Annotated in this window: 64 protein-coding genes and 4 tRNA genes (1 of these 68 cut by a window edge); 40 read left to right on the forward strand and 28 right to left on the reverse strand. The window is 37.1% G+C overall.

The genetic code is table 11. The features are described from left to right. The first annotated feature begins 132 nt into the window (after positions 1-132). The 5 genes from BLS89_RS04410 (at position 133) to BLS89_RS11020 (ending at position 1,907) form a co-directional block, all read left to right on the forward strand. Positions 133-435 carry a hypothetical protein gene (locus BLS89_RS04410; RefSeq protein WP_092736289.1) on the forward strand — a complete coding sequence of 101 codons (303 nt, stop codon included), beginning with the start codon at positions 133-135 and terminating at the stop codon, positions 433-435. Between the two features lie 125 nt (positions 436-560). After that, entirely contained in the window at positions 561-983 is a 423-nt protein-coding gene (locus BLS89_RS04415; protein ID WP_394330511.1) for a phospholipase D-like domain-containing protein, read from the forward strand. Positions 984-1,037: 54 nt separating this feature from the next. Continuing rightward, positions 1,038-1,283 (forward strand): hypothetical protein, encoded by a 246-nt coding sequence (locus BLS89_RS11010; RefSeq protein WP_245688857.1) that lies wholly within the window; start codon positions 1,038-1,040, stop codon positions 1,281-1,283. A gap of 78 nt (positions 1,284-1,361) precedes the next feature. Continuing rightward, complete coding sequence (locus BLS89_RS11015) at positions 1,362-1,664, forward strand: WYL domain-containing protein (RefSeq protein ID WP_245688859.1); 303 nt, start codon at positions 1,362-1,364, stop codon at positions 1,662-1,664. Next, positions 1,665-1,907 (forward strand): WYL domain-containing protein, encoded by a 243-nt coding sequence (locus BLS89_RS11020; protein WP_245688861.1) that lies wholly within the window; start codon positions 1,665-1,667, stop codon positions 1,905-1,907. A 125-nt stretch (positions 1,908-2,032) separates the two neighbouring features. Here the strand turns inward: BLS89_RS11020 and lpdA are convergent, their stop codons facing one another. From lpdA to BLS89_RS04440, 4 genes are all read right to left on the reverse strand, one after another. Then, a complete protein-coding gene (gene lpdA, locus BLS89_RS04425) occupies positions 2,033-3,421 on the reverse strand; it encodes a dihydrolipoyl dehydrogenase (RefSeq protein ID WP_092736291.1) in 1,389 nt (462 codons plus the stop codon). Between the two features lie 45 nt (positions 3,422-3,466). Beyond that, positions 3,467-4,909 carry a D-alanyl-D-alanine carboxypeptidase/D-alanyl-D-alanine endopeptidase gene (gene dacB / locus BLS89_RS04430; protein WP_092736292.1) on the reverse strand — a complete coding sequence of 481 codons (1,443 nt, stop codon included), beginning with the start codon at positions 4,907-4,909 and terminating at the stop codon, positions 3,467-3,469. A gap of 126 nt (positions 4,910-5,035) precedes the next feature. Beyond that, entirely contained in the window at positions 5,036-7,486 is a 2,451-nt protein-coding gene (priA, locus tag BLS89_RS04435) for a replication restart helicase PriA (RefSeq protein WP_092736293.1), read from the reverse strand. Between the two features lie 32 nt (positions 7,487-7,518). Continuing rightward, complete coding sequence (locus BLS89_RS04440) at positions 7,519-8,691, reverse strand: proline dehydrogenase family protein (protein WP_092736294.1); 1,173 nt, start codon at positions 8,689-8,691, stop codon at positions 7,519-7,521. A gap of 288 nt (positions 8,692-8,979) precedes the next feature. On the opposite strand from BLS89_RS04440, the gene BLS89_RS04445 reads away from it, so the two are divergent. The 8 genes from BLS89_RS04445 (at position 8,980) to BLS89_RS04480 (ending at position 17,297) form a co-directional block, all read left to right on the forward strand. Beyond that, the gene (locus tag BLS89_RS04445) at positions 8,980-9,426 is read left to right on the forward strand and encodes an RrF2 family transcriptional regulator (RefSeq protein WP_092736295.1); all 447 of its coding nucleotides are present in this window, start codon (positions 8,980-8,982) and stop codon (positions 9,424-9,426) included. Positions 9,427-9,513: 87 nt separating this feature from the next. Further along, positions 9,514-10,239 (forward strand): iron-sulfur cluster repair di-iron protein, encoded by a 726-nt coding sequence (gene ric / locus BLS89_RS04450; protein WP_092736296.1) that lies wholly within the window; start codon positions 9,514-9,516, stop codon positions 10,237-10,239. A gap of 13 nt (positions 10,240-10,252) precedes the next feature. Then, positions 10,253-12,496, forward strand: a complete 2,244-nt coding sequence (locus BLS89_RS04455) for a nitric-oxide reductase large subunit (protein ID WP_092736297.1) — start codon at positions 10,253-10,255, stop codon at positions 12,494-12,496. Positions 12,497-12,647: 151 nt separating this feature from the next. Continuing rightward, complete coding sequence (aroB, locus tag BLS89_RS04460) at positions 12,648-13,691, forward strand: 3-dehydroquinate synthase (RefSeq protein WP_092736298.1); 1,044 nt, start codon at positions 12,648-12,650, stop codon at positions 13,689-13,691. Between the two features lie 10 nt (positions 13,692-13,701). After that, a complete protein-coding gene (gene ruvX / locus BLS89_RS04465) occupies positions 13,702-14,115 on the forward strand; it encodes a Holliday junction resolvase RuvX (RefSeq protein ID WP_092736299.1) in 414 nt (137 codons plus the stop codon). A 289-nt stretch (positions 14,116-14,404) separates the two neighbouring features. Then, positions 14,405-15,334, forward strand: a complete 930-nt coding sequence (gene menA, locus BLS89_RS04470) for a 1,4-dihydroxy-2-naphthoate octaprenyltransferase (RefSeq protein ID WP_092736300.1) — start codon at positions 14,405-14,407, stop codon at positions 15,332-15,334. A 36-nt stretch (positions 15,335-15,370) separates the two neighbouring features. Then, a complete protein-coding gene (locus BLS89_RS04475) occupies positions 15,371-16,054 on the forward strand; it encodes a metal-dependent hydrolase (RefSeq protein WP_092736301.1) in 684 nt (227 codons plus the stop codon). Between the two features lie 1,172 nt (positions 16,055-17,226). Beyond that, positions 17,227-17,297: transfer RNA gene (locus tag BLS89_RS04480), tRNA-Cys, on the forward strand. A 106-nt stretch (positions 17,298-17,403) separates the two neighbouring features. On the opposite strand, the gene BLS89_RS04485 is transcribed toward BLS89_RS04480, so the two are convergent. From BLS89_RS04485 to recG, 11 genes are all read right to left on the reverse strand, one after another. Further along, a complete protein-coding gene (locus tag BLS89_RS04485; protein ID WP_092736302.1) occupies positions 17,404-18,351 on the reverse strand; it encodes a transketolase family protein in 948 nt (315 codons plus the stop codon). 19 nt (positions 18,352-18,370) lie between these two features. Continuing rightward, complete coding sequence (locus BLS89_RS04490; RefSeq protein WP_092736303.1) at positions 18,371-19,186, reverse strand: DNA-methyltransferase; 816 nt, start codon at positions 19,184-19,186, stop codon at positions 18,371-18,373. After that, positions 19,183-19,710 (reverse strand): PD-(D/E)XK nuclease superfamily protein, encoded by a 528-nt coding sequence (locus BLS89_RS04495; protein ID WP_092736304.1) that lies wholly within the window; start codon positions 19,708-19,710, stop codon positions 19,183-19,185. Before BLS89_RS04495 ends, BLS89_RS04490 begins: the two co-directional genes overlap by 4 nt. 5 nt (positions 19,711-19,715) lie before the next feature. Continuing rightward, complete coding sequence (locus BLS89_RS04500) at positions 19,716-20,615, reverse strand: DNA adenine methylase (RefSeq protein WP_092736305.1); 900 nt, start codon at positions 20,613-20,615, stop codon at positions 19,716-19,718. A gap of 182 nt (positions 20,616-20,797) precedes the next feature. Next, on the reverse strand, positions 20,798-21,634 hold the full coding sequence (locus BLS89_RS04505) for an NgoPII family restriction endonuclease (RefSeq protein WP_092736306.1): 837 nt from the start codon (positions 21,632-21,634) through the stop codon (positions 20,798-20,800). Next, positions 21,631-22,653 carry a DNA cytosine methyltransferase gene (locus tag BLS89_RS04510; protein WP_092736307.1) on the reverse strand — a complete coding sequence of 341 codons (1,023 nt, stop codon included), beginning with the start codon at positions 22,651-22,653 and terminating at the stop codon, positions 21,631-21,633. The genes BLS89_RS04505 and BLS89_RS04510 overlap by 4 nt, the downstream gene beginning before the upstream one ends. A 35-nt stretch (positions 22,654-22,688) precedes the next feature. Continuing rightward, positions 22,689-23,096, reverse strand: a complete 408-nt coding sequence (gene uraH / locus BLS89_RS04515; RefSeq protein ID WP_092736308.1) for a hydroxyisourate hydrolase — start codon at positions 23,094-23,096, stop codon at positions 22,689-22,691. A gap of 15 nt (positions 23,097-23,111) precedes the next feature. After that, a complete protein-coding gene (locus BLS89_RS04520; RefSeq protein WP_092736309.1) occupies positions 23,112-23,432 on the reverse strand; it encodes a hypothetical protein in 321 nt (106 codons plus the stop codon). A gap of 236 nt (positions 23,433-23,668) precedes the next feature. Next, positions 23,669-24,148, reverse strand: coding sequence for a lipocalin family protein (locus BLS89_RS04525; protein WP_143017724.1), 480 nt, complete (start codon positions 24,146-24,148; stop codon positions 23,669-23,671). Between the two features lie 12 nt (positions 24,149-24,160). Then, positions 24,161-25,009 (reverse strand): transketolase, encoded by an 849-nt coding sequence (locus tag BLS89_RS04530; RefSeq protein WP_092736311.1) that lies wholly within the window; start codon positions 25,007-25,009, stop codon positions 24,161-24,163. A 109-nt stretch (positions 25,010-25,118) separates the two neighbouring features. Further along, positions 25,119-27,215, reverse strand: a complete 2,097-nt coding sequence (recG, locus tag BLS89_RS04535; protein WP_092736312.1) for an ATP-dependent DNA helicase RecG — start codon at positions 27,213-27,215, stop codon at positions 25,119-25,121. Between the two features lie 358 nt (positions 27,216-27,573). Between recG and BLS89_RS11025 the strand changes: the two genes are divergently transcribed. The 14 genes from BLS89_RS11025 to BLS89_RS04600 all read left to right on the forward strand — a co-directional run bounded on the left by BLS89_RS11025 (position 27,574) and on the right by BLS89_RS04600 (position 38,032). Beyond that, complete coding sequence (locus BLS89_RS11025; protein ID WP_245688863.1) at positions 27,574-27,939, forward strand: hypothetical protein; 366 nt, start codon at positions 27,574-27,576, stop codon at positions 27,937-27,939. 11 nt (positions 27,940-27,950) lie between these two features. Then, positions 27,951-28,526 (forward strand): hypothetical protein, encoded by a 576-nt coding sequence (locus BLS89_RS11030; RefSeq protein ID WP_245688865.1) that lies wholly within the window; start codon positions 27,951-27,953, stop codon positions 28,524-28,526. Beyond that, positions 28,465-29,127, forward strand: coding sequence for a TonB-dependent receptor domain-containing protein (locus BLS89_RS11035; RefSeq protein WP_245688867.1), 663 nt, complete (start codon positions 28,465-28,467; stop codon positions 29,125-29,127). The genes BLS89_RS11030 and BLS89_RS11035 overlap by 62 nt, the downstream gene beginning before the upstream one ends. A 670-nt stretch (positions 29,128-29,797) precedes the next feature. Continuing rightward, a complete protein-coding gene (locus BLS89_RS04550) occupies positions 29,798-30,121 on the forward strand; it encodes a translation initiation factor (RefSeq protein WP_092736314.1) in 324 nt (107 codons plus the stop codon). A gap of 41 nt (positions 30,122-30,162) precedes the next feature. Continuing rightward, positions 30,163-31,017: a nucleoside phosphorylase gene (locus BLS89_RS04555; RefSeq protein ID WP_092736315.1), complete on the forward strand. Its 855-nt coding sequence runs from the start codon at positions 30,163-30,165 to the stop codon at positions 31,015-31,017. 22 nt (positions 31,018-31,039) lie between these two features. Beyond that, positions 31,040-31,579: a C40 family peptidase gene (locus BLS89_RS04560; protein ID WP_092736316.1), complete on the forward strand. Its 540-nt coding sequence runs from the start codon at positions 31,040-31,042 to the stop codon at positions 31,577-31,579. A 40-nt stretch (positions 31,580-31,619) separates the two neighbouring features. Next, complete coding sequence (locus BLS89_RS04565; protein WP_092736317.1) at positions 31,620-32,432, forward strand: 2,3,4,5-tetrahydropyridine-2,6-dicarboxylate N-succinyltransferase; 813 nt, start codon at positions 31,620-31,622, stop codon at positions 32,430-32,432. Continuing rightward, complete coding sequence (locus BLS89_RS04570) at positions 32,432-33,100, forward strand: glycosyltransferase family 32 protein (protein WP_092736318.1); 669 nt, start codon at positions 32,432-32,434, stop codon at positions 33,098-33,100. The genes BLS89_RS04565 and BLS89_RS04570 overlap by 1 nt, the downstream gene beginning before the upstream one ends. Further along, entirely contained in the window at positions 33,097-34,194 is a 1,098-nt protein-coding gene (locus BLS89_RS04575) for a glycosyltransferase family 4 protein (RefSeq protein WP_092736319.1), read from the forward strand. Before BLS89_RS04570 ends, BLS89_RS04575 begins: the two co-directional genes overlap by 4 nt. A gap of 96 nt (positions 34,195-34,290) precedes the next feature. Further along, positions 34,291-34,968, forward strand: coding sequence for a tRNA (guanosine(46)-N7)-methyltransferase TrmB (gene trmB, locus BLS89_RS04580; protein WP_092736320.1), 678 nt, complete (start codon positions 34,291-34,293; stop codon positions 34,966-34,968). A gap of 18 nt (positions 34,969-34,986) precedes the next feature. Next, positions 34,987-35,661: a DUF6759 domain-containing protein gene (locus BLS89_RS04585; RefSeq protein ID WP_143017725.1), complete on the forward strand. Its 675-nt coding sequence runs from the start codon at positions 34,987-34,989 to the stop codon at positions 35,659-35,661. Between the two features lie 209 nt (positions 35,662-35,870). Beyond that, positions 35,871-36,641, forward strand: coding sequence for a UbiA prenyltransferase family protein (locus tag BLS89_RS04590; protein ID WP_092736322.1), 771 nt, complete (start codon positions 35,871-35,873; stop codon positions 36,639-36,641). 3 nt (positions 36,642-36,644) lie between these two features. Next, positions 36,645-37,724: a DNA replication/repair protein RecF gene (gene recF / locus BLS89_RS04595; RefSeq protein WP_092736323.1), complete on the forward strand. Its 1,080-nt coding sequence runs from the start codon at positions 36,645-36,647 to the stop codon at positions 37,722-37,724. 5 nt (positions 37,725-37,729) lie between these two features. Next, positions 37,730-38,032 carry a hypothetical protein gene (locus BLS89_RS04600; protein WP_092736324.1) on the forward strand — a complete coding sequence of 101 codons (303 nt, stop codon included), beginning with the start codon at positions 37,730-37,732 and terminating at the stop codon, positions 38,030-38,032. On the opposite strand, the gene mtgA is transcribed toward BLS89_RS04600, so the two are convergent. Beyond that, on the reverse strand, positions 38,029-38,676 hold the full coding sequence (mtgA, locus tag BLS89_RS04605; protein ID WP_092736325.1) for a monofunctional biosynthetic peptidoglycan transglycosylase: 648 nt from the start codon (positions 38,674-38,676) through the stop codon (positions 38,029-38,031). The genes BLS89_RS04600 and mtgA overlap by 4 nt on opposite strands. A 133-nt stretch (positions 38,677-38,809) precedes the next feature. Beyond that, on the reverse strand, positions 38,810-39,526 hold the full coding sequence (locus tag BLS89_RS04610) for a hypothetical protein (protein WP_092736326.1): 717 nt from the start codon (positions 39,524-39,526) through the stop codon (positions 38,810-38,812). A gap of 71 nt (positions 39,527-39,597) precedes the next feature. On the opposite strand from BLS89_RS04610, the gene BLS89_RS04615 reads away from it, so the two are divergent. After that, positions 39,598-40,032 (forward strand): RNA-binding S4 domain-containing protein, encoded by a 435-nt coding sequence (locus BLS89_RS04615; protein WP_092736327.1) that lies wholly within the window; start codon positions 39,598-39,600, stop codon positions 40,030-40,032. Here the strand turns inward: BLS89_RS04615 and BLS89_RS04620 are convergent. Then, positions 40,001-40,525, reverse strand: a complete 525-nt coding sequence (locus BLS89_RS04620) for a shikimate kinase (protein ID WP_092736328.1) — start codon at positions 40,523-40,525, stop codon at positions 40,001-40,003. The two genes, BLS89_RS04615 and BLS89_RS04620, sit on opposite strands and share 32 nt — an antisense overlap. A 105-nt stretch (positions 40,526-40,630) precedes the next feature. On the opposite strand from BLS89_RS04620, the gene BLS89_RS04625 reads away from it, so the two are divergent. The 4 genes from BLS89_RS04625 (at position 40,631) to BLS89_RS04640 (ending at position 41,883) form a co-directional block, all read left to right on the forward strand. Beyond that, positions 40,631-40,703 (forward strand) — tRNA-Lys (locus BLS89_RS04625). 30 nt (positions 40,704-40,733) lie between these two features. Next, positions 40,734-40,816: transfer RNA gene (locus BLS89_RS04630), tRNA-Leu, on the forward strand. A gap of 13 nt (positions 40,817-40,829) precedes the next feature. Then, positions 40,830-40,902: transfer RNA gene (locus BLS89_RS04635), tRNA-Lys, on the forward strand. Between the two features lie 168 nt (positions 40,903-41,070). Beyond that, the gene (locus tag BLS89_RS04640; protein ID WP_092736329.1) at positions 41,071-41,883 is read left to right on the forward strand and encodes an enoyl-ACP reductase FabI; all 813 of its coding nucleotides are present in this window, start codon (positions 41,071-41,073) and stop codon (positions 41,881-41,883) included. A gap of 131 nt (positions 41,884-42,014) precedes the next feature. Here the strand turns inward: BLS89_RS04640 and BLS89_RS04645 are convergent, their stop codons facing one another. Further along, positions 42,015-42,269, reverse strand: coding sequence for a type B 50S ribosomal protein L31 (locus tag BLS89_RS04645; protein ID WP_026315563.1), 255 nt, complete (start codon positions 42,267-42,269; stop codon positions 42,015-42,017). A gap of 379 nt (positions 42,270-42,648) precedes the next feature. Here BLS89_RS04645 and BLS89_RS11285 point away from each other — a divergent pair, with 379 nt between their 5' ends. The 8 genes from BLS89_RS11285 (at position 42,649) to BLS89_RS04680 (ending at position 47,330) form a co-directional block, all read left to right on the forward strand. Beyond that, a complete protein-coding gene (locus tag BLS89_RS11285) occupies positions 42,649-43,332 on the forward strand; it encodes an RHS repeat-associated core domain-containing protein (RefSeq protein ID WP_221403649.1) in 684 nt (227 codons plus the stop codon). Between the two features lie 63 nt (positions 43,333-43,395). Further along, positions 43,396-43,926, forward strand: a complete 531-nt coding sequence (locus tag BLS89_RS04655; RefSeq protein WP_221403650.1) for an SMI1/KNR4 family protein — start codon at positions 43,396-43,398, stop codon at positions 43,924-43,926. Between the two features lie 55 nt (positions 43,927-43,981). Next, the gene (locus BLS89_RS04660) at positions 43,982-44,350 is read left to right on the forward strand and encodes a hypothetical protein (RefSeq protein ID WP_092736331.1); all 369 of its coding nucleotides are present in this window, start codon (positions 43,982-43,984) and stop codon (positions 44,348-44,350) included. After that, entirely contained in the window at positions 44,347-44,661 is a 315-nt protein-coding gene (locus tag BLS89_RS04665) for an ankyrin repeat domain-containing protein (RefSeq protein ID WP_092736332.1), read from the forward strand. The genes BLS89_RS04660 and BLS89_RS04665 overlap by 4 nt, the downstream gene beginning before the upstream one ends. Before the next feature lie 48 nt (positions 44,662-44,709). Further along, the gene (locus BLS89_RS11200; protein ID WP_262501470.1) at positions 44,710-44,844 is read left to right on the forward strand and encodes a hypothetical protein; all 135 of its coding nucleotides are present in this window, start codon (positions 44,710-44,712) and stop codon (positions 44,842-44,844) included. A gap of 28 nt (positions 44,845-44,872) precedes the next feature. Next, positions 44,873-45,223, forward strand: coding sequence for a hypothetical protein (locus tag BLS89_RS04670; RefSeq protein ID WP_092736333.1), 351 nt, complete (start codon positions 44,873-44,875; stop codon positions 45,221-45,223). 165 nt (positions 45,224-45,388) lie between these two features. Next, the gene (locus tag BLS89_RS04675) at positions 45,389-45,937 is read left to right on the forward strand and encodes a hypothetical protein (protein WP_092736334.1); all 549 of its coding nucleotides are present in this window, start codon (positions 45,389-45,391) and stop codon (positions 45,935-45,937) included. A gap of 274 nt (positions 45,938-46,211) precedes the next feature. Continuing rightward, positions 46,212-47,330 carry a DNA polymerase III subunit gene (locus BLS89_RS04680; RefSeq protein ID WP_092736335.1) on the forward strand — a complete coding sequence of 373 codons (1,119 nt, stop codon included), beginning with the start codon at positions 46,212-46,214 and terminating at the stop codon, positions 47,328-47,330. A 281-nt stretch (positions 47,331-47,611) separates the two neighbouring features. Here BLS89_RS04680 and rlmN read toward each other — a convergent pair whose 3' ends face one another. From rlmN to BLS89_RS04725, 9 genes are all read right to left on the reverse strand, one after another. Beyond that, positions 47,612-48,640: a dual-specificity RNA methyltransferase RlmN gene (gene rlmN, locus BLS89_RS04685; RefSeq protein WP_092736336.1), complete on the reverse strand. Its 1,029-nt coding sequence runs from the start codon at positions 48,638-48,640 to the stop codon at positions 47,612-47,614. 66 nt (positions 48,641-48,706) lie between these two features. Continuing rightward, the gene (queA, locus tag BLS89_RS04690; RefSeq protein WP_092736337.1) at positions 48,707-49,756 is read right to left on the reverse strand and encodes a tRNA preQ1(34) S-adenosylmethionine ribosyltransferase-isomerase QueA; all 1,050 of its coding nucleotides are present in this window, start codon (positions 49,754-49,756) and stop codon (positions 48,707-48,709) included. Between the two features lie 165 nt (positions 49,757-49,921). Continuing rightward, positions 49,922-50,695, reverse strand: a complete 774-nt coding sequence (locus BLS89_RS04695; RefSeq protein WP_092736338.1) for a hypothetical protein — start codon at positions 50,693-50,695, stop codon at positions 49,922-49,924. A 75-nt stretch (positions 50,696-50,770) separates the two neighbouring features. Further along, entirely contained in the window at positions 50,771-52,375 is a 1,605-nt protein-coding gene (locus tag BLS89_RS04700; RefSeq protein ID WP_092736339.1) for a BamA/TamA family outer membrane protein, read from the reverse strand. A 12-nt stretch (positions 52,376-52,387) separates the two neighbouring features. Next, positions 52,388-53,191, reverse strand: a complete 804-nt coding sequence (locus BLS89_RS04705) for an SDR family oxidoreductase (protein WP_176763241.1) — start codon at positions 53,189-53,191, stop codon at positions 52,388-52,390. A 1-nt stretch (position 53,192) separates the two neighbouring features. Next, positions 53,193-54,410 carry a 3-phosphoshikimate 1-carboxyvinyltransferase gene (locus BLS89_RS04710; protein WP_176763242.1) on the reverse strand — a complete coding sequence of 406 codons (1,218 nt, stop codon included), beginning with the start codon at positions 54,408-54,410 and terminating at the stop codon, positions 53,193-53,195. Positions 54,411-54,412: 2 nt separating this feature from the next. Next, positions 54,413-54,745, reverse strand: a complete 333-nt coding sequence (locus BLS89_RS04715; protein WP_092736341.1) for a nucleotide pyrophosphohydrolase — start codon at positions 54,743-54,745, stop codon at positions 54,413-54,415. A gap of 31 nt (positions 54,746-54,776) precedes the next feature. Then, positions 54,777-56,159, reverse strand: a complete 1,383-nt coding sequence (locus tag BLS89_RS04720; RefSeq protein WP_092736342.1) for a hypothetical protein — start codon at positions 56,157-56,159, stop codon at positions 54,777-54,779. A gap of 50 nt (positions 56,160-56,209) precedes the next feature. After that, positions 56,210-57,211: the 3' portion of a 3-oxoacyl-ACP synthase III family protein gene (locus tag BLS89_RS04725; RefSeq protein WP_092736343.1), read on the reverse strand. 21 nt of this gene lie beyond the right edge of the window; only the last 1,002 of its 1,023 coding nucleotides appear in the window; its start codon lies off the right edge, out of view; it ends in the stop codon at positions 56,210-56,212.

Consider the following 57,211-nt stretch of genomic DNA (forward strand, 5'->3'; position numbering starts at 1 on the left):
GCTCTCCAAGTGAAAGCTTTTTCGTCTTCTCGTTTGTAACAAAATTTTCGCACATTTCATTTTGAAAAAATGCACATCTCGTTTTGCGGGTTATAACAGTCCACCAAAGCGTCTTTTTCGGAAATCGAGTATTTGTACCGATGCATCATCAAAAGTACAGATAAAGAGCAAGCGAAAGATTTGTTCTCATTCCCCGAGCTGTCGGACAGGCTGGAGAAAATTTTGACCAACTCAGATGCAAATGACGTTCCGTTTCTTAGAAAAGAATGCGAAACAGCTGCCGAAATCTGGGATATTTACAATGAAGCCACCCACTTCGCGACACACCAGCTGCAAGCCCCCATTACCCAGAGGCAGAAGATTCAGGAATACGCCTACCGCCTTCTGATGAAGAAGAAATACGACCTCGAAGCCCCTTTCAGAATAAGCCTTTAACCTCAAACACCCCAAATAATGCCATCATAAAATTTATCAGCAATGAAACCCATTATAAAAATGTTATAGAGAAATCGCTTACCGTAAAGCAATCACTGTGGATAGGCACCGCCAACATCAAAGATTTGTACATCAAAACGCCGTTGCAAAACACAATGTCTTACTTAGGGGCATTGTCCCATCTCATCAGTAGGCGGGTAGAGCTCAGGCTGTTTTTTGCCAAGAAGCCGGGCAAGAATTTCAGGGAAGACTTTGATAGATATCCGCTGCTCGTCAGAAACTTGGAAACCGCCATTTGCCCGAGAGTGCATTTCAAGATTTTCATTTTTGACCAGCGTGAGGCTTACATAGGCTCGGCAAAACTTACGGGAGCCGGCTTGGGAATGAAATCACCGAACAACAGAAACTTTGAAGCCGGTGTTCTAACGGACATTCCCGAAATGGTACAATGGGCCATTTATCAGTTCGATGAGGTTTGGATGGGAAAGCACTGCGCAAACTGCGGAAGAAAAAAATACTGCGAACAGCCCATTTCTCAACTTTTATGAGGGTACATTCATCATTCATAATAATTTTTTACATTTGGATTAAATATAAAACCTATGGCAAAGATAGAATACTTTTTTAGGGTAAAGTATATTGAGGATTTTCTGCGTCAAAGAAAAGAAAAAGGCGCTTCATTCAAGGAAATCTACGAATATTTGGAAGCTCATTTTGAGCAAATAGACCGAGAACTGAAATTCTGCGAGCATACTTTCCAGCGCGACAAAAATATCATCAGGGAAGTATCAGGGTTAGAGATTTCTTACGACAAAGGAAGAAACATATATTTCATTGACAAAGAATAACTTGAGTAATCTCAAGAGAACTGGGAGAATGTTTTACTGCTCAGTGCCTACCGCGAAACTAAAAAGGATTCTGACATAATGCACTTTGAAAACCGCATCTGCAGGGGGATAGGCGAAAACCTCAACGGATTGGTCCACGCCATCAAAAATAGAAAAATCGTTTCTTTTTTGCACCAAAGCCTTTGGAACAACGAAGACAAACCCAGTAAAAAAGTGGTACAGCCCTATGCCCTGAAAGAGTTTCGCTACCGCTGGTATTTATTGGGAAAAGAAGTCGTGAACGGAACCGTAAAAGAACTAAAAATCTACGGACTCAACCGTATGGCGGATCTGAAAATCTCTGCCAGTAAATTTTCCCGCGAGAAAATAAACATCGGTTAAATGTACAAAAATTCTTTCGGGATTGTCGCCCCCAACGACTATCCTGCAGAGGAAATCATCCTTTCGTTCAGCAAACAGCAAGGCAACTATGTGAAACTCTTGCCGCTGCACCATTCCCAGACCATCATAGAAGAAACCGACTCAGAAGTCGTCATTTCCCTCAAATTCGTTCCCACCTTCGATTTTATACAAGAGATACTGTCCTTGCTGCCGCGTGAAAATATTAGCCCCAAAATTCTTTAAGGAAACCATCAGAGCCGAAGTGGAAGAAATGAGAAAGAACCTTGAATAATCAAAGAATAATATTCAAATCTAAAAAAAAGTGCCAAGAATTATTCTGGCACTTTTTAAGATATTAAAATATTTCACTAAATATGAATAACTTCTCCATAAGCTGCTGCTACGGCTTCCATTACCGCTTCAGAAAGAGTCGGGTGTGGGTGTACGGCTTTTAGAATTTCGTGTCCCGTAGTTTCTAATTTTCTCGCTACTACTGCCTCGGCAATCATTTCCGTAACACCGTTCCCTATCATATGACAGCCAAGCCATTCGCCATACTTAGCATCAAAAATAACTTTCACAAAGCCGTCATTATCCCCATTGGCTGTAGCTTTACCACTGGCAGAAAATGGAAACTTACCTACTTTTATTTCGTAGCCTTTTTCTTTTGCTTGTTTCTCGGTAAGCCCTACTGACGCTATCTCTGGAAGGCAATAAGTACATCCCGGTATGTTTCCGTAATTCATTTTTTCTACACTCAGTCCTTTTATTTTCTCTACGCAAGTAATCCCTTCTGCAGAAGCTACATGTGCAAGTGCCTGAGTAGGAATAACATCTCCGATAGCATAATAGCCCGGTACAGAAGTTTGATACCACTCGTTTACCAAAATACGCCCTCTATCTGTCTGGATACCGACTTCCTCAAGCCCTATATTTTCTATGTTTGCCGTAATGCCTACCGCAGAAAGAACAATATCTGCCTCTAATGTTACATTTCCTTTTGCCGTTTTCACATTGGCTTTTACGCCATTTCCTGTGGTATCTACAGCCTCTACTGAGGCATTGGTCATTATTTCTATACCTGCTTTTTTCAAGCTTTTTTCCAAATGTTTAGAAACTTCCTCGTCTTCCACCGGAACGATATTCGGCATAAATTCTACTATCGTTACTTTGGTTCCCATAGTCGCATAGAAGTACGCAAACTCCACGCCTATTGCACCAGAGCCAACAACAATCATAGATTTAGGCTGATTGGGTAAAGAAAGTGCTTGTCTGTAGCCTATTACTTTTTTACCATCCTGAGGCAAGTTGGGTAGTTCTCTAGAGCGTGCTCCTGTTGCGATAATGATATGCTCTGCAGAAAATTCTTCTACACCACCGTCTTTTTTCTCTACGGAAACTTTTTTACCTTTCTTAACTGTGGCTGTTCCAAAGATGACATCGATTTTATTTTTCTTCATCAAAAACTCAATGCCCTTGCTCATTCTATTTGCTACACCACGGCTTCTTTGGATAACATTCGGAAAGTCAAAACTTCCCTCTACTTTATTTAGCCCAAAATCTTCGGCATGGTTGATATATTTGAATACTTGAGCAGATTTCAAAAGTGCTTTAGTAGGGATACACCCCCAATTGAGACAAATACCTCCAAGGTTTTCTTTTTCTATAATGGCTGTTTTGAAGCCTAATTGCGCAGCTCTAATGGCAGTAACATATCCGCCAGGGCCACTTCCTATCACTATAATGTCGTAGTTCATTGATTAAAATTTTACTGCGAATTTACGATTTTTTTTTAATACCAATCAAAGATCGATAGCCGGAGTAAGTAATGTTTCCATTTTAGACTTAATCTGAGCCACGCTTCCGCTGTAATTATTCACCAAAAGAGAAAAAGTCAAAACCTTCCCAGAGTAGGTATGGATATATCCTGCAAGACATTTTACCCCTTTCAGCGTACCCGTTTTAGCAAATATTTTTCCGTTTGCCTCACTATCTACGAACATTCTTTTCAGCGTTCCCGTTTGTCCTGCAACAGGCAGAGATTTTAAGAAGTCTTGATAATAAGGTTCTTTCATTATTTCTGCTAAAAACTTAGCTTGAGAAATCGGTTTTACTTCATTACTTCGTGACAGCCCGCTACCATCTACTAAATTGATTCCCGCAAAATCATATCCTTTGTTTTTGAGATGAGTAAGAATTGTACTTCTTCCCGTGTCCAGAGTTTCGTCACCGTTCTTATAAAATCCCACAGCACGAAGTATAGCCTCTGCAAAACGATTCACACTATTTTGATTGGTATAATACACCATAGTCGAAAGACTTGGCGATTTATAATTTGCAATAATTTTCGTTGCCTCCGGATTGATATTCTGCGTTTTTGTTTCCACTCCTCCGGATACCACCACTCCGCTTTTTGGCAAAGCAGCCCTAAGGTTTTTGGCTAAATAAAGCGGAGCATCGGGGATTTTGGTATAAACTTTATTTCCTTCAAAACTATCTGTAATCGCCATTTTACCTGTATATGGAGATATATAAAAGAAATGTTTCGCAGGGTGGAACGGATCTGCCGGTGGTATCACACTCATTTCTTTTCTGGGATCCATCCCCTGTGTATTCCCCACAGGAAGGTAGTAATTATTATGAGTCAGCCACACTATATTTTGGGGCAAATCAATTTTATTATTTTTGAATACCGCAGTCTCCACATAGATATTCCCATTGATTTTATTGATACCCTCGTTCTTTATAGCTTGAATAAAATCCGAAACTATCGCAGAATATCTGGATGCCCCCCCCATACCTGTTCCGAGAGAAAAATCTCCGCTTCCGATAATATAGAGATTCCCCTCTAAAACACCATCTTGGGAAACAGTACCGGAATATTCCAGCTGTGTATTGTATTGGAACTTTGTCCCCATAATGTTCATTGCTGTTTCGGTAGACAATAGTTTTGTAGTAGAAGCCGGCACCAGAGGCGTATTCTCGTTGTACGAAGTTACTACTTGGCGAGATTCCGGATCGTAGATTACAAACCCCCAGTTGGCATTTCTTACAATAGATTCGCTCTGCAGTCTTTCAATTGCAAAATCAATTTCATTTTTAGCTAATTCTGAAACTATGGCATTCTTTACCGTCTTAATCCCTTCCAAAGAAGGCGTACCCGTATAAGCGAGCCTCTGTTGTGAGGATGCTCCCACAGATAACGATAAACCTAAAATAATTAAACTCCTATTTATAATTTTCATTGAAATCATTTAAAAAGAATACATTTTTATAACGAATAAAAACCTTATTTATTACAAATGTATAAACATTTTCGTTATAAAACTTCTTTACCCCACAAAAAAAAGCATAAATTCTGTTAAAAAGTCTTAAAAATCTACAAAAACATCTATTTTAACCGATTGATATGCCTTCACTTCCCTAAACTCTTCTAACGATTTTTCTATACACTTTTTCATTGTATAGTAGTTTTTGTTTCTCGGCAGCTTGACAAGTATCTGAAACTGATATTTATTCCTAAGTTTAGAAATAGAAGACTTTTCAGGACCGAGAATACAGTCTTTGTGCAGATACTTTCTGAGGATAGACCCCATAAATTGAGAAGCTCTGTCGGCTTTAGACTCTTTATTGTGTTTGATTTCTATCAATACCAATTTGGTAAACGGCGGATAGAGAAACTTTTTTCTTTCTTTGAGAAAATAATCATAGACTTCCGCAGCAGTACCATTATCGTTAATCATCTGAAAAATAGGACTAAAAGGGTTGTATGTCTGCACCATCACACGCCCCTCTCCGGAGACCCGCCCTGCCCTGCCGGAAATCTGCGTAATTAGTTGATATGCTTGTTCTTCTGCACGAAAATCAAGGACATAGATGAGTGCGTCTGCCTTTGGAATAACCACCAAATCTATATTATCAAAATCCAGCCCTTTGGAAATCATCTGTGTTCCCACGATAATATCTGTCTCGCGATTTTCAATTTTTTCGTAAAGTCTTTCGTAAGCAAACTTTTTTCGCATTGTATCCACATCCATTCTTTCTATTCTTGCTTCGGGGAACAATTGTTTCACCTCTTCGTAAATTTGCTCTACGCCTATGCCTTTGGTCGTCAGTTTATCCGACTTGCATTTGGGACAAACCTCCAGCTTTGCCGCCTTTTGTCCGCAGTAGTGGCATTTCATCTCTTGAGTGGATTTATGATAAGTCATCACCACATCACAATTGGTGCAATAGGTAGCATAGCCGCAAACTTCGCATTCCAGCACTTTGGCATAGCCGCGTCTGTTATGCAGAATAATGATTTGTTTTTTCTTCTCAAGATTTTGTTTAATCTCTTCTATAACTTCCGTAGAAAAATTTCCGACAGTTTGTTTACTGCTTTGGGCTTCTTTGAAATTTATAATTTGATAATCCGGAATTTTCGTTTTGCCGTACCTTTCGGTTAATGCCGTATAGCCTATAATATTTTTTTGCACCAAATAATAAGTTTCCACCGATGGCGTAGCAGAACCCAATATCAATTTGGACTGATAAAAATCCGAAAGCATCAATGCCGCATCCCGCCCATTGAAAAACGGCGATACCTCCTGAAGTTTGTAGGCTCTATCGTGCTCCTCGTCCACTACTATCAGCCCTAAATTTTGGAAGGGCAGAAATAGGGCACAGCGTGTTCCTATCAGTATTTTTATTTCGTTTCTCCTTACTTTTTGCCACACCTCTACCCTCTCAAAATCCGTAAGTTTCTGATGATAAAACCCCAGATGACTCCCATATTTTTTTTCTAATCTATTGATGATTTGTTTGGTTAAGGCTATTTCCGGCAACAGCAATAGGGCATTTTTACCTTCGGCAATGCATCGCTCTATCTGATGCATATAGATATGCGTCTTTCCGGAAGAGGTTACGCCGTGCAGAAGGACTTTATTATTCTTTTGGAAAACTTTCTCTATTTCATTATTGGCAAGTCTTTGTGCTTCGGTCAATTCCTCCAAATCTTCCACTTCGCCTTCATAAGAAGAAAGGCGGTTTTCGGCTAAATAATATTCTTGAACGAAACCTTTATCCAAGAGAGATTTCAGTTGGTTGTAAGAAAAATCCCCTTCCTCAAAAAGAGACGATTTTTTAATCCTTTTAGAATTATCCTGAGTCTGAATTGATAAAATTTTCAGAAATAGTTCTTTTTGCTTTTTTGCCCTATCTAATGCAGACAGCGTTTTGATAAGATTTTCATTATCAATGATTTCTTTTGAAATTTCGACATAAGAAACTTCCTTTGCTTTGTACCGCTCTGCCACCCTTTCATCAATCATAATATACTGCAAACCAATCAATGAATTGATGGCAGAGATCATTTCTTTTTTAGGAATAAAAGCCTCTATTTCCGAAAGGTTAATCAGCTGCTGAACCTCCAGCGCCTGAAGCAGATACACTTCATTGGCTTCCAAGTTTTCATACTCTATATTGGCATTGGGATTGAGCTTAAGGTAAGTCTCACTTTGCAGCTTTAGCGAAGATGGAAAAGAGAAACGATAAATTTCCCCCAAATGACAAAGGTAATATTCTGACATCCATTTCCAAAACTCAATCTGAGGCTTCGGCAACAGAGGCACTTCATCCAAAACATTGAGTATCTCTTTCGGGGCAAAATCCTCCGGCTTGCGATTGTGCAGCTCAAAGACGACACCCGTATATATTTTTCTTCCTCTAAAAGGGACTAAAACCCGCATTCCCATCTCTACCTTAGGCAGTAAATCAATAGGGACGCTATAAGTATAGGTCCCTTTTAGATTAAGCGGGATGACGATTTCTGCGTACCCCATTAGATTTGAATCACTATCCGTCACTCAATATTTTATTTCTCGGATTGTCTTCGCTGAAGTTCTTTTTTGATTAAAGACAATTCTCTACCAGTCTGTCCCGCCACAGATGTATTCTCCTGAGCCCTACGGGTAAGATACGGCACCACTTCTTTCACAGGACCATAAGGCAGATACTTACAAGCGTTGTACTTCTCGCTACCAAGGAAATAAGTAATATTATCACTCATTCCGTAGAGCTGTCCGAAGTAGATTTGTTTGCTATCGTGTGCAATGCTTTTTTCTTTCATTTTGTCCATAATGAGTTTAGTAGAAAACTCATTGTGCGTACCAAAGAATGCAGAAACAGTATCCAAGTTCTCCATTACAAAATTGATAGCAGCATTATAGTTTTTGTCAGACGCTTCTTTGTTAGGCTGAATAGGAGAAGGATAGCCCATCTTCACGGCACGCTCTCTTTCTTTTTCCATATAGGCCCCTCTCACGAATTTGTAGCCTAAATAGTAGCCTTTGGATTTAGCTCTTTGCAAATCCTCTGCTAAATACTCCAAACGCCCTGTACGGTACATTTGTATAGTATTCCAGACAATAGCTTTTTCTTTATTAAAACGAGCTTTCATCTCATTCACCAAATCATCTACCGCAGTCTGTATCCAAGACTCTTCCGCGTCTATCATCAGAAGGACATCTCTGTCGTACGCCAGCTGGCAAACTTCTTCATAGCGTCTCACTATTCTTGTCCATTCTGCCTGCTCTTCTGCACTCAGTGTTTTACCGGCTTGTACATCTGCATAAAGATCCAAACGCCCAAAGCCAGTAGGTTTGAACACTACGAAAGGAATGGCGGGATTTCCCTTGGCAAATTCTATATCCTTTTTTGTTTCTTCACAAGTGTGGTCAAAAGTCTTTTCATCCTCTTGTCCTTCAATGGCATAGTCAAATATACTGCCAATATGATGCTTATACATCCCTTCTACCACCTTTTTGCTGTCTTCTCTGGTAACTCCGCCACAGAATTGTTCAAAAAGCGTGCTCTTCACGATACTTTGAACGAAAGGAAAATTATTGCGAATAGAGAAATTAAGTGCCTTGATACCTACATTTGTAAGTGTCGGATGCTGGATCATCGTAAACATCCACTGTGCTTTTTTCAGCTGTTTAGTGGATTTATCTGCGAATGCTATTTTTGTATTGTCAAAAATTCCCATTTTATTTTTAGAATTAATTTAAAGGCAAATTTAACAATACTTATGCAATGTAAAAAAGATTTTTTATTGATATTTTTCATACATCTTTTTTAGAAGCCGTTTATTTTTTTTATACAGCCCGGTTTCCACTTGTAAATTCAATCCTCCTCTGCTTTAAGGCAGTGTATTAAATTTCCCTTTTTAACAAAGTAAACCACCAAGCCTAAATAGATTCAATCTAAATTAAAATACCTATATATCTTTTATTAAATAAAAATATTAAATTTGCAGAATCAAAATCAATTATAAGTGTTTTCTAAGACTTGTGAATACGCACTAAGAGCCGTTATTTTCCTCGCGAGACAATCCGAGGACGGAAAAAGATTGAGCATAAAAGAAATTGCCAAGGGCATTGGATCTCCCGAACATTTCATCGCCAAAATATTGCAAGGGCTCAGCAAGAAAGGATTTATAAGCTCTACAAAGGGCCCTAACGGAGGATTTTTCTTAGATGAAAACCAAAAAATACAGCCGATAAAAGACATTATCATAGAAATTGACGGAAACAAAATATTCTCCAATTGCATCCTCGGGCTTTCGGAATGCACAGAAAACCACCCCTGCCCTATGCACCACGAGTTTAAGCCTGTAAGAGAGATTATTAAAAATTTGTTAGACCGATACACGCTTAACCACTTTATTGAGGATAAAAAGTTAAATACAACTTTCTTAACGGACAAGATAAATTACAATTAAGAAACCGGCAGAAATACATTAAGCCATTGGCTATTCATATTAAAATAAAAGATAAAAAGATATTATTATATTAAAAACAAACAGATAATGGATTTGAAACAAAAACTGATTGGCGAAATTGTAGCCGAAGACTTCCGAACCGCAGCCGTATTCAAGAAATACAAAATAGACTTCTGCTGCCGAGGCGGAAGAACTATCGCGGAAGCTTGCGAAAAGAAAAGCATTGATCCCAAAGAAATCTATAACGAAATCAACGCTCTGCCCCAAGGAAATCAAGACGGCATTGACTTCAACAGCTTCCCCATAGACCTTCTGGCGGACTATGTAGAAAAAACACACCACAGGTATGTAGAAGAAAAAACACCTGTTATACAGGCTTTTTTAGATAAACTGTGCAGGGTTCACGGAGAGCGACACCCCGAGCTTATCGAAATTGCCCGTTTATTCAATGCGTCGGCACACGATTTAGCCGCTCACCTCAAAAAAGAGGAACTCATCCTATTCCCCTTCATCAGAGCGATGGTAAATGCCAAAATCACCGGCAATGCAATACAAGCACCCCATTTTGAAACGGTGGAAAACCCCGTAAATATGATGAAACACGAGCACGATGTAGAAGGAGAAAGATTTAGAGAAATCGCTAAACTAACCGACGAGTACACTCCTCCTGCCGATGCCTGCAATACTTACAGAGTAACCTTTGCAATGTTGCAAGATTTTGAAAATGACTTACACAGACATATCCATATCGAGAATAATATTTTATTCCCTAAAGCCATTTTGTTAGAAAAAGAATTTTCAGTAGAACAATAAAAATTATTACAATATGACACCTAAAAAACTTTGGCGATGGCTTGCGGCAGTCATTCTTGGATCTTTTGCCGTACTTATTTTCTTTGGCGTGGAAATTTACAGAAAAGTTCCCCCTATTCCGGATAAAATCGTAACAACAGACGGAACGGTGGTCGCTACGGGACAAGACATCAAAGACGGACAGAATGTCTGGCAGTCCATCGGCGGGCAGACCGTAGGAAGCATATGGGGACACGGTGCCTACATTGCACCGGACTGGACGGCGGATTACCTCCACAGGGAAGCGGTTTTGTTGCTAAAAAATTTAGCAGGAAAAGACGGCAAAAACTACGATTCGCTTCCAGAAGAAGAACAGGTAAAATACCAAGTTTTACTAAAAAAAGAATTGAGAACCAATACCTTTGATGAAGATAAAAAAGAAATCATCATCAGCAATGAACGGGCGAAAGTACAAGCGGAACTCGCTTCTTATTATGCAAAATTATTTATGGGAGATCCGTCTATGGAAAAACTTCGCGATCAATATGCGATTGCAAAACATACCATAAAAGACCCCGAGAGAATGAAACAGATGAATGCGTTTTTTGCTTGGAGTACCTGGGTCTGCAGCACCAATCGCCCCAACGATGATGTAACATATACCAACAACTGGCCCCACGAACCTTTGATCGGGAATATTGCACCCGCTTCTTTGCACTTATGGTCTGGTTTTAGTGTTCTTTTACTCTTGGCAGGGGTTGCCCTCTTGGTTTTCCACCACACGAAAAACAACGAAGAAGAACTGAACAAAGTTCTCCCTACGGAAGACCCTTTGAGAAAAATGAAACCCACTCCCTCTATGAAAGCAACGCTGAAGTACATATGGATCGTATCTCTACTTATCCTTGTACAGATGCTTGCCGGAGTCATCACCGCCCACTACGGCGTCGAAGGAACCGCATTCTACGGCTTACCGCTGGCTGATTTTTTACCACAGTCCCTTTCCAGAAGCTGGCACGTGCAGCTGGCTATCTTCTGGATTGCTACCTCTTGGCTCGCCACAGGGCTTTATATTGCTCCGGCGGTCTCCGGACACGAACCGAAATATCAAGTATTGGGTGTAAATATCCTCTTTGGAGCTTTGCTCTTTGTAGTGCTGGGTTCTTTGGCAGGGCAATGGTTCGGAGTAATGCAAAAATTGGGATTGGTACAAAACTTCTTGTTTGGACACCAAGGATACGAATATGTGGAACTTGGAAGAGTATGGCAAATTCTTCTTTTGGTAGGGCTGTTCTTGTGGCTGTTCCTTATGGTACGAGCTTTATTGCCTGCGTTGAAGAAAAAAGACGGAGACAGGCACCTGCTTATCCTGTTCACTCTGTCTGCCGTAGCCATTGCGATGTTCTACGGTGCAGGCCTTATGTATGGTAGACAGACCCATATGGCCATTGCCGAATACTGGAGATGGTGGGTCGTGCATCTTTGGGTAGAAGGATTTTTCGAAGTTTTTGCTACAGTAGTGGCGGCATTCCTATTCACGCGATTGGGATTGCTGAGACTAAAATCCGCAACCGTTTCCGTACTCTTCTCTACGATTATTTTCTTGGCAGGAGGTATTCTCGGGACTTTCCACCACTTGTATTTCAGTGCTACTCCTACGGCTGTTTTGGCATTAGGGGCAACATTTAGTGCATTGGAGATTGTTCCGCTGGTCCTTATCGGCATAGAGGCTTATCATAACTACCAAGTAAGTAAATCCACAAAATGGATTAAAGCCTACAAATGGCCTATCTACTGCTTTATCGCAATGTGTTTTTGGAACTTCTTGGGAGCCGGTATTTTCGGTTTTTCCATCAACCCGCCTATCGCGTTGTATTATCTGCAAGGGCTTAATACCACCGCAGTACACGGGCACGCCGCACTATTCGGTGTGTATGGTATCTTAGGAATTGGGCTGATGCTGTTTGTGCTAAGAGGATTGTACCCCGAACACAACTGGAACGACAAACTCATCGGCTGGGCATTCTGGCTTATCAATATCGGTCTGCTGGTAATGGTAACGGTAAGTATTTTACCTATAGGAATTATGCAATCCATCGCTTCTATACAAGAGGGATATTGGTATGCGCGTTCGGCGGAATTTATGCACACCGATACGATGCAGACCCTAAGATGGATGAGGGTGCCGGGAGACTTGTTGCTTGCCGTAGGGGAGGTATTGCTCGTTGCTTTCATCATCGGACTAAAAACAGGCTGGTCCTTGAAAGACAAGAGATAATACACCTGTTCCATACAAAAAAAATTCGCCCCGTTTCAAAACTCTGAGGCGGGGTGGTTTATATATAAAAATATGTATGCTGTACCGAAAAAAAGCCTATATATAAAACTTTTTCTTTTGCCTTTCGTTTTATACATTTGCAAAAAAAACGATGGTTTCTATTCTTAATGATGATTTTTCAGCACTTAATGATTTTGTAAATAAAGGCGGATACAGCAAAATTTTCTTTCTATTGGATGAAAACACCCACCAATACTGCCTACCTATTGTTTTGGGAAATTTAGAAACCGATATCCCCTTTGAAATCATTGAAATAGAACAAGGAGAGGAGCTGAAAAACATTGATACCGCTATCCAAATATGGGAAATCCTCGCCGAGTTCCAGGCGGATAGGAAATCTTTGCTCATCAACTTAGGCGGCGGTGTCATTACCGATATGGGTGGCTTTGTAGCTTCCACCTACAAACGGGGAATGGACTTCATCAATATCCCTACGACACTGCTCGCTATGTGCGACGCTTCCATAGGAGGAAAAACGGGAATAGACCACCTCTACTTAAAAAATATCATCGGTACTTTTGCTTTTCCGAAAGAGATTTTCGTTTATCCGGAGTTTCTGAAAACGCTGCCCTTTGTAGAGCTGAGAAGCGGATTTGCAGAGATGCTGAAACACGGACTGATAGCCGACATAAAACACTGGGAAGCACTTTCCCAAATCCAGGAACTGTTACCGGAAAACATCGCCCCACATATTCCTGTCTCTATGGAGATTAAACAAAATATCGTGAAACAAGATTTTACGGAAAAAAATATCCGCAAAACCCTAAACTTCGGACATAGTGTAGGACACGCCATAGAGAGCTTGTTCCTAAAAGAAAAACAACCTATCCCCCACGGAGAGGGCGTGGCACTGGGAATGATTATAGAAACCTATCTATCTTATCTTGAAAAACTTATCCCCCTACCCGATGCCGAAAACATTATAGGTACCATTAGGCAGTTTTACCCTTATATCAATATTCAACTGTTTGAAAATGAAGCTATAAAAGCCGTGATGATGAACGATAAAAAAAACAACAACGGAAAACTAATGCTCAGCCTTATCGACCGAAAAGGACACGCCATCTACGACTATCAGGCTCAAACCTCGCATATAGACGACGCCTTGCGTTTCTACAAAAACCTTAACCATTAAACCTAAACCAATGGGAAAAATAATAGCCCTCGACTACGGAAAAAAACGCACCGGAATAGCCGCCACAGACGACCTGAAAATCATTGCAAGCGGACTACAAACCGTGGAAACCTCGGAGCTTTTTGCCTTCTTGGAGAAGTATTTATCGGAAAACAATGTAGAAGAATTGATTATTGGGCTTCCCATTGACCTAAAAGGAATCAATTCCGAAATAGAGCAAGATATCTCTGCTTTTATCAAAAGGTTTGAAAGCCAATTCCCCCATATCCCCATACACCGAGTAGATGAACGCTTTACCTCGAAAATAGCGTCGTTCTACATCAGTAAAAGCGGAAAGTCCAAGAAAAAGAGGCAAGACAAAGGGCTAATCGATAAAATAAGTGCTACGATTATCCTCCAAGATTATCTGGAATCTAAGGGATAGAGCTATACTTCTACCAAACATTATGGAACTCCTCCGCGGAGTTGAGTACCATCTTGTGATATTAACCATAGAAACTAATATTTTATTTTTTTCATTAAAGCTATATATACTATTTAACTCAAGGCAGCCGTCGTTTCAAAATAAATTTATGCCGATAACGCTTTCTGAAATTCTTTCTCGTTTTATTTATCTTAACATCTTATATACAACATATGGAAGTATTATTGAGTTCGGATAGTCAAAAAATAACATATAAAATAATATCTTTGCACCTATAAAGGTTAATTTAATGAAAGATTGGATACATGCGGCGCGTCTAAGGACTTTGTCGCTGTCTATTAGCGGGATTATTGTCGGCTCGTTTATTGCTCGTTGGCAGCTCAATACCAATAGCGGAGGAACTTGGGATTTGTCAGTTTTTATATTGGCATTATTGGTAACGGTGCTATATCAGGTGCTTTCTAATTTTGCAAATGACTATGGAGACGGCATAAAAGGAACCGATGCCAAAAGAGTAAACGAAGCCGAAGCCCGGGCGGTAGCATCGGGAAGAATTACTCCACGACAGATGAAAACTGCCGTATGGCTCACTGCCGGAGTTTCTTTTGCTGCTACTGTGGCACTTTTGTATATTGCTTTTTTTCCGAATCACATCCGTGTATTCTGGGGATTTATCGGACTGGGTATTCTCTGCATCTTAGCAGCGATAGGCTATACTGTGGGTAAAAAACCTTACGGCTATATGGGACTGGGGGATATTATGGTATTTTTATTCTTCGGATTGGTATCTGTGGGAGGGAGCTATTTCCTCTTCACTAAGTCTTGGGATTGGGCATTACTATTGCCTGCTTCGGCGGTGGGGATGATGAGTGCGGCAGTCCTTAACCTTAATAATATGAGAGATATCGAAAGTGATAGAGAGAGTGGCAAGAAGACTTTGGCGCTTCGCTTGGGCTTCCGCAGGGCGATGATTTACCAGATGGTGTTGCTGATATTACCGCTTGTTTTTATCTTGATTTTCTTGGGCGTCAAAGGCTTTTTTTACTCAAGGAATTATTATGCTTTTATGGTTATGATACTGCTTTTCCCTATGATGAACCTTCGCCGCAGGATAATGGCAGTGAAAGAGCCGAGAGCCTTAGATCCTTTTCTGAAACAGGTGGGCATCATTACGCTGATGATGGCAATACTCTTGGCGTTTGGGCTAAATTATTTTTAATAAAATGATAAACCATTATACAAAAATAAAAATACGATGAAAATACAATTTTTAGGACAAAACTGTTTTTTGTTCACTTATAAGGGTAAGATGATTTTATCGGATCCTTTTTATAATTATCAAAAAGAAAAATCAGGGTTTAATCTTGATGCCCAGCGGATAGATTATGTCCTGATAACACACGCCCATGGCGACCATACCGCCGATGTGCAGGAAGTGATAGACCGCTATCCGGATGCAGTGGTCATCGGGCAACCCGAAGTTTGCGGCTATTTTAAGCATCTGCACAATATAGACATCAATTTCGGAGGCTCTGCCAAAATAGAAGACCTCAAAATCTCTATGGTACCAGCACTGCATACGAGTTCTTTTCCGGACGGTAGCTACGGAGGGCTGGCAGCAGGCTATGTTTTTCGGTTTGCAGATGGGCGAAACCTCTATATGGCAGGAGATACAGGCGTGAGTGCAGAGATGGCACTGCTGCCGAAGCTTTTCGGTTCGCTGGATATGGCTATTCTGCCGGTGGGCAAACATTACACCATGTGCCCTCGCAAAGCGGCTTTTGCAGCAGCAGAATTACTAAAAACTCAGAAAGTATTGGGATGCCATTTTGATACTTTCCCATCAATAACCATTGACCATACCGAAGCCTACCGATATTTTGAAGAAAAAGGAATAGATTTTACACTCCCTGAGCTGGGACAAGAGTTTGATTTTTAGGGGGAGCTTTGTTTATGTAAATTGATACGAAATAATCCTCTTAAATTATCTTAAACCTTGTTTAAATTCAAAATATTTTTTTTTATAAATTACCACTAATTGTCAGTAATGTTAGTTGAGTGATTTTTTTATTATAACTTAATTTGTAGATTTCTACAAAGCGACAAAAACACTTAATATAAACACCTTATGACAACATTTATATCATACAAATTCTTAAATTTTAATTTTTAAATAGGAGGATTAAAAACTTTTGCATTGATTTTCTACAAACAAGATTTTCCCCAACCGGTCAACAGCAATCCCAATCCAACAGTAATTTTTATACTTAACATAAATACGTATATCGTCTAATTTTAATATTTCTCTTGTCTATTCACATTTTAGTAAAGTTACAGACTATCAACATTTTATCTTCTACAAATACTTTCTTAGCTAATATTTCTATAGTTCGAAATATCCAATTTTCTAAGTATGGCTCCAATATTAAAAAACACTTCTTTTCCAAAAATTTTTCATTATATTATTTTCTATAGACTGAAACTTTTTCATTCATATCTTTATTTTCATTTATAAAACCATCTTTTTATTCTATTTTCTGATTTACCCTTTGGATAATTTGTCTTTTTCAAATACACAATAGACTATTTTTAATTAATAATACTTTTCAAAATACATGCTAAAAATCTAATCCCTAAGTTTAAATATAAAAAGCGACAAATGGGGTAAAGGTTTTATTTCTATTAAAAGAACTCTTTTAAGATAAAAATACAAAATCACTGGCACAAACCGTGATAGATATGCTGTTGCCTTAAAGTCCATTACCAGTGATAATGGTGCTGAGTTTGCTCATCATCAAAAGGTTGCAAAAAATGCAGTTTGAATTTTATTTTGTACATCCGTATGATTTATGGAAAAGGGAATTGAATGAATACAGCAATAAATGAGTTAGACAATACATTCCGAAATCATCAGAATTTAGTGTTATTGATAATAAATATATCAAAGAGGTAGCCGAAGACCAAGTAAAAAACTTAAATTTTAGAACTCCGAAAGACCTCTTTTATCAATGAGTCGCATTGGTTAATTAAATGTGCCTTTCAAAATTCTATCATAAAAAATTTTTGTAGAATTTAGAAAATACATATCTTTGCAGCTCAAAACAAAAGAAGGGTTCCGTGGCCGAGTGGCTAGGCAGAGGTCTGCAAAACCTTGTACAGCGGTTCGAATCCGCTCGGAACCTCAAAAAAAAAATCCCAAAGTAAGCACTTTGGGATTTTCAGTTCTTATTCTTACAATTAAATCCCCTCCAATAGAGGGTATTTATCGTATATAACAAGCAAACTAGCCTACCTCTTCATTACTCTTTTTACGGCTTCTGCCACCGCGTCGGCATCTATTTTATATTTTTTCATTAGCTCGGTAGGCGTTCCCGATTCGCCAAAAGTATCATTTACAGCGACAAATTCTTGCCTTGTTGGGTGTTTTCGTGCTAGCATTCCCGCAACGCTCTCCCCTAATCCGCCTAAAATGTTATGCTCTTCAGCTGTTACAATACAACCTGTTTTCTTAACGGATTTTAAGATAATTTCTTCGTCCAGCGGTTTAATGGTGTGAATGTTTATCACTTCGCAAGAGATACCTTCTTTTGCCAATTCTTCGGCTGCCAATAAGCTCTCCCAAACCAAATGCCCCGTTGCTACGATGGTTACATCTGTACCTTCTTGAAGCAAAATTCCTTTTCCGATTTCAAAGGGCATATCCTCTGGGATAAAAACCGGAACGACAGGTCGCCCAAATCGTAAATATACCGGACCTTCGTACTCGGCGGCAGCTAATGTTGCGGCTTTGGTTTGGTTGTAATCGCACGGATTAATAACCACCATACCTGGGAGCATTTTCATCAGCCCAATGTCTTCCAAAATTTGGTGTGTGGCTCCGTCTTCGCCCAAAGTAACGCCAGCGTGCGATGCCGCGATTTTCACATTTTTGCCCGAATAGGCAATCGATTGACGAATTTGATCATACACCCGCCCTGTGGCAAAAGCGGCAAATGTACCTGCAAACGGGATTTTTCCGCCAATAGTAAGCCCTGCCGCCATACCCATCATATTGGCTTCGGCAATTCCTGTTTGGAAAAATCTTTCGGGTGCTTTTTCTATGAATTTCTCCATCTTAAGCGAACCTATTAAATCGGCACAAAGTGCCACTACATTTGGGTTTTTATCGGCAAGCTCTGCCAATCCTACCCCAAACCCACTGCGGGTGTCTTTCTTTTCTGTAAAGGTGTATTTCATTTTTTTATGTTTTTTTATATTATCGCATCAAAATATTTTGTATTTTTTCTTTATATCTGTTTATTGTTTCTTGTTTTTCTATTTCTAATTTTCTATTCTTACTCAATTCTAAAAAATCTTTGTTTAAATCTATTCCTACAAAGCGTCTTCTGTATAAATTTGCTGCTATTCCAGTGGTTGAACTCCCCGCAAAAGGATCTAGAATTAAATCATTAGGGTGAGAAGTTGCTAAAATAATCTGACTTAAAAGAGCCAACGGTTTTTGAGTAGGATGCTTACCGCAGGATTTCTCCCAAGAGGCAATGGCTGGCATACGCCACACATCTTTCATCTGTTTATTATTATTGAGTTTCTTCACTAATTCATAATTAAAATAATGCGGAATTTTTTCAAATTTTCTCGCCCAAATGATCTGTTCGGTAGAATGCGTAAAATAACGACAAGAGAAATTGGGCGGAGGATTGGTTTTTTCCCAAGTAATTACATTTAAAATTTTAAACTCTAATTCTTGGAGGAGCTGACCTATAGAAAAAATATTATGCATCGTTCCACTAACACAAATAGTTGCATTATCTTTCATTTTTTCACGAACTATACTTAGCCATTTTCGATTAAAATTATTGATGTAATTAATCCCAAATGATTTATCCCAAGTTCCTTTGTTTACACTGGAAATTTTTCCATTTTTAATAGTTAACCCATCATTTGACAAAAAATACGGCGGATCTGCAAATACCATATCAAATTGATAGTCAGTTTTAGGTAACAGCTCCATCATATCTCCGTGAAAGAGATAGAATTTTTTATCATCAGACTTGAAATAGGGTTCTATCATTTTTGTTCTGGCACAGGTAAACCTAATTTAGCAAGAGGTATATATTCAAAAAAATAGTAACAATGTACACTATGGATATAATCTAAAACGTCTTTATAAGATGGATTTCTAAACCAATCACTCAACAAATAAATATATTCTACTTCAATATTTGCCTTTGAGAGTAATTTCTGATATTGTTTTCTTTTAAAATCACACGTTTGTAGTTTTTCATCAACAGAACCTGCTACTTGCTGAAATTTACATTCAATAACAAATAAAGTATTGGCTATAATTACAAATATACTATCATCAGGAAGTAGTTTTTTTGAAATTAAATCTTTCCAATTGATGCGAAGTTCTTCCAAAAATTTATAAAATCCGTGTTTTTTAAATATTCTACCCACTAATTTCTTTTTATAGTAGACCTTACCGTTATCTACTTTATAGTCTTTTTGTGCATTTAGAAAGGTAGATAAATCTGTTTTTCCTTCAAAAATTAAACCTGTTTTGGTGTTTCCACCTCCTTTTCCTCCTATGATCATAATAACTAAAATTTAGGAATATTCATAATCAATAATTCTGTTAATTGTCCTCTTTTTTGTGGATTAGCATTGATACTTCTCTTTGCTAAAACTCTGTTTATATCAAACTCACGATACAAATCATCAAAAAAATTATTTTCTGGATTTTTACCTTTAACATCTGAGTTACTCAATATCCAAGAAAACCCTAAATCATCTATCTTCTGACAAAAATGAGCCAAACGGATTTGCTCATCATCATTAAAATCATATTTTGTATATGCATTAAAACTAGAAGTTTCACTAAGCGGTTTATACGGCGGATCAAAATAAAAAAGCGTATTACCTTGTGCATATTTTAACGTTTGTTGATAATCACCACACAAGATTTCTATATTTTTTAAGGCTTTGCTCACTGCGAGAATATTATTGGTATCACAGATTAAGGGTCTTTTATAACTTCCCATAGGAACATTAAACTCATTCCTTTTATTAACCCTATATAACCCATTAAAACAAGTACGATTTAGAAATATAAATAAAGCGGATTGTTCTATAATATCCCTTAGTCTCGAATTAAAACGAAATCTTTTTTCGTAATAATATGCCTTTTTTTCTTCGCCCTCTAAGAGGTGATATTCTTTTTGAAAATCTTCTAAAAGTGTTATTAAATCATTAGGATTCTCTTTAATCGTTTTATATGTATTGATTAGATCCTCGTTAATATCATTTATAACAATATTTTTTGCATTAGGAAAATGATTTAAAATTGAAAAAAGCACTGCACCACTGCCTACAAAAGGCTCTATATAAGTAAACTCTTCCTTGTAAAAAATATCAGGAATGACATTCTTTATCTCTGAAATCAGTTGCGTTTTCCCCCCTGCCCACTTAAGGAATGGTTTTATATTTCTACCTGAATGCATAAATATTTTTTTCTAAAATTCCTTTATAGATTGTTGCCCGTCTGCAAAAGTAAATCTTTTTTCCTTTGTATTTCGTTTTCTTTCATCATTTGTTGAAATTCAGTAAAGCTCTGCCAATCCTGCCCCAAACCCACTGCGGGTGTCTTTCTTTTCTGTAAAGGTGTATTTCATTTTTTCGTTTTTTATTTATTATATACAATTAGTTTACATTCAATTAGTCTCGCTGGATTATTTGGATTTTTAACTTTAACATCTTTAATATCCAAATAGTCAATATTCTCAATCTTATTTATACTATCTATTGGAAAGTTATTATATTTTCTAGTAGGTATTATAGCTACTAACTCAAAACTTAACTCAGAATTACTGTCATAAATATATTCAAAGACTTTTCTCGGATTTTGAATTTGCCACATGCCTCTTATTCTGAGATTAGTAATCCCAAGTGGGTCTACACGATTTACTCGCCCTAATTCTTTCGTTTCAGAAAGCTCAACATTTGGAATTTCATTTATTCCTTGAGTTATTTTATTTTTTATGATTTCATAAGTTTCATGTTCAGCAGCATAGATTTCACCATAGACAAACCACAATGATTTGACAGAATTATCTGTTGTATGACCAACACAATAAATTAAATCTTTCTCAGTCCATTTCTCACAGTTTTTACATGATTTAGTAATCATTAAACTGTCCGATTTTAATGTTGATTTTGGATAAGAACTATTTAAAGCTAAATCTGATTTTAAACTTTGAGTTTTTTTAACTTCTATCGCATCTCCTCCTTTAATCATTATATCTGGTGGATGATTTTGATTTCCTAGCCAAGAAAAAACTTCATTGTATTTTTCAAGCCTTTCTTCTATCTCCTCATGAATACAATTAGCAAAAGCATCTTTTACAAAACACTCCAATGCTTCTCCCACATTATTTACTCTATTTTTACTAGTGTAATGGGATTTTATCTCATTTATAGGATTTTGCACTATATTCACGATTGCTTCTAGAATATTTGTCATACAGCTAAAGATTTAAGTTCAACAGTTTCATTCATCATAATTTGCTCGCGAATACTTCTAGCTAAAAAATAGGCTAAGTTTACAGGAACTGCATTACCTATCATTTTATATCCAGCGGCTACCTTAGTATAGTAAAAAATAAAATCATCTGGAAATGTTTGAATTCTTGCACATTCTCTTACACTTAATCTCCGATACAAATGTTCTTTTCCAGGGACAAAAATTCTCTTATTTTGTTCAATAAATTTCATTTTAGGAGCTTGCGGATGTATAGGGGCGTGACGCCCACCTGCTTGAATTGTATATGACTGCTCATCCCAATTTCTTACTCTATTTCTTGACATAAAGATAGTTGAAAACCCCCCTGTCATATATTCATGATTTGGAAATTCACATTTTCTTCCATTTGTTTTATTTCCTTCTTGAGCTGCTAAAGCATTACATTTCAAATCAGATATTGCATCGGTTAAAGTAACTTTCTCAAAAGAAGGTTTCTGAAATTTAAATTTAAATCCTAAATCTTTTCTAATCCCAACAAAAAACACTCTTTTCCTATCTTGCGGGACATTGTAATTAGCGGCGTTCAATAGTTCAAAAGATAGCTCATATCCAATTCCTGCATTCTTAAACATTTCTTTTATATTGAATAAGGCTTCTGAATGTCTATTGAGTAACATGCCACTAACATTCTCTGCAAGAAAGAACTTAGGTTGTTTAGCTTCAAGCATTCTAATAAAATCAAAAAATAATTGACCTCTTTTATCTTTAATACCTTTCATAGCTCCAGCTTCACTCCAACTCTGGCATGGAGGTCCTCCAATTATACCATCACAATCTGGCACTTCATCTGTAGAAATATCAATAATACTTCTCCTATCTAAAATAGTTTTAGGATGATTTTTTTCATAGGTTTCCCAAATTTCTTTATCATATTCGTTTGCCCAGATAACATCAAATCCAGCATTTTGAAATCCCAAATCTAGCCCACCTGCGCCTGCGAAAAAAGAAACTACATTCATCAATTCAGTTTTTACATTTAAATTTCACGAGTCATTTAATTCCCTCTATAAGTTGAGTATCCATAGGGCGAAAGAGTAATTGGTACGTGGTAATGATTATTATCTTTTATCTCGAAGATTACTTCTATGAAGGGGTAAAAAGTATCTTGGCCTAATGATTGAAAATAAGGTAATGTGAAATAAGTTAATTTATAAATACCTCTATTGTCTACATTCTTTTCTTCTTTCAAGAAATCTTTAATTCTTCCGTTTTGGTCGGTTATTTTCTGATCTATAACCTTCCACACGCCATTTGGGTGTTTCTTGGATAACTCAATTTTTACGCCAACAGCTGGCTTTCCTTGTGTAATATCTAGTATATGACTGGATAACTGATATTTTACTTGTTGAGCAAAACTTAAACTTGCAAATATTAAAGCAAATAGAACAATTATTCTTTTCATAAATTAATATTTAAATTATCTTTTATCCTCAATGCCAAATTCCACCCATTGTGATTGTGCGAAATCTATTTTTATAATTTTTTTAGCCTCGGCATATTTCTTTTCTAAGAGATTTATTTTCTCTAAGAGAGCTTCTGTTTTTAGCTTTAAGTCAGCTTTTAATTTTTCTTGTTCATCATTTAATGTGATGGATTCGTTTCTTAGCTTTTCTAATTCTGTAATGAAACTATTATCTATCCCACGCTTTTCCAGCTGTGTTGAATTTGCCTTGAGTGCTGTGGCCAGTACTTGTGTTTTAGAAATAGTTTCAGCGAATGATAATTTAGTTCTTCCCATTTTTACTATTTTAAAAATTATTTTTTGTTTATAAATTCATCATTTAATCGAGGTAAATGTTACGCCAGATGGAGTATTTTGTACCTTATATTATGTAAAGGTTACTTTATCTTAGGTAGAGGCTACTCAAAATAAAGTAACACCTACTCTATCTTGGGTAACATTTACGCCTGATGGAGTAACTTTTGCCTTATATAGGGTAATTTTCACTTTACTTGGGGTAGCCTTTACGCCACTTATTTTATTTTATCGTAAGTGTAAATTCTATAATCTTCTTTACCATCTTGATCAAAATCATGACCAAGAGATTTTAGCACTAATTCTTCCTGATTTAGTTTCTGAATTTCTTGATTAGGGTAAACTAAATCTTTTATCTCCAATGTTGCGTTTAATTTATTTATGGTATAGGATGTTTCCAGAACCTGCTCTTTGCAGCTACCATTTTCATCAATATATTGTTTTGCAATATATTTCCCATTTTTCAGGAATTCATTATACGATTTATTGAAGCATTTATTTTGGCTACTCAAATCAAAATCCACCACTTCACCATTTGAGCTTTTTATAATTTGCTGTTTTTTGATTTTCCATTTGCCCAGTATGAGTGTTTCAATTTCATTATTTTGTGTCTTTATTGAATTATTATCATCATCTTTCGAGCAAGAGATAGCCAATACAGAACATAGGATAACTGGTAAAATTATTTTTTTCATCATATATACTTAAGATTAATAATCTCCGAGCGTTTCAGGATTTTGAGCGAGGGCTTTTTCCAGCTGTTCGTCGTTTGGTGCTTTTCCGTGCCAAGCGTGTGTACCCATCATAAAATCTACGCCGTTACCCATTTCGGTATGAAGCAAAATTGCAACGGGTTTTCCCTTTCCGGTTTCGGATTTTGCTTGTTGTAATACTTTTAAGATAGCAGCAATATCGTTACCTTGTTTCTCCTCTAAAACAATCCAACCGAAGGCTTCAAATTTGGCTTTTAAATTGCCTAAACTTAAGACATCTTTGGTATCGCCATCAATTTGTCTTCCATTATAATCTATGGTAGAAATAAGATTATCTACCCCTTTGGCACCCGCATACATCAATGCTTCCCAAATTTGCCCTTCTTGCAATTCACCATCGCCGTGAAGCGTATAAACCAAATGCTTATCACCATTGAGTTTTTTGGCTTGTGCCGCTCCGAGAGCCACAGACAATCCTTGTCCCAAAGACCCCGATGCCACACGCACCCCAGGCAGCCCCTCATGAGTTGTTGGGTGCCCTTGCAGGCGAGTGCCTAATTTTCTGAATGTAGCTAATTCACTCACCGGGAAATAACCTCGCCGAGCTAAAACACTGTAAAACACTGGTGAAATGTGTCCGTTGGAAAGAAAGAAAATATCTTCATCTTTACCGTCCATATCAAAACCGTCTTTTAGGTCCATCACTTCATTGTAAAGCGTTACCAAAAATTCGGCACAGCCCAGCGAACCTCCTGGATGTCCGGAATTAACTGCATGCACCATGCGTAAAATATCTCTGCGTACTTGTGTGGTTAAGTCTTTTAATTCTTCTACTGATTTACTCATTTTTTTGCTTTTATTTGCTTTCGCACAAAGATATAATTTTAGTTTGGCTTAATGAAATTTAAGCTCAAAAAAAATATTCTCTATAAAAGCAATATTTTAATCCTAATAACTAACTAATCCTCCCCCACTTATTCTTGCCACGGTATTGTTTTTGGTAATAATCTCTCAACTGGCAGTGTGCAGGGTGTTCCAGCTTTGGGTCGCTCTTCATCAGAAGCTCTACCAGATACTTAGAAGTCTTTATAATAGAAGAATCCTCGGTAAGGCTTAGTTTTTTGAAATCTACCACACCGCTCTGCTGTGTCCCAAGGATATCTCCCGGACCACGAAGCTGCATATCTACTTCGGATATCCTGAATCCATCATTAGTTTCACACATCGTTTTGAGGCGTTTTCGGCTGTCCGCAGATAATTTATCAGAACTCATCAGGATACAAAAACTCTGCTCCGAGCCGCGTCCCACTCTTCCCCTCAACTGATGCAGCTGAGAAAGACCAAAACGCTCCGCACTTTCTATTACCATAATAGAAGCATTGGGTACATTTACACCTACTTCTATCACTGTGGTTGCCACCATAATTTGGGCTTTTCCGGAAGCAAACTTTTGCATTGCCGCCTCTTTTTCGTCCGGTTTCATTTTGCCGTGAAGCATTACCGCTGTATAGTTTTTGAAATAATCTGTGATATGCTCCATTCCTTCTATCAAATTACGATAGTCCAATGTTTCTGATTCTTCTATAAGAGGATAAACGAAGTACACTTGGCGTCCTTTATTCAATTCTTCTTTTGCAAACTGATAGACAGAAAGGCGGTAGGAGTCCTTTCTATGCGCTGTGATAATAGGTTTTCTCCCAAGAGGAAGCTCATCGATAATGGATACATCTAAATCCGAATAAAAGCTCATCGCCAAAGTTCTCGGGATAGGGGTAGCCGTCATTACCAGTATATGAGGGGGAATTTTGTTTTTAGCCCAAAGTTTTGCCCGCTGTGCCACCCCGAAGCGATGCTGCTCGTCAATAATAGCTAAACCTAAGTTCTTGAATTGTACCACATCTTCCAAAACGGCGTGTGTCCCTATGAGGATAGGCAATGCTCCACTGGTAAGAGTTTCGTGGATTTCCTTTCTTTGTGAGGTTTTGGTAGAGCCGGTAAGTAGTCTTACCTCTATGTCTGTGTCTTTCAGCAGTTCCGAGATTCCATTGAAGTGCTGCTGTGCCAAAATCTCTGTGGGCGCCATCATACAGCTCTGATAGCCGTTATCCATCGCCAGTAGCATTGAGAGAAGAGCTACCATCGTTTTTCCCGAGCCTACATCGCCCTGTAGAAGCCGATTCATCTGTATCGGTTTTTTCATATCGCTTCGGATTTCTTTTAGGACTCGCTTTTGGGCATTGGTAAGCTCAAACGGCAAATGGTTTTGATAAAAATCATTGAAATGATGCCCCACTAAAGGAAAAGGACTACCTACAACCGTCGCTTTGTGATGCTGCTTTTTTAGTCCGTATCCCAGCTGAAAGAAAAAGGCTTCCTCAAATTTTATTCTGCGTTCCGCCTCTTTCATTAGCGCATGGTTCTTAGGAAAATGAATATTAAGAAACGACTCAGCCCTTGGCATAAGACTTAGTGATTTCAATAGATTTTCAGGGAGATTTTCTTGAATAAGTTCGTCGAGATGATTTTGTAACAAATTAAAAATAATCTTTTGAAAAAATTTATTGTTGATTCCCCTCTTTGTTAATTTCTCACTCCCTGAATACACAGGCAAAAGCGTTCCGGACACTGCTTTTTTTTCATCTGTTTCTATCTCGGGGTGCGGCATAGAGAAAACCCCATTAAAAAGATTGACTTTTCCAAAAATAAAAACTTCACGATGCAAAGGAATTTGGTCTAAAAGCCATTTGGAATATCTAAACCATACTAATTCTATCGTGCCGGTATCGTCCCAAAATTTTGCGGTAAGCCGTTTTTTCCCTTTTCCGTATGGAAGTTCTTGGATTTCTGTAATACGCCCGCGAAATTGTAATTCTATTTCTAAAGATTGAGGCTTAAGTTCGGATATTTTAAAGACTCTGCTTTTATCCACATATTTGATAGGGTAGAAAGTTAGCAAGTCCTCTACAGTAACGATGCCGAGAGTGTTCTTAATCAGTTTTGCCCTCTCTACACCTACGGTTTTTAGAAATTCTATGGAAGTATCTAACGCCACAACACTAATAAATTACTTAGCGAATATAAGAAATTTATAGAAAATAGCGCTTTGGGGAGTGTAAATTTGATTTTTAACAAGAAAATAAATTTCGAAAGAGTATTTTTTTATCTACCAGCCTAATTAAAACCCATTAAAAATTATTTAATACAAACTTAATTTTATTAAAACATTAAATACCATTACAAACTTATTTCTTTGCCAAAGCAAAAATGAAAGAAAATTATTATAGTGAATGAAATTCACACAACTTAGTATTGCCATTTTATTTCTATAGGAGCCAATACGCAATCTACATTGAGAGACAAATTTAAAATCAACCAAAATAACAATACAATATCGGGCTACATAGGGCTTAATGCTAAGAAAAAAACAACTACCCGACGAAGTAAGAGGTTACCGTCCTTCCAACTATATATTCAAATCCCCAAGTTCTTTTAAGGATTCTTGGAATGTGGATAATATCAAGTCGCTGCCCAATACGGGGATTTCATTTACCACAGCAAAGCGATTTAAGGCAGGTAGAGGAAATGTGGGCTTGTTGTTGTCCCTTAACCAAAGCAATCAGTACCAATACAAAGAGGGTGAGAATAACTTACTTCAATTTGCAGGGTCTAATATCGTATATAACAACAAGCTCTTAAAAAAAGAACACGAATACGAAACAGAATCTTCCGTTTTATTAGACTTGGGATATAAAAACAAAAAAACAGCATCTTACTAAACGGTATTTTCGTGCAAAATTCTACTAACCTTATCCAAGACAATTACGGCTATATAGACCAAGGAAATTCCGGAACAGGATTATTCCGCGTAAATCAACAAGACATTTCGAGGTTTATCGATTTACAACTCACCGCCTCACAAAAAATAGCCGACCGCCACGAGCTAAAAGCCGGGGTGAGCTGGGTAAGCAATAACTACCAACAGCCCGACAGAAAAATATTCTCAGGAAATCCCGTAGGACAAAACTCTGATTTGATTTCCCTGAGCTACGGGGGGAACAATCTTATCCGTCAATATTTAGATGTGAATGGTAAGAATTATCTCTCTGCCTTTGCAGAGTATAAAGTAAGATTAGACAACAAAAACAACAGAAAATCCTATCCTGTGGAACTATCCTTGGGATACGATGGTTTTATGGACAGACGGAGTATTTCCTACCGATTCATTTATTCTGTGTATAATATTAACTCAAACCTGGCAGACAGAACAGTTGTCATCAACCCTGATACTCTACAGACTGTCTTTGACCAATCAGCACAAAAATGGCATATTTTATTACAGAGAAGGCTCTACTTCGGTATATAGAAACAATATCTATCAATTTGTAAATGCAGGTTACCTCAGCCTTAACTATAAACCTAATGATACTTGGGATATTCTCATCGGCAGTAGAGTAGAAAACAATGTGAATATTACAAGGTTCAAAGAATTATCGCAATCTTTTAATAGTTCTTTTAGTAATTTAACTAAAAATCAATACTATATATTACCTTCACTTTCTGTAAAAAAAGAACTCAACCGAAAATCTAATCTAATATTCACCACCAGTAAAACCATTACGCGTCCTATTTTGATTGAGTATATGCCGATTACCTACATTAACCCCAATAACGAAAATATACTGGGTAATCCTAAACTTCAAAACAGTGAAAACTACAATATTGATCTGAAATACGAAATATTTCCGTCTAAAAACGAAATGTTTGCAATAGGATTTTTTGGTAAAAGAATCTTGAATGCCATTGAAAAATCCTATACGGCTTCTGCCAACTCCGATGGGCAAACGATTACTTTCTTTAATGCCAAACAAGCCGATGTAGCAGGAATAGAATTAGAAGGAATCATCAACCTAAAAAGACTATCCTATTATTACCTCTCACAAATTTCTATTTTGATTATAATTTAAATCAAAATCAAATAGTTCAAAATACCCCTAAAAAAGTTTATTTTGTTGGCTATTATTTCCCAAATAGAGCACTAATTATGCATGAGTTAGGAAAAAGAATAGCAGACTTAGGTTTGGAAAGCCAACTTCTGTTTCGTGTAGAGAATGATTTAAAGAAGAATTAAAATCATCATATAATCAATATACTACAGAGGGAATAAGTTTTGATGAAAATCTTAAAAGAGTTTCAGAAGCAGATATTATCGTTGATATATTAAATGATATACATGACGGATTATCTTTAAGAGTTTTTGAAGCTATAGGATATGATAAAAAATTGATAACGAATAATCTGTCTATAAGAAATTACGATTTTTACAACCCTAACAATATATTTATAATTGAAAACAAAAAATTAGAGGGATTGGAAGATTTTCTGATGAAAAAATATGAAGTTAACCAAGAAATAAAGGAGAAATATAGTTTTTCTAATTGGATTAAATATGTATTAGATATAAAACCTCATAAAGAAATAACATTACCCTAAATATAATGAGTAAATTTTACTTATACATATAAATTAACCCCTTTGGGGTTTATAATCTTTAGTGAGTGTTCCTAATTTTTATTTAGTGTAGAAAATTGAAGGCTAAAATTTTGGTTCTCGGTTTTTTATTATTATTTTTGGTGGATGAATTTGCGAGACCAATTAAAAAACTTATTTCCTGACCACGAGGAGCAAGACTTTGAATTGCCCGAAGAGCCTTTCGTGCAGAAAAATCCTCTTATCTGTAAATACGAAAAGAAGGGTAGAAACGGAAAACCCGTAACCATTATAGAAGGTTTTGAGGGAAGTACCGAGGAGCTTAAAAATATATCTAAAAAAATTAAAACTACATTGGGAATCGGAGGCTCGGAAAAAGATGGAAATATCATCATACAAGGCGATAATAGAGATAAAATAATGACCATCCTCAAAGATATGGGCTACAAAACCAAACGCGTGGGAGGATAGCGAAAAAATAAAAACAATTAGTAAAGTATAAAAATAAAATTATGATTAATAAACTTGCTGCATCAGAATTGGTGCTTAATGAAGATGGAAGCGTATATCACCTAAACCTTTTACCCGAAGAAATTGCATCTAAAATTATTCTCGTAGGAGACCCCGACAGAGTCCCTAAGGTTTCTCAGTATTTTGACAAAATAGAGGTTAAGAAAAACAAAAGAGAATTTTACACCCACACCGGAATATTGCGTGGAGAGAGAATCACGGTAATGTCCACAGGCATCGGTACTGAGAATATTGATATCGTAATGAATGAACTGGATGCTTTGGTAAACATAGACCTCAAAAAGAAAGAAATAAAAACCGAACATACAGCGTTAGAATTATTCAGGTTAGGGACTTGCGGTAGCGTAAATCCGGAAATAGAAGTGGATAATATGCTGGTTACGCAGAATGTAGTAGGTCTGGACGGACTTCTAAACTTCTATCAAGATTACCGCTTTGAAAATGATTTCAGCAAAGATTTTCTTTCTAAATTTCCTTACGAAAACATTAAGCCAATGCTTTATTTCTCTGAGTGGGCAGAAGAGATTTCGGATTATTACAAAGATGCCAAATATCACGGCAATACAGCTACATTCCCTGGATTTTATGCACCTCAAGGCAGGCAGCTTCGTCTAAAAGCCGTGGATGATAAATTCTTGGAAACCCTAAACGACTTGGGTATTTCTAATTTTGAAATGGAGACCTCTGCAATATACGGTCTTTCTAAGCTATTAGGACACAAAGCAATGACGGTAAATTGCGTGATTGCCAACCGGGTACGAGGTGAGTTCTCTGCCGACCACCACACTTCGGAAAAGAAAACCATAGAATGGGTTTTGGATAGAATCATCAAATAATCACAAAATATATAGCAACCTTATGAGAAAGTACCTTTTGGTCTTAATAAGCTTAGCTTTAATTTTAACGAGTTGTGGCGTACGCAAGTCTTACCCCCGACACTATTCTTACCAAAATCCGAAAACAGCGGAAAACCTCAAATCTCTTAAATCCAATTTTAGGGGTGAGGCTTCCTCCCATAAAGCCTCAAATATTGTAAAAACGGCAGAAAAATTTATTGGTACCCCATACCGGTACGGCGGAAAATCCTCTACAGGAACGGACTGCTCGGGGCTTGTGATACAAGTTTTTTCTCAAAACAATATTTCTCTGCCACGCCGCTCACAAAACCAAGCCAACTCTGGAAAGACAATCAGGGTAAGTAATATACAGCCCGGAGATTTGTTATTTTTTGCTACGGGAGGAGGAAACAGAGTGAGCCATGTGGGGATAGTCCACGATATCAATACCGACGGAGATATTTACTTTATCCATGCCTCTACATCTCGCGGCGTTATTCTATCTTCGCTAAAGGAAAGCTATTGGAACAAAGCATTTCTTTTTGCAAGAAGGGTTTTGTAACTTTGCAAGTCTAATTTTCATTATTAAAAACCACAAAAATATGTCATTAAAAACTACAATAGAGCAAATCTGGGAAAACCGCGAACTCCTTAAAAATGAAGACAGCCACAAAGCAATTCGCGAAGTCATCGCAGAATTAGACAAAGGAAGATTACGCGTAGCAGAACCTACGGAAAACGGCTGGAAAGTAAACGAATGGGTAAAAAAAGCTGTGGTTCTCTACTTCCCCATCCAAAAAATGGAGACAATAGAAGTAGGACCTTTTGAGTTCCACGATAAAATGCCTTTGAAAAAAGGATACAGCGAAAAAGGCGTAAGAGTAGTCCCTCACGCGATTGCCCGCGAAGGTGCATTTATAGCGCCGGGCGTGATTATGATGCCGTCCTATGTAAACATAGGAGCCTATGTAGATAGCGGAACTATGGTGGATACTTGGGCTACAGTGGGTAGTTGTGCACAGATTGGGAAGAATGTACACCTCAGCGGAGGAGTAGGAATAGGCGGTGTTTTAGAGCCGTTACAAGCGGCTCCGGTTATCATCGAAGACGATGTATTTGTGGGGTCAAGATGTATCGTCGTGGAAGGGGCTTATGTAGAGAAAGAGGCGGTGCTCGGAGCCAATGTGGTGCTGACAGCCTCTACCAAAATCATTGATGTTACAGGCGACACACCTGTGGAGTACAAAGGGCGTATTCCTGCGCGTTCGGTAGTGATACCGGGAAGCTATACCAAGAAGTTTCCGGCAGGAGAATATCAAGTGCCTTGTGCTTTGATTATTGGAAAAAGAAAAGAATCTACCGATAAAAAAACTTCTCTTAACGATGCTCTGAGAGAAAATAATGTGGCAGTGTAATGGCTATTCCTAAAAATATTTTTCAGACTTTCAAAACGGATAAATTACCTTGGATTACTAGGTTTTATATATCCCGAATGAAGAAGAAAAATCCTAAATGGAGTTACCATTTTTATAACGACAAAGATATTTTAGATTTCTTTGAACAAGAATTTCCATCTGAATATTTGAAAGCTTATAAGAGCCTAACTATAGGAGCGGCTAAAGCCGATTTTTTCAGATATGCCATTCTTTATAAAAAAGGAGGGTTGTATCTTGATATTGACAGCTATAATAAAACCCCCTTAGATCATTTTATAATGCCTGAAGATGAATTTATAATCACCAAAGAAGGTAATCCGGGACTATACTGCCAATGGGGAATTATCTCAAATAAAAATCATCCGTTCTTAAAAAGAACATTAGAAAAAGTTTTAGATAATATAGAAAATCATCGTTTTCCCAATGATGTGCATAAAACAACAGGCCCTACCGTTTATACAAATGCCATAAATGAAATATTAAAAGAACAACCAAATATACCACATCGATTTTTAGGAATAGACTTTGAGGGTCATCTTAGATTTAAATATAAATTGGGGAGAATTTTTCTTTATGGAAAAAAATCTGAACATTGGAAAAAGAAACAATTAACTCAAGATATAATAATTCCTTTTGACAAACAATGAAAATAGCCTACGATGCCAAGCGATTTTTCCAGAATAGTTCCGGATTGGGGAATTATTCTCGGGATTTAGTAAGAATGCTCTCGCAGTATTATCCCGAAAATCAGTATCTTCTCTTGAATAAAAAAAAGACAGAGAAGGGACAAAATATCCTTGAGCGAGAGGAGGTTAAGTTTATAAAAACCTCAAAAGGAAAGTTTGCCAGACAATTCAAAATGGGGATAGATGCCCAGAATGCGGATGCGGATATTTTCCACGGTTTGTCTGGGGAGATTCCTCTAAAATGGAACCATAAGACGATAAAAAAAATCGTAACCATCCACGATTTAATCTTTATGAGGTACCCCGAGTTTTATTCTTTCTTTGACAGAAAAATCCATTTTTGGAAATTCAAAAAAGCCGCTCACAGCGCCGACCTTGTGATTGCCATTTCGGAGCAAACGAAACAAGATGTTATGCATTATCTCGGGGTTTCCGAGGATAAAATAAAAGTGGTGTATCAGGGTTGTCATAATGCTTTTAAGGAATTCATTAGCGAAGAACGAAAAAAGAAAATTACAGAAAAATATCATCTTCCGAAGCATTTTATCCTCAATGTCGGGACGATAGAAGACCGCAAAAACTTGCTCAATGTTGTCAAGGCATTGCGGAACGAAAATATTCCGATAGTTGCTGTTGGCAGGAAAACCAATTATTACAAGAAAATAATCTCGGAAATCAAAAGTTACAATCAGGAGGTCATCTTTTTAGAAAATATACCGATGGAAGAATTGGCGGTGTTTTATCGCCTTGCAGATGTTTTTATCTATCCCAGTTTGTTTGAGGGATTTGGTATCCCCGTCATTGAGGCGCTCTATTCCGAAACGCCTGTCATTACGAGTAATGTAAGCTGTCTTCCAGAGGCAGGAGGGGCGTATTCTATGTATGTCAATCCCGAGAGTATAGAAGATATAAAGGCTAAAATTCTCTTCTTGTGGAATAATGAAGCAGAAAGAAAACGCCGTGCAGAAAAAGGGCTGGAATATGTACAAAAATTTAATGACGAAAAAATTGCCCGTCAAATAATGGCTATTTATCGAAAGATATTGTCTTTATAATTAAACTTCTTCTTTTTCTACGATAATAAACAAAAGCCCGAATTTACTTTTGTTTTTAAGTTTTACATTCGTATTTTTGTGCCAAAATAAAGATTAGTGGGCAAAAACAAGTTAGCACGATTTGCTGAAAACAAAATTTTGGAGAATGTCTATCAGCCAACTCGAGAAGAGGCAATGGCAGGCTATCACTTAGCAGGAAAATGGCGCGAGAGAGTATTCAAAAATCCCAATTCTATCGTATTAGAATTAGGCTGCGGCAAGGGTGAGTATAGCGTAGGACTGGCAGAGGCCTTTCCTAACAAAAACTTCATTGGTATAGACATCAAAGGAGCAAGATTTTGGTATGGTGCAAAAGAAGCACTGGGCAAAGGATTGAAAAATGTAGTCTTTCTTCGTTCACAAATAGAGCTTGTAGATTGTTTTTTTGCAAAAGACGAAATAGACGAAATATGGATTACATTCCCAGATCCACAGATTAAATACCGCAGAACGAAACATCGATTGACCCACCCCACTTTCTTAGACCTCTACAGAAAAATATTGAAGAAAGACGGCATCGTTCATCTGAAAACCGACTCTGAATTTCTGCACGGATATACTTTGGGCATTCTGCAAAACTCTAACGACGAGATTATATCTACCCACCACGATATCTACGGTGCTCTCGAATACGATCCAAACACCCCTTTGCTAAGAGAAATAAAAACCTACTATGAAGGGCTTTTTTCGGCAAAAGGAAAAACCATCACTTATATCAAATTCAGATTAAAATAAATAAAAAACTTATAACCCATGAAAAAGATTTTTTTTTGGAGGATAATGCTCTGTGTTCTCCTTTTCAATTGTACAGCAAAAAACAATTCGGATATTTTCAAAAGCAATGATGTTAATGAAGTAAAAGCATACATAAGAGCTAACCCCTACAGCCGGGATGCCTACGAGCTAAGAAAAAAACTTCCTTTGCTAGAAACCATGGCATGGGCTAAACCCAATAAAGGCTCTGCGATGAAAACAAGACAAATAATCATAGGAGACGACTATACGCAAATAGAAATTGTACAAAATATGATTTCTACAGAAAAGTTTAAGGAATTGATGGAAAAATTCGAAGCCAATCATAATAAAAGAACTGTAGACTTATTAAATCAATTATTTAACAGTGACATATCTAATACCAAAACCATCATCTTGGTAGAAAATAAAACGAAATGCAATATGGTTTTGAATGTCGTAGGTAAAAACAAATATGAAATCCCAATTCCTGCAAAAGGAGAGAATAGTATAGTCATAGAAAAGGGGGAATATAGATTGATTAGCAAGCTATGTGGAATTCTTTATTCATCTCGTAAAGATATTCAAAAAAATTTAGTCGTTACACTTGATATTTTAGACGAAAAAAAATCTGAGCCTGAACAACCCAACACACTTAATTCCTCTACTGAGACAGGAGAAACCGCAGTCCGCTAATCTTAGCAGAACCAAAGTAATTACAGTATTCGTCCAAGGTATAATTAGAAAGATATCCCCTGTATCTTCCTAATATATTTTGATTAAAAACAGTTTAGTGTTTTTTAGCATATCCCAAAAGTCTATCAAAAATATTATGATACAACAAACATTTTGACTATCTTCGTATAAAAAAAAGAAAGCCATAAGTTAGTACTCAAAAAAATTAAATGATTTCGCTCTGTAAAATCAAAAAATATCTTATAGACAGCCAAATTTATGTTTCCTTTATGGGGACTTTTTTGGCTGTTTTTTTTATGATGAAGAACCATTACTTTTCCAGAGTGATGATTTTCGTCGTTTTTTTAACTTATTTTAGCGGCTATCTCTATACCAAGTATCAGAACAATAAAAAGATCTTACACAAGATTATTTATTTCAACATTTTCACTTTTTTGCTTTGTGGCGGGCTTCTCATATATTTTTATCCAATAGAAACCATATACAAATGGACGGCTGTCATTCTAATAGGATTACTTTACGATAGTTTCTTTTTGCATTATTTTATCAGGAAAATACCATTGTTCAAAATATTCTATGTGGGCTTTGCATGGGCACTGATGAACGGCTGGCTGTTCTTTAAGCAAATGGATTGGGAGATTTTCTTTATCAGTTGGACTTATATTACGGCATTGGTATTACCTTTTGACATTAGGGATATCAATAGCGATAAGGTGGTTACTTTCCCTAAACTTATAGGTATTCAGAATACGAAGTATTTAGCCTATGGTCTAATTTTTATAAGTACTATCTTGGCAATTTATCACTTGGATTTTTTGTTTGCTTTGGCATTTTATATAGCAATGATTTTTTGTTTTTTATTAATTTATTTTTCAGAGCCTGCTCGCCCGGAGTATTATTATTCGTTTTTAGTAGAGAGCTGTTGCGGATTGCCGTTTTTATTTTTAGTATTATTGCATTACATTTGGGAATTGTTATAGCTTATGATTGTAAAAAAACTTTTTATCCGAAACTTTAAGAACCATATGCTGCGGGAGTTTGATCTGTCACCGGACATTAACTGCTTTATAGGGGATAATGGCGTAGGAAAGACCAATATCTTAGACGCACTTCATTATTTGTCGTTAGGTAAAAGTTTTCTGGGAAATTCAGACTTGAACAACATCAAAAAGGGAGAAGATTTCTTCTCCATAGAAGCAGAAGTACAAGGCGATGACAAAGGTTTTAATATAAAAGTAATTCAGCCTAAAGACGCACGAAAGGTCATTAAAAAAAATGACAAAGCTTACTCAAAAATAGCCGAACACATTGGTTTTCTGCCAAGCGTAATGATTTCTCCGTATGATGCCAATCTGATTACAGATTCCGCAGAGAACCGCAGAAGATTTTTAGATGCGATGATTTCTCAGGTAGATGCAGAATATTTTCACAGCATTATACAATATCAGAAAGCCCTAAAACAGAGGAATGCTTTACTAAAATCATTTGCGAAAAATGGATTTTTTGATGCAGATTCTTTGGAAATATATAATGAGCCTCTCTCCCGCTTCGGCACTCTTATTTATAGAAAAAGAAATGATTTTATACAAGGACTCAGACCGGTGTTTAAGGATTTCTATAAAGTGATTTCCAATTCTAAGGAAGAGGTAGATGTTATCTATGAATCCGTACTAGAAACCACCGGAATGAATGATGTGCTAAGAAAAAACGAATCCAAAGACCGCGTGCTTACCTATACCTCTCAAGGTGTGCATAAGGACGATTTAAACCTAATGATGGACGAGGATTTGATAAAAAAAACAGGTTCGCAAGGGCAGCAAAAATCTTTTTTAATAGCACTTAAATTAGCACAGATGAATTGCATTAAAAATAGGACGAAAAACACACCGATGCTTTTATTAGATGACATTTTTGACAAATTAGATGACAAAAGGGTTTCCCAGCTCATCGATTTGGTAAACAGAGAAGGTTTTGGACAGATATTCATCACAGATACGCATAGAGGGCGTACGGAGGAGGTTGTAAAGAACATTAACGAGGAAAGTCGTATTTTTGGACTTTAATAATTATGAAAAAAATTAAAAAAAGAGAATTTCAGTCTTCAGAATTATTGCAGTCTTTAGCCAAAATATATCATTTTGAGGATAAACTAAAGGCTTTTGAGATAAAAGACTTTTTGAAAGAATATTTAGACGACACTCTCTTTAACGAAATCAACGATATTCATCTGAAAAACAAAATACTTACAATTACTATAAAATCCCCATTGGCAAACAATGACTTCCGAATGAAGAAAACTTTTTTTTTACGCAAAATCCAGTCTGTAGTGGGAGAGGATGTGGTAAAAGAAATCGTTTTTCTAAGTCGCTAAGGTTGTAGCGTGATGGCATTCATTTGTCTCAGTATGCGGTTGTGCTTTTTTATGAGAAAAGGAGTGGGGTGCTTAGGGTCGTATTTTTTAGGATTGGGAAGAATGGTGGCAATCCACGCAGCCTCACTTTTAGTAAGGTCTTTGGCATCTTTATTATAGTAATAATGGGCGGCGGCTTCTATCCCGAAAACACCTTGCCCCATCTCTATGGAATTGAGATACCGCTCTAATATGATATTTTTATTCCAAACTTTTTCTATCGTGAAAGTAAATATTGCTTCCAGTCCTTTTCTTATCCAGCTTCTGCCATTCCATAGGAATATATTTTTAGCGGTTTGTTGGGAAATAGTACTCCCTCCCTGTATGGATTTCCCTTTTTGATTGTGTTTTACGGTGCGCTCTATTGCTTGAAAATCAAAGCCTGAGTGTTTATAATAATTCTGATCTTCTGCAGTGATAACCGCTTTAAGAATATTATCCCCCATTTGGTTGATAGGGATATATTTTCTGTCAAGTTTATAATATTTGAAATAATTTTCAGCTTGAATAATAGTCATTATAGGGTTGAAAAATCTTCCCCACACTATGGATAAAATAGGAACCAATAGCAAAATATAGATTATTTTCTTAAATAACTTCCACATATATCATAGAGTATATTACGAAACACTAATGCATTTCTTTTTACAAAGAAACATATCTTTCCACAGCAAACAAAATGCTTTTTTCAATGTAAAAAAAACAGACTGCTTAACTCATACGCATTACAACTTTGAATCAATTTCTTTTCTGAGCTTTATAGATCTGGAAGTTGAATACGAAAGTTCTGTCTTGGAGTGAATAGCCTGTATAGTTATAATGATTTGTACTTCTCGCAAAAGCACTCTTAGAAGGGACTATAATTACCCCTTGCAAATTATAGCCTGCCTCGTCGGGAAGATTAAAACCTTTGAAATTTTGTATAGCTTCCTTGAATCCTTTTATCTCAAAATAATCTTTCCCCACATTCATTTCTTTCATCATTTTTTCATCAGCGTGGAAGAATAGCGGATCTTTAATCGGTACACCATCTCCGTCTATTGTATTTTGAAACGGATATTTAGACCTTAGCTTAATAAAACCTTCTTCATTAGTTGCCACATAAGTATAGCAGGATTGCATCAGGTTGATGACATCATCTTCTCCTACGAGTTCTCCGCTATCGGGCTGGGCGTCGGACCTTATGATATATACTGTCCCATCAGGAAGCGTAACAGGATTGTAGTCCGAGAGGGGTTTCTCATTATCGTCATTAGTATCCGTAGAACTAAATTCTACGATTTTCCCTCTATCATCAAAGTAGTTATCTTTTAAAAACTGCTGGATTGCTTTTTCGTCGTATTCATTTTGTATGCTTATGTCTATTGGTTTTGTGACATTTTCATAGGTATCTTTTCTACAAGAAACACTCATTAATCCTATTACTAAAAGCCCTAAAAAAATATTTTTTTTCATTTTCCTATTATTAAATACAATTTCACTAAATTGCCGTTCAGTTTTATAAAGGACAAAAATATAAATAAAAAATGAGAATTGACAAGTTTTTGTGGAGTGTTCGTTTTTTCAAGACGAGAAGCATCGCCGCCGAAGAGATAAAAAAGAATAGAGTTTCCATAGCTGGAAAGCCCGTAAAGACCTCTAAGGAAGTATCGGAAGGTGATATTATAGAAATCCGAAAAAACCAAATTGATTACAAAATAAAAATTTTACAAATCCCTAAAAGTAGAATAGGAGCAAAACTCGTTCCTTTGCATATAAAAGATATGACGGATAGCGAACAATACGAAATCCTGAAAATGAGAAAACTCACACAAGATTATTACCGCCAAAAAGGAGAAGGACGCCCCACGAAAAAAGATCGCAGAGATATGTCGGACTTTATGGAAAGTGATGCAGATATGTTCTCAGACGATGATTGGGATTCTTTCTTTATAGATTCTGGAGATTTAGAAGACGAATAATCTCATTACATATATCTTCCTGCGATTTTCCCTCCGTAAAGATAATGTGTTTCGCTTTTGCATAAAAAGGATTTCTTTCAAAGAGATGTTTGGAGACGAATTCCGGTAAATCCTCGTGATTAATGCGGCTGATGATAGGGCGGTGGAGTCTTTCGTGCCAGAGTCTTTCGCATAAAGTTTTTACAGAAACACTTAGAAAAAAACTTTCCGAAAATTCATTAATAATGTCAATATTGTCATAATAAGCAGGTGTGCCGCCTCCTAAACTCAAAACGGCATTGGTGTTTTGTTTAATGAGGTGGTTTAATAGTTTTTTTTCTATTTTTCGGAAATAGATTTCGCCTTTTTGGGCAAAAATTTCGGAGATCTCCATTCCTGTTTCTTCGGATATACAGCGGTCAAGCTCAAATAACTGAAAATTTATTTTTTGGCTTAATAATTTGGAAATGTGGGATTTGCCACTTCCCATATAGCCCATAATGGATATTATCATCACTAAATTTTCAACAAAAGTGCAAAAAAGTTTTGAGAAAATAAAAAAAAATGTATCTTTGCACCGCTTTTAAAGCGGAATAAAAGTGCGTTATTATTAGAGGCAGACCTGGTAGCTCAGCTGGTAGAGCAATACACTTTTAATGTATGGGTCCTGGGTTCGAATCCCAGCCAGGTCACATATGTTGCAAATCGTATTTCGATTTTTTGCCTGTGTGGTGAAATTGGTAGACACGCCATCTTGAGGGGGTGGTATCCTAAGGATGTGCTGGTTCGAATCCAGTCGCAGGCACAGAAAAAAAACAGACTCGGTAGCTCAGCTGGTAGAGCAATACACTTTTAATGTATGGGTCCTGGGTTCGAATCCCAGCCGAGTCACAATTTGCTGAAAAGTAAATTTTTTCATATTAATATTTTGTGATTTGGTGTTCAAAAGTCTTCCTTTCCGGAAGACTTTTGATTTTTTATCAGCCTAGGGCTGTTGATTAAAATAAAATTTATTACCTTTATCGGACAAAAAACAAAACATCATTAAAAAACATAAAAATGTCATACGGATTACTTAAAGGAAAAAAGGGAATTATCTTTGGAGCTCTTAACGAACAATCTATCGCATGGAAAGTAGCGGAGAAATGCCACGAAGAAGGTGCGGAATTTATATTATCCAACGCTCCTATCGCTATGAGAATGGGAGAGATTAACGCTTTGGCAGAAAAAACAAACTCTGAAGTAGTGGGAGCAGATGCTACTTCCATGGAAGATTTGGAAAAACTTTTTGATGCAGCGATTGCTAAATTTGGAAAGTTGGATTTTATACTCCATTCTATTGGTATGTCTGTGAATGTAAGAAAAGGGAGAAACTATACGGCTATCAACTATGATTGGTTGGAAAAAGGCTGGGATGTATCGGCGGTATCTTTTCACAAAGTGATGAGAGTGGCTTGGGATAAAGATTGTATGAACGAATGGGGATCTATTTTGGCACTCAGCTATATCGCGGCACAAAGAACTTTTCCGGATTATAACGATATGGCAGACAACAAATCTTATTTGGAGAGTATCGCCAGAAGTTTCGGATATTATTGGGGTGAGAGGAAAGTCCGCGTAAATACCATTTCCCAGTCTCCTACGCCTACTACAGCAGGAAGCGGTGTAAAAGGCTTCGGTGGCTTTTTGGGCTATGCAGAGGATATGTCCCCTTTAGGAAACGCTACAGCAGACGACTGTGCCGGGTATTGCGTGGCGATGTTCTCTGACCTTACAAAAAAGGTCACTATGCAAAATCTCTTCCACGACGGAGGATTTAGCAATACAGGAGTTTCCCAAAAAGTAGTAGATAAATACGATACAGAAAAATAAAAAAAGTAGAATGAAAATTCTCGTCTGCCCTATCAACTTGGTTGATAGGGCAGATTCTCAAATAAAAATAAGGATGAAAAACATATGCTTTCCACCCTCTCTTTTGTATTATAATTATGCAAATTTACTATTTATTTTTTAGCAAATTTTTTATATTTATTCATGAATTTATCTACTCTACCTGCAGTATCTACCAATTTTACTTTACCGGTGTAGAAAGGGTGAGAGGTAGACGAAATTTCCATTTTGATCAATGGATACTCCTGTCCTTCATACTCGATAGTGTCTTTAGTTTCAGCAGTAGATTTGCAAAGAAACATTTCATCATTACTCATGTCTTTGAAGACTACAAGTCTATAATTTTCAGGGTGAATTCCTTTTTTCATAGTTTTAAAATGGTTTTAATAATTAAATAAATAAGCGTGTAATGGCATCGCTTTATACTTAAATTTTAGGACTGCAAAAATAAAGTTTTTTTTTGATTATACAAAATAATCATCAATATCTTTTCAGAGCAAAATATTTTTTTAGGAGAAATATTTTTTCAAGCCGATTGGCTATAGATTTTTATAATTGTAGATTATTAATTTCAAGATAATTTAAGTATTCTATATTTTTGCACAAGTTTATCTGCTCTGCTATCCAACCATTTCGTACAAATTAAACAAATCAACTTATAAAAATCAATCACATCTGAGTTTTGTTAAATATTCTCAGTATATTTGCATAAATAATTAAAGTTCATTGAAATAAACAACCGACCATTTGGGTACCCCTACGGAGATGTACGATGAGAACGGTGAGGAAGTATGGTACAGACGGCTTGATATGAACGGGAAGATTATCAAGGAGGAATGCCATAGAAGAACTTCCTACTATAAGAACGTAACGGTGCCGTTCCTCTTTCAAGGGCAGTATTATGACTACGAGACCGAGTTGGCATACAACCGATTCAGATATTATTCTCCTGCTATGGGGTGTTATATCTCGCAGGATCCAATCAGATTGGAGGGAAACAATCCTACGCTATATGCGTATGTAGTAGATTCTAATTTATGGTTTGATATATTTGGATTAAGAATATACAGACGAAAGAATGGCCAATTTGGAAAGAAGCCGGGTCGTAAGAGTAAGAAGGATAAAAAACGTGAGCTTGAGCAAAAAAGGAGGAAAGGAATTGAACGTGCTTGGAAAGAGGAACAAGAGTTAATTAAACGGGGGCTTGGCGGAACACGAGAGTGGACCGAACAAGAGAAAGAAGAACTTCTTAAAACAGGAAAGGTAAAGGATTATTATGGACACCATATAAATAGTGTTTCAACGCATCCTCATTTGGCAGATAATCCTGACAATGTTCAATTTGTAAAATTTGACGAACACTTAGAATTACATTCTGGTAACTTCCATAATTCAACAACAGGAGAATTGTTAAACAGAAAAATAACTTGATTTTTTATGGACTATATTGAAAAATTAAATCGTGTAATTGATGCACAAAGAAAAAATGGCTATGTGAAGACTCCCAAAGGAGAGAAAATAGGACATGTTCCCAAGCTTGCTCCATTGGCATACAACATACAATTGAGCCAAAAATTGGATTTTTCACTGATCAATAGTTTGGAAAAACGATTGCAGAGAGAAATACCTCCGGCTTACAAGCGTTTTCTAATGGAATATAGTAATGGATTGCATTTCTATTTTTCACTGAATTTGTATGGTAATCGTGATGGACTATTAGATCGTTCCGGTAATGAAGTTATTGTCTGGGACCTCCAAGATCTTAATAGATTTGAACGCCCCAAGAACTCAAGCAAAGATGTAATCTTTATTGGTACATACTCATATGATGCCTCTAAGCTTTATATTGATTGTGCAACCAATAAGGTTCATTATTGTGGGAGGTACGATGCAACATCCCTTAAAGAATGGGATTCTTTCGAAACAATGATGAGTGAAGAAATTGATAGGATATATGCATTGTTTGATGAAGATGGGTATTTAACTGTGAATTCAAGTGAAAAAACACCTTACAAAATTGAATAGAACCATATATATAATTACAAGATAATAGAATTTATATCAAAGCAAAATTTTCCTTATGTCTCACCGTGTCGAATCAGAACAGCGCAATTACTTCACTTCGGTTCAGTCTCAGTTGTCAGCGACCGTAGTCGAGCCATTGAGTTCGATGGGTCAGACATATAGTGAAAATGCCAAGTCCGGTGTATCTCCGAGCCTTAATGCGGTGGATACGGGTATGAAAGCAGCCATGACGTTGATGGGGCTTGGGGAGAATCTTTTGTCCGCCGTGATGTTTCCAGCCTTGGAATCTCTCGGTTTGAAAGGCATCGCCTGCCTTCCCATCAGCAAGCAAATGGATCCATCCATTGGTGTCGATGATCCCTCTGAGAATATGAGTCATAAACATGAGAAGAAAAATGTAACATATAAGAACAAAAAAAAATGAAAAAGAACTATTTTGATGACAGAAAACTTTTCATCACGCTAAATAAAAATAGTATTGATGAAATTATCAGCTTTTTAGAACCGTTTGGTATCGACAGCTATGATAGAGACGGAAGGACTATGTTGATGAATTTAATTATTGAGAGGAAAGAAGAACTTCTTAAGTCTTTTATGGAGTTAAATCCTAACATCAACAGTCAGGATTTTAATGGGTACTCAGCACTTCACTTTGCTGTTCAAGAGAAGTTTTTTACTGCAATAGATTTGCTCTTGGGTAAAGAAAATCTACAGATTGACTTACAAGATAAATAGGGAAACACGCCATTACTTAGGTTGGTTTGGGAGGAAAATATTGACAATATGGATCTAATCTCAAAATTAATTGAGAAAGGAGCTTCGTTGGAACTTCCAAACAATTCTGGGGTAACTGCTCGTTCATCTATGCAGGAAATTACTGAAAAAGGAACTGTTGATTATAGTCAGTTCTTGGGATAATCAAATTTTAAGATAGAAAGTTTGTAGAATGGAAAATAAAGATTTTTTGGGTTTAGATGTACCGTATTTAACAAATGCATATATCCGCCAGAAGGATAAAGAGGATATTAAAATTGTGTGTGCAAATCTACTAAGATTTGCATGGGACAAGGGACTGTTATTGAATAATCCCTTTAATGAAGAAGGAGAACTCATATTAACAACTTGTGTTTATGAGAATGATGTCACGGAACTTGGAAGACAGATTTTCAGCGACTTATGTTACAAATGGATTACATATACGGATAACCTAACAGGGAAAATTGACAGAAAGAATAATATAAAAATGTTAGAAAAGTACTACAACCAACTGATTCAACAGTTAGAAATAAAACAGTAGTAGTTTCAGAATAGATAAAAATACTCATCAACAAAAACTATAATAAAAATTAGCGATATGTCTCACCGATGGAACATCTATAAAAAGAGAAATTGAAGCCATACAAGATTTAGAACGTATATATGGTCAAGGTAATGTAGAATTTATACCCTATAATATATAAAAATGAAGAAAGTAAATATCCAATTTTTCGCAACACTAAATGAGAATGTTGAATTCCTTACAGATATGTACAAAGCAGGATTCAATATTCTATTGAGAATAGATGAACCGAAAGCAAACATTCTGATTGATGACAATAATGTTGGTTCAATTAGAGAGATATTGCTGAAAGAAAATGTGAGTTACTGGGATTCTGCAGCTTATTTTTCTAATAAAGAATACAATACCAATTGTCCTTTCAATGAATTTTCATCTTACAATCCTGATATCATGTTTTTACGAATAGGAGAAGAAAAACCAGGGCATCTCAAAGAAAGTTGGTTGGCAACCTCTTTACAATTTGATGATGAGGAATTAAATCTTGCTTTTTATAGAATAGGGCAACGATTAAAGAGAAACACCAAGTGTGGAGGCATTTTGTATAGTAATGATCTAAATGAAGGGAAATTCTGCAAGAATGTAAGGTACACCGGTGGTGCACTTGAATTTAATCAAAAAGGCGGAAAAGTTTATCAATTTAACCCCAACGTACACTTTAAATTAGGAGTATAAATAAACCTTCGAGCCGTCTATTTTAGCAAATTACTTTCATTATAAGTAACCCTTAAATCATTTTCCTTATGTCTCACCGTATCGAATCAGAACAGCGCAATTACTTCACTTCGGTCCAGTCCCAGTTGTCAGCGACCGTAGTCGAGCCATTGAGTTCGATGGGTCAGACATATAGTGAAAATGCCAAGTCAGGAGTCTATCTATGTTTAAACCTTTTTTATTTTATCCTACAAAGAAAAAAAATATTAACTAAATTTTTTATTATCTTTGGAATATGAAATGGGATGATATCATAGGACAAGACCAAATAAAAAGTGTATTACTAAAAAGCATTGACAACAATAGAATAAGCCATGCACAGCTTTTTGTAGGTAAAATGGGATACGGCACTCTGCCGCTGGCACTCTTGTATGCACTGGAAATCCTGAAACGAGAACACTCCGAAGCCGAGCACAAAGTAAGCTCCCTCAATCATATGGACCTCCATTTTAGTTTCCCTATATTCAAAGGAGAAAAAAATGCTCTTAGCCAAAGTGTTTTCAATATATGGCGGGATATGATTCTCAATAATCCCTATGCCGATTATCAAGACTGGATAAGTGCTTTGTCTGGAAATGAGAACAAACAAATATTCATCTCGCCCGACGAGATATCGGCTATCACCCAGAGTCTTAGCCTGAAAACCTTTGAAGGAGGGACTAAAATTCTCATCATCTGGGGCGCTGAAAAAATGAGTGAAAATGCGGCAAACAAATTCTTAAAATTCTTGGAAGAACCACCGGAAAAAACGGTTATCATTCTATTGGCTACCTCTACCGACAATATGCTGCAAACCATACTATCGAGATGCCAGATTCTGAATATTCCTAAAATAAATGATGATACGCTTCTTGCTAAAATAAGCGAAACAATAGAAGACGAAAGCCTCGCAAGAGAAATTTTAATCCAGGCACAAGGCGACTATAACACGGCAAAGAGATTGATAAATCACGAAGCTGCCGACCAAGATTTTGAAGACTATTTTATTCAATGGGTGCGTACCGCATTCCAGGCAAGGAGCAAACCCCAAGTCCTAAAAGACATCATTAACTGGGCAAATACCATCGCCCTATGGAGCACAGAAAAACAAAAGAATTTTCTAAATTACTGCACCGAAGTATTTCGGCTGGCATTACTCCAAAATTACGGTACAAGCGAGCTGGTTTATAAAAAGATTATGAAAAATAATTTTAATTGGAAAGGGTTTTCTAACTTTATCAGCGGTGCAAATATTGAAGGCATATTAAACGAAATTTCCCAAACACATTTACACCTCGTAAGAAACGGCAATGCCAAAATCCTTTGGACTGATATGGGCATAAAACTCACGCGGTATCTACACTTAAAACCTTAAAAAAACAAAAATACTCCGGTCTTTTCCAGAGTATTTTTATTTTATTTAGTTTCGTCTATAATTTATTTTTGTAGATTTTTGCCGCTGCTTATTCGGCTTACCTCGCTACAGAGCCGCATATGAAATTGAGAATCTATTTTCTGCCTCTGCCCTATTAGGAATCAAAAAACATTTTTAATTATCTGTTTTCTCTTACATAGGAATTCAAAACTGCATCAAAGTGCGTATAACCAAATTTCCGAAAGAACAAGGCATTTTATTTTTTATAAACTAATAATTCATCAAGATTTATTAGCCAGCTGCCCACAAGCGGCATCTATGTCTCCTCCCCTGCTGCGGCGTATCATTACTGTAATACCGTTCTTCTCAAGCTGCCGGACATAGTTATCCGTAGCAGCAGGGTTACTCCTGTCATACTTACCGTCTCCTATGGAATTATACTCTATCAGATTGACTTTGGTTGGCACTTTTTTGCAAAACTTTATAAGTGCTTTGATATCCTCATCTTGGTCGTTTATCCCTTTCCAAATACAATATTCCAAAGTGATAATCCCCCCCGTGTGTTGATACCAATACTGCAAAGCCTCTATAATCTCTGTAAGCGGAAACTTGGTAGAGAACGGCATTATTTCATTTCTTTTTTCCTCTATGGCAGAGTGTAGAGAAAGTGCAAGTTTTACCCTCAAATCTTCGTCTGCCAGCATTTTTATCATCTTGGGGATTCCGGAAGTAGAGACTGTAATTCGTCTTGCCGCCATTCCCAAGCCTTCGGGTTTTGTAATTTTTCTAATGGCTTCCACTACATTTTTGTAATTCATCATTGGCTCGCCCATTCCCATAAATACAATATTGGAAAGAGGCCTGTCAAAATATTCTCTGCTCTGTCTATCTATCAGCACTACTTGATCCACAATTTCTGCTACTTCCAAGTTTCTCATTCGTTTGAGTCTTGCCGTAGCACAAAATTCACAATTGAGCGAGCAGCCCACTTGAGAAGACACACACGCCGTAGTACGCGTTTCGGTGGGAATCAGAACACTTTCTACCATCAGCCCATCGTGAAGACGGACTCCATTCTTTATCGTACCATCTTTGCTTTTTTGCAAAACATCTACCGCCACAGGCTTGATAATGAACTCCTGAGCCAGTCTTTCTCTCAAAGTTTTCGAGATATTGGTCATCTCATCAATAGAATGTCCGTTTTTATTCCACAACCAATCATAAACCTGCTTGGCACGAAAAGGTTTTTCCCCGATAGAGAGAAAATAGTTTTTCAGGTCTTCTAAGCTTAATGTACGGATATCTCTCATAAAGAAAATAAAGCAACAGACGATTTGCCCATTGCTTTTGGCTTAATAATAGTTACATTTTACAAATTACAAAATAAGCATAGCATCTCCGTATGAGTAGAATTTATACTTCTCGCGGATTGCCTCTTCGTATGCCTCCATCACAAAATCTTTACCGGCAAAAGCGGCAATCATCATCAGCAAAGTCGATTTAGGGGTATGGAAATTGGTAATCATAGTATTGGCAATTCCAAAATCATACGGAGGATAGATAAATTTATTAGTCCACCCGTGATAAGGTCCTATTCTTCTATTAGAAGACACCGAAGTTTCTATGGCTCTCATTACCGTAGTTCCCACGGCACAAATTTTCCTATCTTCTTCTATGGCTTTATTGATGAGGTCTGCATTTTTCTGGTCTATGATAGTCTCTTCGCATTCCATTTTATGTTTAGAAAGGTCTTCTACTTCTATAGGATTAAAGGTTCCCAACCCCACATGCAGAGTGATTTCCGCAAAATTGATTCCTTTGATTTCCAGCCTTTTCATCAAATGTTTAGAAAAATGGAGCCCCGCAGTAGGTGCAGCTACAGCTCCCTCTACTTTGGCATAGATGGTCTGATAACGCTCTGCATCCTCCGGTTCTGCCTCTCTTTTAATGTATTTAGGCAGCGGTGTGTTTCCTATTTCTCTGAGTTTTTCTCTAAACTCTTCGTAAGAGCCGTCGTAGAGAAACCTTAGCGTTCTCCCTCTCGAAGTGGTATTGTCTATTACCTCTGCCAATAGCGTTTCTTCTTTATCAAAGAATAATTTATTCCCTATTCTTATTTTCCTTGCAGGATCCACAAGGACATCCCACACACGGGTTTCTTTATCCAATTCTCTCAATAAGAAGACTTCTATTCTTGCTCCTGTTTTCTCTTTGTTTCCGTAGAGTCTTGCAGGGAAGACCTTTGTATTGTTAAAGATAAATAAATCATTTTCATCAAAATAATTTACTACATCTTTGAATAGTTTGTGCTCTATCGTTTGTTTAGCTCTATCGAGTACCATTAGTCTTGCTTCATCTCTATGTTCAGACGGACGCTCTGCAAGAAGCTCGGCAGGCAAATTGAAATTAAAATCAGATGTTTTCATTCAAAAAAATTAAGTTAAAAAATACAATAATAAAAATATTTATTATTATTTTAAGAATTTGCAAATATACAACATTCGGCACCCCTTTGTCAAGTGATTTTATAAAAACATTATCTTTTATTGCTTCCATTGAGCCTCTCTTGAAAACAATAATAGCCGGACAAATTACTTTCCTCCGTCCAAATTCGGCATTCTCATTCTCTTTCGGAAGACAGGCAGATATTTATCAAAATAAACCGCTATAGTTTCGTAGTTATTATTTTCTACAAACTGCAAAAGATGCTCCGAAGTATAAACGAATTGCAAAAACTCATCTATTTTATTGCTCGGGATTCCCATTCTCAGAAAATAAGCATCGCCGTAGTATTTTCTGATGGAGGTATTGGCTTTTATCATTTGTTCGTACTCGTAGAGGCGTTTCTTTCTCCGTCTGTCTCCGGAAATCCAGTCATAGATGGTATTGATATTAAGTGTAAATCCCGTAATAAAAGGCGGTGAACTATAGTTTGTATCTGCCTTTGGAGCCGGCAAGCCTATTATTTTATTTATATTCAGCTTCGTGTATTTATTACTCAATCGGCTTTCATCTATCTTAAAATTGCCTGTTGGTTTTCTTTTGAGAACTATTTCCGGAATATTGCTATACGCCATATCCAGATGCACAATGTTTTCATTATTGAGCATTTTTGGTTTTATTCTTATGTCTTTCCGCTCGGTAAGCACAGAGGTAAATCTTACCACATCATCTTCTTTTGCTGAGATTTCAAAACCTCCCTTATAATCGCAAAGCACTGTTTTCTGCGTATTAAGATTAGTAACATAAACAGGCGTAAAAGAGATATCCGTACGGTCTTTCACCCATATTTTTCCCTTATAAATTTGAGCAGATAAAAATACCGAAGTCAATAAAAAAAAACAAAAAATAAAATTTCTAATCATAGTGGCAAATGTAATGAGTACGAATTAAATAAAACTCACAATAAATGGTTAAAGTTTATTAAAAAGGCGTTAAAATCAGAATCGGCTAAGAAGCCCCCAGTGGACTTTTGTATTCTTAAAATTAAATCTATCCTCAAAGTTGTTACCGTTAGATATCTGAAAACTCATCAATCCCACAGGAAGAATGAAATTAAACCCAAATCCTCCGCTATACAAATTTATATCTTTCTCGAACAACGGATTTTTGAGTTTCCCCATCTGTCCAAAAACATCAAAAAAGGCAGTCTCACCAATAATATAACGGTATTCCAAACCTCCATAGACATAGAATTTGGACAAAAGAATATTTTCATCAAATCCCCGCAGAGAATTCCAGCCTCCTATCCGAAAAAGCTCATTTACAGAGAGTACTTCTTTAGTGTCAAGTGCGGCTGTTTCTATTTTGGCATTGATGAAATTTCGGTCCGCCAGTTGCAGATTGTGTTCGGCAAAGAGCTGATATTGCTTCGTAGGAACTATTTTGGAATCATCGTAAATGGTATTGAATAGGTCGGCATCTGCTTTTATTTTCGTTTTATAAAGCATCAGAGGATTGTCTATGGGCATCTGAAATTCATACCAAACCCCAAAGCCCTTTCGCTTAAAATTCCTTGCTGTGCTCAGATTAGCTGCCGATACCGACGAAAGCTCCAAATGCCCTCTTATCCCAACTTTCTGCCGCGGTGAAAATTGAAAATAAGCTCCGGACAATACCTTTACATTGGCAAAAGTAGAATCTTGTCTAAATATGTTGGTATGAAGATTTACCCCGATATTGGAATTAAAGAGATAGGGGACATCTGCCTGCATATCAAAGTTTTGCCCCGAATTGGGATTTCGCTGCCAAAACAAACTTACAGACTCAAATCCATTAAAAATATTTTTGAAATTAAGGCTAATGCTTCCCGTTACTTGAAACTTTTGAGAATTATTATTCCCAAAACCGAGTACGCCATCAAAGGTATTGGCTTTTTTCTTTTTCAGAAAGAGGTAAATCTGCGTAGAATCTTTGGTAAAAAGTGTCTGAGGATTTCGTTCTAATGTTACGAAAGTATGATTGGCCAATGCATTACGGATTTTCAAGAGGTGGCGGTCATCATAAGTCTGCCCTACAAACTCTTTCTCCAGATTTTTGACAAACCGTCTCGGCACTCTGTTGTAATCCCGAATGACAAAGCCATCAATCGTTCTTTTGTTGGCTCTCACCACCGAAAGCCCCACTTTGGGAACACCACGCTCCATTCCCAAAAACCGACTCTTAATACGGTTAAACGCATAGCCTTTTTGCTTATAGATATCATTTATCCTAAGTCTTAAAGAGTCTAAGTCTTTAACGACAACCCCTGATTCCAGCCCCAGATCTACTGAAAGGTCTTTCGGCAAAACCACTTGAGTTCGATTAAAATCTTGTCCCTTATCATAATAAATCTTAACGGAATCTCTCTTTTGTTCCACGCTCTGCAGTCTCGTCAAATAGTAACGATACTGAGAAAGAGAGTCTAAAAAATGAACCGCAGAAAGAGAGTCTTTTACCTGAGTAGTAGCGTGGGATTTCGCATCTATAAGGAAATAGCGGTGTCCCTGTGCCGTCCCCAAAAGATACACTAAAAATAGTAATACACTCCAAAATTTTCTCTCCACGAAACGATTATTTTAGTCAATATGATTGTATTTACGCATAAGTTTTTCATAGATTTTTTGGGGTAAAAGCCACTTGAGCGGCACGCCTATCTTTTGCCCAAATTTTCCAAAATAATAGTGCGAACGCCACTCCGGCTTGCTAAGCAACCGCTCCACATATCTCGCTACCGCCTCCGGACTATCGCCGCTATCCACATGGCTGTTCATCAAAGCATAAACTTTATTGAAAACCTCTCTATATGGTGCCGAGACTTCGGATCTTACACGGTTTTGGGCTATATCTGTTTTTACATCTCCAAGGTGCAAAGCACAAATTTGCACATTCCAGGGTCTTACTTCGTAGCGTACAGCCTCCGTAACTTTGTCGAGTGCCGCTTTTGAGGCAGAATAAAATCCCCTGAATGGCAATCCCATTTCACTCCCTATACTGGATATATTGATAATCTTTCCGCTTCGTTGTTCTCTCATAAAAGGCAAAACGGCACTCATCACCTGAACCGCACCCACAAGATTGAGATTAAAGAGTTTCTGTATCTCTTCTGCTTTTGTATCTTCTACTGCACCTACCATACCCATACCGGCATTATTGATTAAAACATCTATCTTTGATTCTTTTTCTACAATGCTCGCTATAGCGTTTTTCACGGCTTCTGCATTAGTAATATCTACGGACATTGAAGTGAAATCAGACTCTACGCTGCTCCTGCTTAGTCCATAGACACGATGCCCCTGCCGGCTGAAACAAACCGCCATAGCCTTGCCAATTCCCGAAGAAGCTCCTGTAATGGCAATTATTTTTTGATTCGTTATGTTCATACTATATTTTTCGTGTTATTCTGCCAATATCTTTCCAAAAAAGAGGGTAAGACTTCTCTACCACTGCAGCATCTTCTATCTCCACATCACACATCAGCCCGCATCCCAAAAAGCTCATTGCCATTCTGTGATCGTTATAGGTCTTCACAGTTATTTTTTCTGGAAGTTCATTAAAAACTAAACTTCGGATACTATCCTCCGAAATACAAACCTCTACGCCCATTTTACGCAATTCATTTTTAAGAGCGGACAACCTATCAGTTTCCTTTATTTTAAGAGTATGCAGCCCTTTAATACAAAAGGGTATTCTAAGCAATGATGCCGTTACACAAATCGTCTGTGCAATATCCGGACAACTATTCATATTGAGGTCTATTTTCTTGGGATAAATAAATCCTTGGACAGGCACCAAAATGATTTTACCGTCTTCTCTAAACTCTGTATGCACCCCAAAATACTGTCGAAATAAATCTACAACAGCAGCATCTCCTTGTAAAGAGTTTTTTTGAAATTTTCCTAATGTTAATTTATTCCTCCCCACTGCCGCCAACATATAGAAGTAAGATGCCGAAGACCAATCACTCTCCACAAGAATAGTTTTATTTATCAAAGATTTAGAAAAAGGCAAAACCTCAATTGTATTATTTTTTACCACAACCTCTATACCGATCTCCCTAAGTATAGACAAGGTCATTTCCAAATAAGGTTTTGAGGTAGCTTTCCCACGAAGGCGAATTTTCAGTCCGTTTTTCAGCTTTCCCGATATCAAAAGTAATGCCGATATGAATTGACTGGAAATATCAGCCGGTATATCCACCTCCGAATATTCCATTTTTTTTCCCATTATCGTCAAAGGAGGATATCCCTCTTTTTCGTCGTAAGAAATAGAAGCACCCATTTGTACCAATGCCTCTACAAGGGGACGGATAGGTCTTTCTTTCATTCTTTCCGAACCACTTAGTGTAACGGCTTTTCCGTCTTGTATTGCAAAATAGGCTGTAAGAAAACGCATAGCTGTTCCTGCGTGGTGGATATCTATAAAATCGGACTTAGAAGCAAGTGCCTGACACAAAACACTCGTATCCCGCGCATTAGACAGATTTTTTATGGTTATACTTCCGAATAATTTTTGCAATACCAACCATCGGTTAGATAGGCTTTTGGAGCCTGTAATCTCTACTTCGCTGCCCTCTGCTATTCTAAATCTCGAGATAAACATTGCTAAGATTTTAGTTTTTCGTTGGCAGCATGTCTTTCTGCATCTCGGTTTGTTTTCAGTTTCATTTTATTATCAAAGGCTTTTTGCAAATCCGTTCCTGTCTGGTTTGCGAGGCATAGCGTTACGAACAACACATCTGCAAGCTCCTCTCCCAAATTTTTATTTTTATCGCTTTCTTTCTCACTCTGCTCTCCATATCTTCGTGCCACAATGCGTGCCACCTCCCCTACTTCTTCTGTAAGGACCGCCATATTCGTAAGCTCATTAAAATACCTTATCCCGATGGTTTTTATCCAATCATCTACTTGCTTTTGTAGAGATTCTATTTCTTTCATTATTATTGATTTATGGTTATTAAAGCCGGTTTTACTGATAAGCTCCCATATTGGGATTTACAAGACGGGATACCCCTGCTATATCTTTCGGTACATGCTGGGCTACTGCTGCATCTCCTTTAGCTTTTGCAGGAGAATCTTTTTTAAGTCTTAGGCTTAGTTTTTTGTTATGCGTATTTTCAAATTCAGGGTCTTTATTACCGATAGAGTTGATAACTCTGGCATTGTTATCCCATACGAATCCCGACTCATTAGAATAATTGGCAAGCGAGTTTTGAATTAAATAGTCAAAAGGCTGCGCTTGATCAATGTTAAAAACAATAGAATTATTTTTATTGTTAAAGATAATAGAGTTCAACAAAGATAAGCTAAGGGGCGACGAAGTTTTTCCTTTGTCCATAGTATATGCATTAGAAACATCCAAACATAAATTACCCCCTGCAAAGTCGTGATACCAATAGTTGGCAATGGTACTGTGTATAAAATTATAAGTTCCGCCGTTTTCTATTTTTACAGCCGTATTTCCAAAAGAATTCATTACCAAGTTTTCGGCATCTACATTAGAGTTTTGGGCATATATGCCATAATTCTGAAAATTGTAGAGTATCGTATTTTTAATAGACACCCTAGATTTTTCTAAAGAAAGGGCCGTATTGCCGCCAAATATTTTAGCATAATCAATCTTTGCCACAGCACCTTCTTGGAATTTTACACCTTCCCAATTTGCGGGGATGGTATCGTATTGGGAGTTCGTTCGGTCTCCTCTTAACAACACTTCTTTTTTTAATTCACCTCGAATGTCTAAAAAAGCATTTTTAGCGACTGTCAGTCCAGAGTTTTTATAAAAATAGACTTTCGTTCCTGGCATTATGGTCAATGTTTTCCCTTCGGCCAAAGTAAGACTGCCGTAGATAATCTTCACTTTATCATTATTCCAAACGGTATTTTCCGAAATTACTTTCGGGTGTTCTTTTGTAGATATGATATATTCTGCATCTTGTACGGCTGCTCTTAGCGTAATATGCTGTCCATTGCTAAACATAATTTTGTCCTCCGCCATTTCAATAGGCTGATGGGCATTTGGGGCGATCTCCACGAAAATATACAAACTATCTTTTTTCCTTAGTGAGACTTGGGTGAATTTCACCCCCGGCGTACCATCTACATTAATTCTAAACATAGAATTTTCACCTTTCTCCAAAACTATCTCGGGGATTACCACATCTTTGTTTTCATTATTATAAACCTTCACGGCATAGGTTTCCGAGCGGGTTTGGCTAAATACCGTATCCAAAGTAAGAGTATCTTTTGAAAACCTCAGGGTATGACCAAGGTTTTCAAAACTAATATCATTATCTCTGCAAGAAAGCAAGAACAAGCTCCCCCAAATTAAAAAAGCTGTAATCCATTTCATAGCATAATCATTTTGGCACCAAAGGTAATTAAAAAATTTCGTTGTCAAGATTAGTAATTAAACAATACGCTACCCCAAGTAAATCCACTCCCAAAAGCCGAAAGACAAACTAAATCGCCCCGTTTTATTCTCCCTTGCTCCACGGCTTCACAAAGTGCTATCGGAATAGATGCCGCAGTGGTATTACCATACTTCTGAATGTTTACAAAAACTTTTTCATCGGGCAGCCCGAGCAGTTGTTGCACATACTGGGCTATACGGATATTGGCTTGATGAGGAATAAGCATATCTAAGTCCTGAACTGTTTTTCCGGCTTTATCCAATGCTTCTTTTATCGTTTCAGGGAAACGGGTAACGGCGTGTTTGAAAACAAAATTACCATTCATGTAAGGATAAATTTCTTTTTTGGTAAGTACCTCCGGCTCACTTAGCAGCCTGTCGCTCCAGCCGTATTTCGTACCCGGGAATTTCACGGCAAGTTCCCCTGCATATTTCCCTTCCGAATGCATATTTACCGAGAGTATATTCCCTGCGTTTTCATCATTAGAAGCAGATAGGACTATAGCTCCAGCACCATCTCCAAAGATAACGGACACCCCTCTGCCTTCATCGGAAAAATCCAAACCAAAAGAATGTACATCTGCACCTATTACTAAAATATTTTTGTAACCCCCCGCTTTTATAAAAGCATCTGCCACACTCATTGCGTAAACAAAACCAGAGCATTGATTTCGAATATCCAAAGCACCTACAGTCCTACATCCAAGCATTTCTTGTATCAACACTCCGCAACCTGGAAAATAATAATCCGACGACAGTGTTGCAAAGATAATATAATCTATATCCTCAGCAGTAAGTCCTGCATTTTTAATGGCTTTTTCTGCAGCTTTAAATCCTAAAAATGAAGTAGTTTCTTTATCATCGTATCGCTCTCTCCTATGACGGCGTTCTTTGATACCCGTCCTTTCGGTTATCCATTCATCGCTAGTTGTCATTAGCTTTGCTAAATCTGCATTTGTAACAACATTTTCAGGGACATAATACCCCAAACC

It is taken from the genome of Riemerella columbipharyngis (assembly GCF_900101995.1).
Classification (GTDB): domain Bacteria; phylum Bacteroidota; class Bacteroidia; order Flavobacteriales; family Weeksellaceae; genus Riemerella; species Riemerella columbipharyngis.

Bases quoted from the DNA above. Each gene is read 5' to 3' on its own strand.
- queA (WP_092736337.1), bottom strand. From the start codon at position 49,756: ATGAAAACATCTGATTTTAATTTCAATTTGCCTGCCGAGCTTCTTGCA.
- BLS89_RS04585 (WP_143017725.1), top strand. From the start codon at position 34,987: ATGAAAAAGATTTTTTTTTGGAGGATAATGCTCTGTGTTCTCCTTTTC.
- BLS89_RS04575 (WP_092736319.1), top strand. From the start codon at position 33,097: ATGAAAATAGCCTACGATGCCAAGCGATTTTTCCAGAATAGTTCCGGA.
- BLS89_RS11200 (WP_262501470.1), top strand. From the start codon at position 44,710: ATGGATCTAATCTCAAAATTAATTGAGAAAGGAGCTTCGTTGGAACTT.
- BLS89_RS04500 (WP_092736305.1), bottom strand. From the start codon at position 20,615: ATGCATTCAGGTAGAAATATAAAACCATTCCTTAAGTGGGCAGGGGGG.
- mtgA (WP_092736325.1), bottom strand. From the start codon at position 38,676: ATGTGGAAGTTATTTAAGAAAATAATCTATATTTTGCTATTGGTTCCT.
- BLS89_RS04525 (WP_143017724.1), bottom strand. From the start codon at position 24,148: ATGATGAAAAAAATAATTTTACCAGTTATCCTATGTTCTGTATTGGCT.
- BLS89_RS04705 (WP_176763241.1), bottom strand. From the start codon at position 53,191: ATGAACATAACGAATCAAAAAATAATTGCCATTACAGGAGCTTCTTCG.
- BLS89_RS04510 (WP_092736307.1), bottom strand. From the start codon at position 22,653: ATGAATGTAGTTTCTTTTTTCGCAGGCGCAGGTGGGCTAGATTTGGGA.
- recF (WP_092736323.1), top strand. From the start codon at position 36,645: ATGATTGTAAAAAAACTTTTTATCCGAAACTTTAAGAACCATATGCTG.
- BLS89_RS04680 (WP_092736335.1), top strand. From the start codon at position 46,212: ATGAAATGGGATGATATCATAGGACAAGACCAAATAAAAAGTGTATTA.
- aroB (WP_092736298.1), top strand. From the start codon at position 12,648: ATGGTTTCTATTCTTAATGATGATTTTTCAGCACTTAATGATTTTGTA.
- menA (WP_092736300.1), top strand. From the start codon at position 14,405: ATGAAAGATTGGATACATGCGGCGCGTCTAAGGACTTTGTCGCTGTCT.
- BLS89_RS11020 (WP_245688861.1), top strand. From the start codon at position 1,665: ATGTACAAAAATTCTTTCGGGATTGTCGCCCCCAACGACTATCCTGCA.
- BLS89_RS04715 (WP_092736341.1), bottom strand. From the start codon at position 54,745: ATGAAAGAAATAGAATCTCTACAAAAGCAAGTAGATGATTGGATAAAA.
- BLS89_RS04555 (WP_092736315.1), top strand. From the start codon at position 30,163: ATGATTAATAAACTTGCTGCATCAGAATTGGTGCTTAATGAAGATGGA.
- BLS89_RS04695 (WP_092736338.1), bottom strand. From the start codon at position 50,695: ATGATTAGAAATTTTATTTTTTGTTTTTTTTTATTGACTTCGGTATTT.
- BLS89_RS04495 (WP_092736304.1), bottom strand. From the start codon at position 19,710: ATGATCATAGGAGGAAAAGGAGGTGGAAACACCAAAACAGGTTTAATT.
- BLS89_RS04550 (WP_092736314.1), top strand. From the start codon at position 29,798: ATGAATTTGCGAGACCAATTAAAAAACTTATTTCCTGACCACGAGGAG.
- dacB (WP_092736292.1), bottom strand. From the start codon at position 4,909: ATGAAAATTATAAATAGGAGTTTAATTATTTTAGGTTTATCGTTATCT.
- rlmN (WP_092736336.1), bottom strand. From the start codon at position 48,640: ATGAGAGATATCCGTACATTAAGCTTAGAAGACCTGAAAAACTATTTT.
- BLS89_RS04440 (WP_092736294.1), bottom strand. From the start codon at position 8,691: ATGGGAATTTTTGACAATACAAAAATAGCATTCGCAGATAAATCCACT.
- BLS89_RS04710 (WP_176763242.1), bottom strand. From the start codon at position 54,410: ATGTTTATCTCGAGATTTAGAATAGCAGAGGGCAGCGAAGTAGAGATT.
- BLS89_RS04485 (WP_092736302.1), bottom strand. From the start codon at position 18,351: ATGAAATACACCTTTACAGAAAAGAAAGACACCCGCAGTGGGTTTGGG.
- BLS89_RS04590 (WP_092736322.1), top strand. From the start codon at position 35,871: ATGATTTCGCTCTGTAAAATCAAAAAATATCTTATAGACAGCCAAATT.
- BLS89_RS04600 (WP_092736324.1), top strand. From the start codon at position 37,730: ATGAAAAAAATTAAAAAAAGAGAATTTCAGTCTTCAGAATTATTGCAG.
- BLS89_RS04560 (WP_092736316.1), top strand. From the start codon at position 31,040: ATGAGAAAGTACCTTTTGGTCTTAATAAGCTTAGCTTTAATTTTAACG.
- BLS89_RS04665 (WP_092736332.1), top strand. From the start codon at position 44,347: ATGAAAAAGAACTATTTTGATGACAGAAAACTTTTCATCACGCTAAAT.
- uraH (WP_092736308.1), bottom strand. From the start codon at position 23,096: ATGAAAAGAATAATTGTTCTATTTGCTTTAATATTTGCAAGTTTAAGT.
- BLS89_RS04670 (WP_092736333.1), top strand. From the start codon at position 44,873: ATGGAAAATAAAGATTTTTTGGGTTTAGATGTACCGTATTTAACAAAT.
- BLS89_RS04520 (WP_092736309.1), bottom strand. From the start codon at position 23,432: ATGGGAAGAACTAAATTATCATTCGCTGAAACTATTTCTAAAACACAA.
- BLS89_RS11015 (WP_245688859.1), top strand. From the start codon at position 1,362: ATGCACTTTGAAAACCGCATCTGCAGGGGGATAGGCGAAAACCTCAAC.
- BLS89_RS04505 (WP_092736306.1), bottom strand. From the start codon at position 21,634: ATGACAAATATTCTAGAAGCAATCGTGAATATAGTGCAAAATCCTATA.
- BLS89_RS04645 (WP_026315563.1), bottom strand. From the start codon at position 42,269: ATGAAAAAAGGAATTCACCCTGAAAATTATAGACTTGTAGTCTTCAAA.
- ric (WP_092736296.1), top strand. From the start codon at position 9,514: ATGGATTTGAAACAAAAACTGATTGGCGAAATTGTAGCCGAAGACTTC.
- lpdA (WP_092736291.1), bottom strand. From the start codon at position 3,421: ATGAACTACGACATTATAGTGATAGGAAGTGGCCCTGGCGGATATGTT.
- BLS89_RS04490 (WP_092736303.1), bottom strand. From the start codon at position 19,186: ATGATAGAACCCTATTTCAAGTCTGATGATAAAAAATTCTATCTCTTT.
- BLS89_RS04610 (WP_092736326.1), bottom strand. From the start codon at position 39,526: ATGAAAAAAAATATTTTTTTAGGGCTTTTAGTAATAGGATTAATGAGT.
- BLS89_RS04675 (WP_092736334.1), top strand. From the start codon at position 45,389: ATGAAGAAAGTAAATATCCAATTTTTCGCAACACTAAATGAGAATGTT.
- BLS89_RS04530 (WP_092736311.1), bottom strand. From the start codon at position 25,009: ATGAGTAAATCAGTAGAAGAATTAAAAGACTTAACCACACAAGTACGC.
- BLS89_RS11025 (WP_245688863.1), top strand. From the start codon at position 27,574: ATGCTAAGAAAAAAACAACTACCCGACGAAGTAAGAGGTTACCGTCCT.
- ruvX (WP_092736299.1), top strand. From the start codon at position 13,702: ATGGGAAAAATAATAGCCCTCGACTACGGAAAAAAACGCACCGGAATA.
- BLS89_RS04455 (WP_092736297.1), top strand. From the start codon at position 10,253: ATGACACCTAAAAAACTTTGGCGATGGCTTGCGGCAGTCATTCTTGGA.
- BLS89_RS11010 (WP_245688857.1), top strand. From the start codon at position 1,038: ATGGCAAAGATAGAATACTTTTTTAGGGTAAAGTATATTGAGGATTTT.
- BLS89_RS04660 (WP_092736331.1), top strand. From the start codon at position 43,982: ATGTCTCACCGTGTCGAATCAGAACAGCGCAATTACTTCACTTCGGTT.
- BLS89_RS04615 (WP_092736327.1), top strand. From the start codon at position 39,598: ATGAGAATTGACAAGTTTTTGTGGAGTGTTCGTTTTTTCAAGACGAGA.
- BLS89_RS04565 (WP_092736317.1), top strand. From the start codon at position 31,620: ATGTCATTAAAAACTACAATAGAGCAAATCTGGGAAAACCGCGAACTC.
- BLS89_RS04570 (WP_092736318.1), top strand. From the start codon at position 32,432: ATGGCTATTCCTAAAAATATTTTTCAGACTTTCAAAACGGATAAATTA.
- BLS89_RS04475 (WP_092736301.1), top strand. From the start codon at position 15,371: ATGAAAATACAATTTTTAGGACAAAACTGTTTTTTGTTCACTTATAAG.
- priA (WP_092736293.1), bottom strand. From the start codon at position 7,486: ATGGGGTACGCAGAAATCGTCATCCCGCTTAATCTAAAAGGGACCTAT.
- BLS89_RS04640 (WP_092736329.1), top strand. From the start codon at position 41,071: ATGTCATACGGATTACTTAAAGGAAAAAAGGGAATTATCTTTGGAGCT.
- BLS89_RS04620 (WP_092736328.1), bottom strand. From the start codon at position 40,525: ATGATAATATCCATTATGGGCTATATGGGAAGTGGCAAATCCCACATT.
- BLS89_RS04720 (WP_092736342.1), bottom strand. From the start codon at position 56,159: ATGAAATGGATTACAGCTTTTTTAATTTGGGGGAGCTTGTTCTTGCTT.